Source organism: Neisseria viridiae (assembly GCF_962747995.1).
Lineage (GTDB): Bacteria > Pseudomonadota > Gammaproteobacteria > Burkholderiales > Neisseriaceae > Neisseria > Neisseria viridiae.
On record NZ_CAUJAJ010000005.1, the window covers coordinates 1 to 57671 of the forward strand.

Annotated in this window: 54 protein-coding genes and 1 other RNA gene (1 of these 55 running past the window's edge); 22 read left to right on the forward strand and 33 right to left on the reverse strand. The window is 54.5% G+C overall.

From position 1 onward, the window contains the following. Positions 1 to 662: 662 nt before the first annotated feature. Both Q9J79_RS04415 and Q9J79_RS04420 read right to left on the reverse strand, forming a co-directional pair. On the reverse strand, positions 663 to 1661 hold the full coding sequence (locus Q9J79_RS04415; RefSeq protein ID WP_301911194.1) for a peptidylprolyl isomerase: 999 nt from the start codon (positions 1659 to 1661) through the stop codon (positions 663 to 665). Positions 1662 to 1765: 104 nt separating this feature from the next. After that, positions 1766 to 4171, reverse strand: a complete 2406-nt coding sequence (locus Q9J79_RS04420; RefSeq protein ID WP_301911111.1) for an LPS-assembly protein LptD — start codon at positions 4169 to 4171, stop codon at positions 1766 to 1768. A 69-nt stretch (positions 4172 to 4240) separates the two neighbouring features. On the opposite strand from Q9J79_RS04420, the gene amgK reads away from it, so the two are divergent. Continuing rightward, positions 4241 to 5245 carry an N-acetylmuramate/N-acetylglucosamine kinase AmgK gene (amgK, locus tag Q9J79_RS04425; RefSeq protein WP_301911112.1) on the forward strand — a complete coding sequence of 335 codons (1005 nt, stop codon included), beginning with the start codon at positions 4241 to 4243 and terminating at the stop codon, positions 5243 to 5245. An 81-nt stretch (positions 5246 to 5326) separates the two neighbouring features. Here the strand turns inward: amgK and Q9J79_RS04430 are convergent, their stop codons facing one another. Further along, positions 5327 to 6025 carry a thiol:disulfide interchange protein DsbA/DsbL gene (locus Q9J79_RS04430; RefSeq protein ID WP_301911113.1) on the reverse strand — a complete coding sequence of 233 codons (699 nt, stop codon included), beginning with the start codon at positions 6023 to 6025 and terminating at the stop codon, positions 5327 to 5329. Between the two features lie 218 nt (positions 6026 to 6243). Here Q9J79_RS04430 and murJ point away from each other — a divergent pair, with 218 nt between their 5' ends. The 4 genes from murJ (at position 6244) to recQ (ending at position 12063) form a co-directional block, all read left to right on the forward strand. Then, positions 6244 to 7782 (forward strand): murein biosynthesis integral membrane protein MurJ, encoded by a 1539-nt coding sequence (murJ, locus tag Q9J79_RS04435; protein ID WP_301911195.1) that lies wholly within the window; start codon positions 6244 to 6246, stop codon positions 7780 to 7782. Positions 7783 to 7908: 126 nt separating this feature from the next. After that, positions 7909 to 8865, forward strand: a complete 957-nt coding sequence (locus tag Q9J79_RS04440) for a YheT family hydrolase (RefSeq protein WP_301911114.1) — start codon at positions 7909 to 7911, stop codon at positions 8863 to 8865. Positions 8866 to 8915: 50 nt separating this feature from the next. Next, positions 8916 to 9698 (forward strand): indole-3-glycerol phosphate synthase TrpC, encoded by a 783-nt coding sequence (gene trpC, locus Q9J79_RS04445; protein ID WP_301911115.1) that lies wholly within the window; start codon positions 8916 to 8918, stop codon positions 9696 to 9698. 64 nt (positions 9699 to 9762) lie between these two features. Next, positions 9763 to 12063: a DNA helicase RecQ gene (gene recQ / locus Q9J79_RS04450; RefSeq protein ID WP_301911116.1), complete on the forward strand. Its 2301-nt coding sequence runs from the start codon at positions 9763 to 9765 to the stop codon at positions 12061 to 12063. A gap of 36 nt (positions 12064 to 12099) precedes the next feature. Here the strand turns inward: recQ and Q9J79_RS04455 are convergent, their stop codons facing one another. The 3 genes from Q9J79_RS04455 to bioH form a co-directional block, all read right to left on the reverse strand. Further along, positions 12100 to 13602, reverse strand: coding sequence for a gliding motility protein (locus Q9J79_RS04455; protein WP_304685283.1), 1503 nt, complete (start codon positions 13600 to 13602; stop codon positions 12100 to 12102). 75 nt (positions 13603 to 13677) lie between these two features. After that, a complete protein-coding gene (locus Q9J79_RS04460; RefSeq protein ID WP_301911118.1) occupies positions 13678 to 14466 on the reverse strand; it encodes a class I SAM-dependent methyltransferase in 789 nt (262 codons plus the stop codon). Position 14467: 1 nt separating this feature from the next. Beyond that, complete coding sequence (gene bioH / locus Q9J79_RS04465) at positions 14468 to 15211, reverse strand: pimeloyl-ACP methyl ester esterase BioH (RefSeq protein WP_301911196.1); 744 nt, start codon at positions 15209 to 15211, stop codon at positions 14468 to 14470. Between bioH and Q9J79_RS04470 the strand changes: the two genes are divergently transcribed. The 11 genes from Q9J79_RS04470 to Q9J79_RS04520 all read left to right on the forward strand — a co-directional run bounded on the left by Q9J79_RS04470 (position 15210) and on the right by Q9J79_RS04520 (position 22666). Next, the gene (locus tag Q9J79_RS04470) at positions 15210 to 15935 is read left to right on the forward strand and encodes a ComFC family protein (protein ID WP_301911119.1); all 726 of its coding nucleotides are present in this window, start codon (positions 15210 to 15212) and stop codon (positions 15933 to 15935) included. The genes bioH and Q9J79_RS04470 overlap by 2 nt on opposite strands. A 64-nt stretch (positions 15936 to 15999) precedes the next feature. After that, positions 16000 to 16464, forward strand: a complete 465-nt coding sequence (gene trmL, locus Q9J79_RS04475; protein ID WP_301911120.1) for a tRNA (uridine(34)/cytosine(34)/5-carboxymethylaminomethyluridine(34)-2'-O)-methyltransferase TrmL — start codon at positions 16000 to 16002, stop codon at positions 16462 to 16464. Between the two features lie 127 nt (positions 16465 to 16591). Beyond that, positions 16592 to 17311, forward strand: a complete 720-nt coding sequence (locus tag Q9J79_RS04480) for a septal ring lytic transglycosylase RlpA family protein (protein ID WP_301911121.1) — start codon at positions 16592 to 16594, stop codon at positions 17309 to 17311. 53 nt (positions 17312 to 17364) lie between these two features. After that, the gene (locus Q9J79_RS04485) at positions 17365 to 17691 is read left to right on the forward strand and encodes a PepSY domain-containing protein (protein WP_115110324.1); all 327 of its coding nucleotides are present in this window, start codon (positions 17365 to 17367) and stop codon (positions 17689 to 17691) included. An 81-nt stretch (positions 17692 to 17772) separates the two neighbouring features. Beyond that, entirely contained in the window at positions 17773 to 18357 is a 585-nt protein-coding gene (gene ruvA, locus Q9J79_RS04490) for a Holliday junction branch migration protein RuvA (protein ID WP_301911122.1), read from the forward strand. After that, positions 18357 to 18494: a hypothetical protein gene (locus tag Q9J79_RS04495; RefSeq protein WP_118778457.1), complete on the forward strand. Its 138-nt coding sequence runs from the start codon at positions 18357 to 18359 to the stop codon at positions 18492 to 18494. The genes ruvA and Q9J79_RS04495 overlap by 1 nt, the downstream gene beginning before the upstream one ends. A gap of 25 nt (positions 18495 to 18519) precedes the next feature. Continuing rightward, positions 18520 to 20376, forward strand: a complete 1857-nt coding sequence (locus Q9J79_RS04500; RefSeq protein ID WP_301911197.1) for an ABC transporter ATP-binding protein — start codon at positions 18520 to 18522, stop codon at positions 20374 to 20376. Positions 20377 to 20439: 63 nt separating this feature from the next. Further along, positions 20440 to 21306, forward strand: a complete 867-nt coding sequence (rsgA, locus tag Q9J79_RS04505) for a ribosome small subunit-dependent GTPase A (RefSeq protein ID WP_373321218.1) — start codon at positions 20440 to 20442, stop codon at positions 21304 to 21306. A gap of 26 nt (positions 21307 to 21332) precedes the next feature. Next, the gene (locus tag Q9J79_RS04510) at positions 21333 to 21464 is read left to right on the forward strand and encodes an exodeoxyribonuclease VII (protein WP_301002841.1); all 132 of its coding nucleotides are present in this window, start codon (positions 21333 to 21335) and stop codon (positions 21462 to 21464) included. Positions 21465 to 21522: 58 nt separating this feature from the next. Next, positions 21523 to 21786 carry an exodeoxyribonuclease VII small subunit gene (locus Q9J79_RS04515; RefSeq protein ID WP_003708151.1) on the forward strand — a complete coding sequence of 88 codons (264 nt, stop codon included), beginning with the start codon at positions 21523 to 21525 and terminating at the stop codon, positions 21784 to 21786. After that, positions 21770 to 22666: a polyprenyl synthetase family protein gene (locus tag Q9J79_RS04520; protein WP_301911123.1), complete on the forward strand. Its 897-nt coding sequence runs from the start codon at positions 21770 to 21772 to the stop codon at positions 22664 to 22666. The genes Q9J79_RS04515 and Q9J79_RS04520 overlap by 17 nt, the downstream gene beginning before the upstream one ends. 108 nt (positions 22667 to 22774) lie before the next feature. Here the strand turns inward: Q9J79_RS04520 and Q9J79_RS04525 are convergent, their stop codons facing one another. From Q9J79_RS04525 to Q9J79_RS04630, 22 genes are all read right to left on the reverse strand, one after another. Next, positions 22775 to 23074 carry a DUF2818 family protein gene (locus Q9J79_RS04525; RefSeq protein ID WP_107819815.1) on the reverse strand — a complete coding sequence of 100 codons (300 nt, stop codon included), beginning with the start codon at positions 23072 to 23074 and terminating at the stop codon, positions 22775 to 22777. 111 nt (positions 23075 to 23185) lie between these two features. Beyond that, positions 23186 to 24631: an NADH-quinone oxidoreductase subunit NuoN gene (gene nuoN, locus Q9J79_RS04530; RefSeq protein ID WP_301911124.1), complete on the reverse strand. Its 1446-nt coding sequence runs from the start codon at positions 24629 to 24631 to the stop codon at positions 23186 to 23188. 9 nt (positions 24632 to 24640) lie between these two features. After that, the gene (locus Q9J79_RS04535) at positions 24641 to 26137 is read right to left on the reverse strand and encodes an NADH-quinone oxidoreductase subunit M (protein ID WP_301911125.1); all 1497 of its coding nucleotides are present in this window, start codon (positions 26135 to 26137) and stop codon (positions 24641 to 24643) included. Positions 26138 to 26231: 94 nt separating this feature from the next. Next, positions 26232 to 28256, reverse strand: a complete 2025-nt coding sequence (gene nuoL / locus Q9J79_RS04540; RefSeq protein ID WP_301911126.1) for an NADH-quinone oxidoreductase subunit L — start codon at positions 28254 to 28256, stop codon at positions 26232 to 26234. Positions 28257 to 28304: 48 nt separating this feature from the next. Then, positions 28305 to 28646: a hypothetical protein gene (locus tag Q9J79_RS04545; RefSeq protein ID WP_002215633.1), complete on the reverse strand. Its 342-nt coding sequence runs from the start codon at positions 28644 to 28646 to the stop codon at positions 28305 to 28307. Positions 28647 to 28769: 123 nt separating this feature from the next. Next, a complete protein-coding gene (gene fic, locus Q9J79_RS04550; protein WP_002215631.1) occupies positions 28770 to 29345 on the reverse strand; it encodes a protein adenylyltransferase Fic in 576 nt (191 codons plus the stop codon). 33 nt (positions 29346 to 29378) lie between these two features. After that, on the reverse strand, positions 29379 to 29684 hold the full coding sequence (gene nuoK, locus Q9J79_RS04555) for an NADH-quinone oxidoreductase subunit NuoK (RefSeq protein WP_002215628.1): 306 nt from the start codon (positions 29682 to 29684) through the stop codon (positions 29379 to 29381). After that, positions 29681 to 30352 (reverse strand): NADH-quinone oxidoreductase subunit J, encoded by a 672-nt coding sequence (locus tag Q9J79_RS04560; RefSeq protein WP_301911127.1) that lies wholly within the window; start codon positions 30350 to 30352, stop codon positions 29681 to 29683. Before Q9J79_RS04560 ends, nuoK begins: the two co-directional genes overlap by 4 nt. Positions 30353 to 30363: 11 nt before the next feature. Further along, positions 30364 to 30843, reverse strand: a complete 480-nt coding sequence (nuoI, locus tag Q9J79_RS04565) for an NADH-quinone oxidoreductase subunit NuoI (RefSeq protein ID WP_002218650.1) — start codon at positions 30841 to 30843, stop codon at positions 30364 to 30366. 59 nt (positions 30844 to 30902) lie between these two features. Next, positions 30903 to 31241 carry a hypothetical protein gene (locus tag Q9J79_RS04570; RefSeq protein ID WP_004467706.1) on the reverse strand — a complete coding sequence of 113 codons (339 nt, stop codon included), beginning with the start codon at positions 31239 to 31241 and terminating at the stop codon, positions 30903 to 30905. Between the two features lie 49 nt (positions 31242 to 31290). Next, the gene (gene nuoH / locus Q9J79_RS04575) at positions 31291 to 32367 is read right to left on the reverse strand and encodes an NADH-quinone oxidoreductase subunit NuoH (RefSeq protein ID WP_002237570.1); all 1077 of its coding nucleotides are present in this window, start codon (positions 32365 to 32367) and stop codon (positions 31291 to 31293) included. Positions 32368 to 32369: 2 nt separating this feature from the next. Further along, on the reverse strand, positions 32370 to 34631 hold the full coding sequence (nuoG, locus tag Q9J79_RS04580; protein ID WP_301911128.1) for an NADH-quinone oxidoreductase subunit NuoG: 2262 nt from the start codon (positions 34629 to 34631) through the stop codon (positions 32370 to 32372). 289 nt (positions 34632 to 34920) lie between these two features. Next, a complete protein-coding gene (locus Q9J79_RS04585; protein ID WP_002228924.1) occupies positions 34921 to 35358 on the reverse strand; it encodes a hypothetical protein in 438 nt (145 codons plus the stop codon). Then, positions 35358 to 36659: an NADH-quinone oxidoreductase subunit NuoF gene (nuoF, locus tag Q9J79_RS04590; RefSeq protein WP_301911129.1), complete on the reverse strand. Its 1302-nt coding sequence runs from the start codon at positions 36657 to 36659 to the stop codon at positions 35358 to 35360. Before nuoF ends, Q9J79_RS04585 begins: the two co-directional genes overlap by 1 nt. A 158-nt stretch (positions 36660 to 36817) precedes the next feature. Then, positions 36818 to 37393, reverse strand: a complete 576-nt coding sequence (locus tag Q9J79_RS04595; protein WP_301911130.1) for an excalibur calcium-binding domain-containing protein — start codon at positions 37391 to 37393, stop codon at positions 36818 to 36820. A gap of 116 nt (positions 37394 to 37509) precedes the next feature. Beyond that, positions 37510 to 37983, reverse strand: coding sequence for an NADH-quinone oxidoreductase subunit NuoE (gene nuoE, locus Q9J79_RS04600; protein ID WP_003708120.1), 474 nt, complete (start codon positions 37981 to 37983; stop codon positions 37510 to 37512). After that, positions 37983 to 39239 carry an NADH dehydrogenase (quinone) subunit D gene (nuoD, locus tag Q9J79_RS04605; protein WP_101115929.1) on the reverse strand — a complete coding sequence of 419 codons (1257 nt, stop codon included), beginning with the start codon at positions 39237 to 39239 and terminating at the stop codon, positions 37983 to 37985. Before nuoD ends, nuoE begins: the two co-directional genes overlap by 1 nt. Beyond that, positions 39229 to 39822 (reverse strand): NADH-quinone oxidoreductase subunit C, encoded by a 594-nt coding sequence (locus Q9J79_RS04610; RefSeq protein ID WP_301669447.1) that lies wholly within the window; start codon positions 39820 to 39822, stop codon positions 39229 to 39231. Before Q9J79_RS04610 ends, nuoD begins: the two co-directional genes overlap by 11 nt. Positions 39823 to 39834: 12 nt before the next feature. Continuing rightward, complete coding sequence (locus Q9J79_RS04615; protein ID WP_002215610.1) at positions 39835 to 40317, reverse strand: NuoB/complex I 20 kDa subunit family protein; 483 nt, start codon at positions 40315 to 40317, stop codon at positions 39835 to 39837. After that, the gene (locus tag Q9J79_RS04620) at positions 40308 to 40664 is read right to left on the reverse strand and encodes an NADH-quinone oxidoreductase subunit A (protein WP_003681674.1); all 357 of its coding nucleotides are present in this window, start codon (positions 40662 to 40664) and stop codon (positions 40308 to 40310) included. The genes Q9J79_RS04615 and Q9J79_RS04620 overlap by 10 nt, the downstream gene beginning before the upstream one ends. 254 nt (positions 40665 to 40918) lie before the next feature. Beyond that, positions 40919 to 41905, reverse strand: coding sequence for a S49 family peptidase (locus Q9J79_RS04625; protein ID WP_301911131.1), 987 nt, complete (start codon positions 41903 to 41905; stop codon positions 40919 to 40921). A gap of 39 nt (positions 41906 to 41944) precedes the next feature. Beyond that, entirely contained in the window at positions 41945 to 42757 is an 813-nt protein-coding gene (locus Q9J79_RS04630; RefSeq protein ID WP_301911132.1) for a competence/damage-inducible protein A, read from the reverse strand. A gap of 89 nt (positions 42758 to 42846) precedes the next feature. Between Q9J79_RS04630 and Q9J79_RS04635 the strand changes: the two genes are divergently transcribed. The 3 genes from Q9J79_RS04635 (at position 42847) to Q9J79_RS04645 (ending at position 45209) form a co-directional block, all read left to right on the forward strand. After that, a complete protein-coding gene (locus Q9J79_RS04635) occupies positions 42847 to 43233 on the forward strand; it encodes a hypothetical protein (protein WP_301911133.1) in 387 nt (128 codons plus the stop codon). A 159-nt stretch (positions 43234 to 43392) separates the two neighbouring features. After that, positions 43393 to 44736, forward strand: coding sequence for an argininosuccinate synthase (argG, locus tag Q9J79_RS04640; RefSeq protein WP_301911134.1), 1344 nt, complete (start codon positions 43393 to 43395; stop codon positions 44734 to 44736). 101 nt (positions 44737 to 44837) lie between these two features. After that, entirely contained in the window at positions 44838 to 45209 is a 372-nt protein-coding gene (locus Q9J79_RS04645) for a DUF4431 domain-containing protein (protein WP_301911135.1), read from the forward strand. A 124-nt stretch (positions 45210 to 45333) separates the two neighbouring features. Here the strand turns inward: Q9J79_RS04645 and Q9J79_RS04650 are convergent, their stop codons facing one another. Together Q9J79_RS04650 and sstT are read right to left on the reverse strand one after the other, a co-directional pair. Then, on the reverse strand, positions 45334 to 45798 hold the full coding sequence (locus Q9J79_RS04650) for a hypothetical protein (protein WP_301911136.1): 465 nt from the start codon (positions 45796 to 45798) through the stop codon (positions 45334 to 45336). 13 nt (positions 45799 to 45811) lie between these two features. Continuing rightward, positions 45812 to 47032 (reverse strand): serine/threonine transporter SstT, encoded by a 1221-nt coding sequence (sstT, locus tag Q9J79_RS04655; protein ID WP_301911137.1) that lies wholly within the window; start codon positions 47030 to 47032, stop codon positions 45812 to 45814. Positions 47033 to 47441: 409 nt separating this feature from the next. Between sstT and Q9J79_RS04660 the strand changes: the two genes are divergently transcribed. The 3 genes from Q9J79_RS04660 to Q9J79_RS04670 all read left to right on the forward strand — a co-directional run bounded on the left by Q9J79_RS04660 (position 47442) and on the right by Q9J79_RS04670 (position 55493). Then, complete coding sequence (locus tag Q9J79_RS04660; protein ID WP_301911199.1) at positions 47442 to 49289, forward strand: autotransporter assembly complex protein TamA; 1848 nt, start codon at positions 47442 to 47444, stop codon at positions 49287 to 49289. Positions 49290 to 49343: 54 nt separating this feature from the next. Further along, complete coding sequence (locus Q9J79_RS04665) at positions 49344 to 53513, forward strand: translocation/assembly module TamB domain-containing protein (protein WP_301911138.1); 4170 nt, start codon at positions 49344 to 49346, stop codon at positions 53511 to 53513. A 522-nt stretch (positions 53514 to 54035) separates the two neighbouring features. After that, positions 54036 to 55493, forward strand: coding sequence for an oligopeptide:H+ symporter (locus Q9J79_RS04670; protein ID WP_304680212.1), 1458 nt, complete (start codon positions 54036 to 54038; stop codon positions 55491 to 55493). Between the two features lie 460 nt (positions 55494 to 55953). On the opposite strand, the gene rnpB is transcribed toward Q9J79_RS04670, so the two are convergent. From rnpB to Q9J79_RS04685, 3 genes are all read right to left on the reverse strand, one after another. Further along, positions 55954 to 56313, reverse strand: an RNA gene (rnpB, locus tag Q9J79_RS04675) — RNase P RNA component class A. A 78-nt stretch (positions 56314 to 56391) separates the two neighbouring features. After that, a complete protein-coding gene (gene prfB / locus Q9J79_RS04680; RefSeq protein WP_096108780.1) occupies positions 56392 to 57495 on the reverse strand; it encodes a peptide chain release factor 2 in 1104 nt (367 codons plus the stop codon). 102 nt (positions 57496 to 57597) lie between these two features. Beyond that, a protein-coding gene (locus Q9J79_RS04685; protein WP_196428255.1) for a patatin-like phospholipase family protein crosses the window boundary here: on the reverse strand, positions 57598 to 57671 show its final stretch. 820 nt of this gene lie beyond the right edge of the window; 74 of the gene's 894 nt are visible here — the last part of the coding sequence; its start codon lies off the right edge, out of view; it ends in the stop codon at positions 57598 to 57600.

Below are 57671 nucleotides of genomic sequence, written 5' to 3' on the forward strand. Positions count from 1 at the left end.
TTCCCCCCCCCCCCGCGATTACCAGCAGGGAAAGCACTGATGGTGCCAATAATTTTTTCATCATTAAAATTCCTATGGTTAGTATGATACAAAGCGTGAAATTACGATTAATCCACCATTTTCCAACTTATGCGGAAAATATGCTTCCCAACCGTAAGCCTGCATTGTAAAACAATAACATTCAATTACTGAATAATTTTCGCAGATTCAAGGAAAAAATCCTGATTCCTTACTTCTGCCTTCTTTGTTTCATCATTCCCCGGCAGGCGCGAATTTGGTTTTTGCGTTTCAGTTGCTTTTAGGTTTCAGGCAACTTTTAAATCGTCATTCCTGATAAATACCCGCAATCTAAAATCCCGTCATTCCTGCGCAGATGGGAATCTAGGTTTGTCCTCACCGAAACCGATATGCCGTCATTCCCGCGCAAATGGGAGTCTAGGTCTGTCCGCACGGAAACCGATATGCCGTCATTCCCGCGAAAGCGGGAATCCAGACCCTTCGGCACAGAAACTTATCGGATAAAACGGTTTCTTTAGATTCTACGTCCTAGATTCCCGCTTTCGCGGGAATGACGAATGACGGTGTAAAAGTAACTTGAAATTCAAAAAAGCCATACCGCCCGGATTTTTGCCGATCGGTATGGCTTTTTGATTCAAACCGTTTCAGCGGATGTCGATGTACGCGCCGGAATGCAGGTCGCGCAACAGGTCGGCGGTCGCACGCTCCGCCTTCTGTTGGAAAATATACTGACGCACGGCATTGCGGACGCGTTCCTGAGGCGTGCCGGCCTCGCGTACTTCGTTCAGCTTGATGATGTGCCAGCCGAACTGGGTGCGTACGGGCGCGCCGACCTGTCCGGGTTTGAGCTTGTGGACGGCTTCTTCAAAGGCGGGAACCATCACGCCGTCGGCAAACCAGCCCAAATCTCCGCCATTGCCCGCGCTTGCGTCTTGGGAATATCGGCGTGCCAAACCTGCGAAATCCGTGCCGTTGCGCGCCTGGTCGTAGATTTTGCGGATGGTGCTTTCTGCGCCGACGGCGGCATTTTCGCCGTCTGCCTTAATCAGGATGTGTTGGGCGCGGTATTGGCGCAACGGTGCACCTTCGGGCAGGGTAATGCCTTGTTTTTGCGCCTGCTCGATAAAGCGGTCGACCTCTGCCTCACCGACCCGGCTGTTTTGCATCACTGCCTGCTGGCGGACTTTTTCGGCAATGATGTTGTCGGCAAGCTCGCGGCGTTGGGTGGGGCTGAGGTTTTTGAGGGCGGGATTTTGTGCGACGACGGCATCGATTTCCGCTTCACTTGCCTGAATGTTGCGGCGTTTGCCCGCCTGTACGATCAGGGATTGGTTGACAAGCTGCATCAGCACCTGTCGGGACAGCTCGGATTCGCTTATCTGCGCGTCTTTGGGCAGGTTGGCTTCGGCTTCGGCAACGGCTTCGGCAAGCCGGCGGTTGGTGATGACTTCGTTGTCGGCAACGGCGGCAATGCCGTCTGAAAAGCGGATACCGCCCTGCTGTTGTGCGGGTGCTGCTTCTTTTTGCGCCGTGACGGCAGCTTTGACCGCTTTGGCAGGTGCGGTTTTTGCCTTTTGCGGTGCGGCGTGGACATCGGCTGCTGCCAGCAATGCGGCGGCAATCATCAGGGCTTTGATTTTCATCATTCTTTCCTTATCTTTTGAATCCTGCCTTTGATGGCGGGTTTGGGGTTGTCGGTGGAATGCCGTCTTGTGCAGGAACGGTGCTCCTGCCGGGTTTCCGACGGTCAGGGCCGTTTGTTGCGTCCGGCGGAAAGAGAGTGGGCGGGGATGTAGCCGGGAACGGCGACATCCATCCTGTCTGCGGGATTTTTGCCGACATTGCTCAAGTCTTTCAGGTGCAGGGTGAGGAAGACGGCGTTTTTGTAGGTGTTTTCGCCGGTAACGTAACGTTGGGCGTACACGCCCGCGCCCCAGCAGCCGCAACTGCTTTTGTATTCTGCACCGGCAAGCATTTCTATCGGTTTTTTGGCTTCAAAACCGTAGTTGTAGCGGGCTACGGCCGACAGGTTACGCGTCAGCGACCATTGTGCGGACAGGTCGAGCTGGCTGAGTTTGTCGTAAAAATAGGAGCCGTCGGACTTCAGGTAGATTTTTTCATTGCGCCCGTATTTGTAACGGGCGTTCAATACTTTGCCAGGCTCGGGCAGGTAGCTGATGCCGACGGTGTAATTTTCGGCGCGTTTGTCGTTTTGGTTGTAGTGGATGCTGCTGTCGAGGATGAAGCGGCCGCCTATGCCGCCAGAGGCGAATGCCACCCAGTCGGAATGGCTGCGCGGATTCTTGCCGACGCTGCCGTCAAGCATCACCGCATCATCCTTGAAATAGAATTTCTGACCGATACCGGCGCGGAAACGCTCCTCCCCCGTCGCGCCGTCCAAAATACGGCTCTGCACGGCGGCGGAAAGGCTGTTGGCGGCGTTGATGCGGTCGTTGCCGTAATAGAGGTTTTCGCGGAAGAGCTGCCCGTAGCCGAAACTGCTTTCCGACGAATCGAAATTGGGCAGGTCGTTTTGGGATTTGGCAGGAATGTAGTTGTAGAACAGGCGCGGCTCGAGGGTTTGCAGGACTCCGCCGCCGAACATCCGCGTATTGCGTTCGAAGGTCATGCCGCTGTCGATATTGACGATGGGCAGAGTGCGGCTGACGCGTCGGGCTTCTTGGCTGCCGAAGCGGTTGAGGCTGTAATAGGTGGCGTGCAGTCCGAGTTTGGGACGGACGTAGCCCCAGCTGTTGCTGAAATCCCATTTGATGTCGGGATAGACGACGAGGCGGCTGCCGTCTTGGCGGCTGTCGTGGCTGAAGCGGGTAAATTGTGCGGACACGCCGATTTGCGCCCTGCCTGCGTTTTTATGCCAATCGGCAGAAAGGCGCGGCATCAGGGCATACGGTTTGTCTTTGTAGCCGTTTTGGTTTGCCAGCGTCTGATATTTCTGCACCGACAGACCGACGTTCAAAATGCCGCCAGCCGCCTTGCTGCTGTAATCCAGCCATACCTGCCGGTTGAGGTTGACGTTGCCGGCGATTTCTTCGCTGCCGTAAAAGTCGCGGTAGTAGCCGCTGTCGGAGACTTGGTTGAAATCGACACCCGCCTGAAGCGTGTCGGAAATATCGTGCCGGTGCTGCCATTTCGCCTGATAGCGGTTGTTCCTGCCGCTTTTCTTGTCGTGAGGCAGCCAGGCCAGGTCGGCCTGTCCGCTGTAATCGGGACGCAGGTAGCGGACCTGTCCGTCAAAAACCGCGCCGCGTTCGCCGATAATGCCGGGGGCGAAGGTGGCATCGAAGTTGGGGGCAAGGTTGAAATAATAGGGAACGGAAAGGGAAATGCCGTCTGAACCGGTGGACAGGGAGGGAATAAGCAGACCGCTTTTGCGGTTGCCGTCAAGCGGGAAGTCCGCCCAAGGGGTGTAGAAAATAGGAACGCCGCCGAACACGAAGGCGGCGTGTTTGGCAACGCCTATGCCTTTTTCCCGATCGGCTTCGACAGAGGCCGCCTTGACATACCAGCCGGCATCGCCGGCGGAACAGGTGTTGAATTGGGTTTCCGTCAGTTTGTAATGCCCTTCGCCCAACATTTCGGCGGTGCGGCTGACGCTTTGCAGCCGCCGTCCGCCTTGTTCGGTTTCCATGCGGACGTTGTGCGCTTCGCCGATCTGCTGCTCGAGATTGTAGGTCAGGGTTTCGCCCCGAATCAGCGTACCGTCCTGTTGGAGGGCGAACTGATCGCCTACGGTAACGGTGTCGCCCGACTGGTCGTAATCCGCCCAATCGGCATTGAGGGTCGTCCGGTTGCGTTCGACGACGACGTTGCCTTCGGCACGCACCTGCACCTGCGACTGTCCTTCCATCCTGTCGGCGACAATGCGCGTATAGTCTTCGGGGATGGATGCTTCGCCGCTGCCTTGGACGGCGGCTTCGGTTCTCTCGGGGCTGCCGCTTTCGTTACTGCAAAACAGGCAGGTCGAACCGAGGGTCAAATCGGAAGTTTGTGCGGATTCGGACGCGCCCTGCGCGCCACCTTCTGCGACACGCCCGTCCGCCTCTTCCGCCGCAACGGTATCGGCGGCGCAATGCGTGCCGAAGCAGAGGCCCAATGCCAGCACCAGTGGTTTGAGTGAAAATAAACGAGCCAAAATTGCCCCTCAAGTCGGTTTGCCAGTTAGAATAGCGTTTATTGTAACCTGAAATGCTTTAGTACTGTTATGCAACGGCAAACCGAACTGAGAAATTGGCTTCAGACCGTCTATCCCGACCGCAATTTCGAACTGGCCTTTGCGGCGGCGGATGCGGATTTCCGCCGCTATTTCCGTGCAACGTTTTCAGACGGCGGCAGCGTCGTCTGCATGGATGCGCCACCCGACAAGATGAGTGTCGCGCCTTATTTGAAGGTGCAGAAACTGTTTGACATGGTCAATGTGCCGCAGATATTGCACGCGGACACGGATTTGGGGTTTGTGGTATTGAACGACTTGGGCAATACGACGTTTTTGACCGCGATGCTTCAGGAGCAGGGCGAAACGGCGCACAAAGCCCTGCTTTTGGAGGCAATCGGCGAGCTGGTCGAATTGCAGAAGGCAAGCCGTGAAGGGGTTTTGCCCGAATATGACCGTGAAACGATGCTGCGCGAAATCAACCTGTTCCCGGAATGGTTTGTCGCAAAAGAATTGGGGCGCGAATTAACATTCAAACAACGCCGACTTTGGCAGCAAACCGTCGATACGCTGCTGCCGCCCCTGTTGGCGCAGCCCAAAGTCTATGTGCACCGCGACTTTATCGTCCGCAACCTGATGCTGACGCGCGGCAGGCCGGGCGTTTTAGACTTCCAAGACGCGCTTTACGGCCCGATTTCCTACGATTTGGTGTCGCTGTTGCGCGATGCCTTTATCGAATGGGAAGAAGAATTTGTCTTGGACTTGGTTATCCGCTACTGGGAAAAGGCGCGGGCTGCCGACCTGCCCGTCCCCGAAGCGTTTGACGAGTTTTACCGCCGGTTCGAATGGATGGGCGTGCAGCGGCACTTGAAGGTTGCAGGCATCTTCGCGCGCCTGTACTACCGCGACGGCAAAGACAAATACCGTCCCGAAATCCCGCGTTTCCTCAATTACCTGCGCCGCGTGTCGCGCCGTTATGCCGAACTCGCCCCGCTCTACGCGCTGCTGGTCGATTTGGTCGGCGATGAAGAACTGGAAACGGGTTTCACGTTCTAAGAAACTGCCCTCCGAACGCTTGAAACTAAAAATGCCGTCTGAACCTAAAATCGGGTTCAGACGGCATTTTTTCAGATAGGCTTACTGCGCGGCTTTTTGTTCTTCGCGCACTTTGTCCGCCAAAAGGTCGATGGTGTGCATACCGGATTCCCAGTCGGCAAATTCGACTTTATATTTGCCGCCGACGATAACCGTGGGCGTACCGTCAATTTGGAAGGTTTCGGTCAGCTCCTGCATTTTGTCGGCGCGCGCCTGGCTTTCGGGAGATTCGTAGGCGGCAAGGACTTTTTTGCCGTCAAAGGCGGTTTGTTCGCCCAGCCATTTTTTGAGGACTTCCGGCTCTTGCAGCTTAATTTTCTGATTAACCATCGCATCGAAAATATGGCTGTTCGCCACATCTTTGCTGTCGGCGGCAGCCATATCGACGGCGGCGGCAAGGCGGGCGAGCGGCAGCATTTCTTTCTGCCAGACGACGTGTTCGGTACGCAGGTACATATCGTCTTTAAAAGACTTGGCGTGTTTGCTCAAAACGGGTTCGAGGTGGGCGCAGTGCGGACAGAAGTAGCCGAAAAATTCGAGCACTTCGACTTTGCCTGCCTGCTGTTGCGGAATCGGGTTGGCAAGGACGGTGTAGTTTTGCCCTTCGACCAGTCCGGCGGGGGCGGCGGCTGCCGAAGCGGCAGGCGCGCTGTCGGCCGGGACGCTGGTTTGGACTTTGCTGTCGCACGCGGCAAGGGCGAACAGGGCGGCAACGGCAAGGGCGAGGTGTCTGGATTTCATACGGCTCTCCGTGATGTTGGAAATGGATGATTGGAAATCAATCGGAATCCGGCTATTTTATTGCATTTCCGCGTGTTGATACAGTTTGCCGCCGGAAAAGGAAGCTTTCGTTTCGGGAAACCGCTTCAGACGGCATCAAACCCGATGCCGTCTGAAGCGGTTTCTGTCGTACAATACGCGCCGTTGCCCCAAACGGGTACGACTGTTGAGGAACAATGATGAATATGCTGGGAGCTTTGGCAAAAGTCGGCAGCCTGACGATGGTGTCGCGCGTTTTGGGATTTGTGCGCGATACGGTCATTGCGCGCGCATTCGGCGCAGGCATGGCGACGGATGCGTTTTTTGTCGCGTTCAAACTGCCCAACCTGCTGCGCCGCGTGTTTGCGGAAGGGGCGTTTGCCCAAGCGTTTGTGCCGATTTTGGCGGAATATAAGGAAACGCGTTCGAAAGAGGCGGCGGAGGCTTTTATCCGCCATGTGGCGGGGATGCTGTCGTTTGTGCTGATCGTCGTTACCGCGCTGGGCATACTTGCCGCGCCTTGGGTGATTTATGTTTCCGCACCCGGTTTTGCCAAAGATGCCGACAAATTTCAGCTCTCCATCGATTTGCTGCGGATTACGTTTCCTTATATCTTATTGATTTCACTTTCCTCTTTTGTCGGTTCGGTACTCAATTCCTATCATAAATTCAGCATTCCGGCGTTTACGCCCACGTTCCTGAACGTGTCGTTTATCGTATTCGCGCTGTTTTTCGTGCCGTATTTCGATCCGCCCGTTACCGCACTGGCATGGGCGGTTTTTGTCGGCGGCATTTTGCAGCTCGGCTTCCAACTGCCCTGGCTGGCGAAACTGGGTTTTTTGAAACTGCCCAAACTGAATTTCAAAGATGCGGCGGTCAACCGCGTGATGAAACAGATGGCGCCTGCGATTTTGGGCGTGAGCGTGGCGCAGATTTCTTTGGTGATTAACACGATTTTCGCGTCTTATCTGCAATCGGGCAGCGTTTCATGGATGTATTACGCCGACCGCATGATGGAGCTGCCCAGCGGCGTGCTGGGGGCGGCACTCGGTACGATTTTGCTGCCGACTTTGTCCAAACACTCGGCAAACCAAGATACGGAACAGTTTTCCGCCCTGCTCGACTGGGGTTTGCGCCTGTGCATGCTGCTGACGCTGCCGGCGGCGGTCGGACTGGCGGTGTTGTCGTTCCCGCTGGTGGCAACCTTGTTTATGTACCGAGAATTCACGCTGTTTGACGCGCAGATGACGCAACATGCGCTGATTGCCTATTCTTTCGGTTTAATCGGTTTGATCATGATTAAAGTGTTAGCACCCGGCTTCTATGCGCGGCAAAACATCAAAACGCCCGTCAAAATCGCCATCTTCACGCTCATCTGCACGCAGTTGATGAACCTTGCCTTTATCGGCCCACTGAAACACGTCGGACTTTCGCTTGCCATCGGTCTGGGCGCGTGCATCAATGCCGGATTGTTGTTTTACCTGTTGCGCAAACACGGTATTTACCGGCCCGGCAAGGGTTGGGCGGCGTTCTTGGCAAAAATGCTGCTCGCGCTCGCCGTGATGGGAGGCGGCCTGTATGCCGCCCAAATCTGGCTGCCGTTCGACTGGACACACACCGGCGGAATGCAAAAGGCCGCCCGGCTCTTCATCCTGATTGTCATCGGAGGCTGCCTGTATTTCGCATCACTGGCGGCACTGGGCTTCCGTCCGCGCCATTTCAAACGTGTGGAAAGCTGACCGGTGCGCCGCCTTTTGCCGGCAAACGCTTTTTCCACGCCTATATTCGGGCGCGCATCCCCCGCGTCCGCACCGGACGGGTTGCCGCATCATCATGCCGTCTGAAAACAGAAAAACCGATACCTTATGATTTTGACACCGCCGGACACGCCCTTTTTCCTCCGCAACGGCAATGCCGACACGCTGGCCGCCAAATTCCTGCAACGCCCCGCACCTGCATACCGCCGCGAGCTGCTTCCAGACAGCACGGGTAAAACCAAAGTCGCCTACGACTTTTCAGACGGCATTTCGCCCGATGCGCCGCTGGTCGTGCTGTTTCACGGTTTGGAGGGCGGCAGTGGCAGCCATTACGCGGTCGAACTGATGCTTGCGGTACGCAGCCGCGGTTGGAACGGCGTAGTCGTCCATTTCCGCAGCTGCGGCGGCATTGCCAACACCGCCCCGGTGTTCTACCACTTGGGCGATACCGCCGAAATCGCCTTTACTTTGGACACGCTCGCCGCGCGTTACCGTGAAATATACGCCGTCGGCGTATCGCTGGGCGGCAACGCGCTGGCAAAATATTTGGGCGAACAGGGCGAAAACGCGCTGCCGCAAGCCGCCGCCGTCATCTCCGCCCCCGTCGATGCAGAGGCGGCAGGCAGCCGCTTCGACAGCGGCATCACGCGGCTGCTCTACACGCGCTACTTCCTCCGCACCCTGATACCCAAAGCAAAATCGCTCCAAGGTTTTCAGACGGCATTTGCCGCAGGGTGCAAAACACTGGGCGAGTTTGACGACCGTTTCACCGCACCGCTGCACGGCTTTGCCGACCGGCACGACTACTACCGCCAAACTTCCTGCAAACCGCTGCTCAAACACGTTGCCAAACCGCTGCTCCTGCTCAATGCCGTCAACGACCCCTTCCTGCCGCCCGAAGCGCTGCCGACACCGGACGAAGTGTCCGAAGCCGTTACCCTGTTCCAACCTGCACACGGTGGTCATGTCGGCTTTGTCAGCAGCACCGGCGGCAGGCTGCACCTGCAATGGCTGCCGCAGACCATCCTGTCCTATTTCGACAGCTTCCGCACAAACAGTCGTTAACGGTTTGATGCTAATATTCCCCCTTTCCCCAGACGAATACGGAACCCGACATGACCGACATCCTCAATAAAATCCTTGCCACCAAAGCACAGGAAGTTGCCGCCCAAAAAGCCGCCGTCGACACCGAACACATCCGCGCACTTGCCGCAGAAGCCGCGCCCGTCCGCAGCTTTATCGGTTCGATACACGGCAAACACTGCCTAAACCTGCCCGCCGTCATTGCCGAAATCAAAAAGGCAAGCCCGAGCAAAGGTCTGATCCGTCCGGACTTCCGACCGGCCGAGATTGCACGCGCCTATGAAAACGCCGGAGTGGCGTGTTTGTCGGTACTGACCGACGAACCCTATTTCCAAGGTTCGCCCGAATACCTCAAACAGGCGCGCGAAGCCGTATCGCTGCCCGTGCTGCGCAAAGACTTCATCATCGACGAATATCAGGTTTATCAGGCGCGCGCATGGGGGGCGGATGCCGTCCTGCTGATTGCCGCCGCACTGGAACAGGAACAATTGGAACGCTTTGAAGCGGTGGCGCACGAATTGGGCATGACCGTCCTGCTCGAGCTGCACGATGAAACCGAAGTGGAAAAATGCCGCAACCTGACCACGCCGTTGTGGGGCGTAAACAACCGCAACCTGAGGACTTTTGAAGTCTCCCTCGACCAAACCCTGTCGCTGCTGCCCGCGCTGGAAGGCAAAACCGTCGTTACCGAAAGCGGCATTACGGGTAAGGCGGATGTGGAATTTATGCGGGCGCGCGGCGTGCACACCTTCCTGATCGGCGAAACGTTCATGCGTGCCGACGATATTGAGGCAGAAGTGGGCAAACTCTTCTAAATCCCGATTTCAGACGGCATATTGCCGCCGACCGATCAACACCCTTACCGAGCACGGAACCATCATGCACCGACCGACCGCCAAACAGATTTTGCACGAAGTATTCGGTTATCCCGAATTTCGCGGCAAGCAGGAGGCTATCGTCAATGCTTTGGCCGGCGGCGAGAGTTTGATGGTGCTGATGCCGACGGGCGGGGGCAAGTCTTTGTGTTACCAGATTCCGGCGCTGATGCGCGAAGGCGTGGCGGTTGTCGTATCACCGCTGATTGCGCTGATGAACGACCAAGTGGCCAGCCTGCATGTGGCCGGAATTGAAGCGGCGGCAGTCAACAGCAGCACATCGGCAGATGAGGCGCGCGAGATTGCCGACAAGCTCGCCCAAGGCCGTCTGAAACTGCTTTATGTCGCTCCGGAACGCTTGGTTACCGACCGCTTTTTGCGTTTTCTCGACCAACAAACCGTCAGCCTGTTTGCCATTGACGAGGCGCATTGCGTCAGCCAATGGGGACACGATTTCCGCCCCGAATATCAACAGCTCGGCATCCTTGCCGAACGCTATCCGAACGTCCCGCGCATCGCCCTGACCGCCACCGCCGATGCCGCCACGCGCACCGACATCAAGCATTATCTGCACTTGGACGACGCGCCCGAATTTGTCTCCAGCTTCGACCGCCCGAATATTTATTATCAGGTTATCGAAAAAAATAATGGTAAAAAACAATTGCTGGATTTCATCCGCAAAGAAATGGCGGGGCAAAGCGGCATTGTGTATTGCTTAAGCCGCAAAAAGGTTGAAGATGTGGCGCGGTTTTTGCGTGAAAACGGATTAAACGCGATTCCGTATCATGCCGGTTTGGGTATGGACGTGCGCGAGGAAAACCAACGCCGCTTTACGCGTGAAGACAATATTATCGTGGTGGCGACCGTGGCGTTCGGCATGGGCATAGACAAACCCGACGTGCGCTTTGTCGCCCATCTCGATATGCCCCAGAGTGTCGAACATTTCTATCAGGAATCGGGGCGTGCCGGCCGAGACGGGCTGCCTGCCGTGAGCTGGCTGTGTTACGGCCTGAACGATTGGGTGTTGCTGCGCGAACGGATTGCCGAAGGCAACAGCGACGAAGTGCAAAAGCAAATCGAAATGCAAAAACTCGATGCCATGCTTTCCGTCTGCGAAACCGCCGCCTGCCGCCGCGTACTGCTGCTCAAACATTTCGGCGAAGAATCCGAACCCTGCGGCCATTGCGACAACTGCCTGCATCCGCCTGTGCGGTTTGACGGCACGGTGTTGGTGCAAAAATTACTCAGCTGCGTGTACCGCGCCGGACAACGTTTTGCCGCCGGTTACATCACCAACCTTTTGCGCGGCAAAAGCGACGATTGGATACGCGGCAACCGGCACGAACAACTGTCCACATTCGGCATCGGTGCAGAATTGTCCGACAAAGAATGGCGCAGCGTCATCCGCCAGTGCATCAGCCTCGGCTACCTCACCGTCAACATTGCCCGATATCAGGCATTGCAACTGACCGAAGCCGCCAAAAAAGTCCTCAAAGGCGAAACCGGAGTGATGCTGCGTCCGCTCAAGCGCGGCAAGCCCGCCGTCCGCACCCTCAAAGACAACTGGCTGCGTACCGAACGCGAAGAACGCCTGTGGCAGGCATTGCGCGTTTGGCGCATGAAACAGGCAGAAGCCGAAGGCATCCCCGCCTATATGATTTTCGGCGACAAAACCCTGCGCGACCTTGTCGAAAAAATGCCGCAAAACCTCAACGGGCTGCACGACATCTACGGCTTGGGCGAAGCCAAAATCGACCGTTTCGGACACGGCATACTCAAAGTCTGCCAAAACGCCGCCGGCTTCAGCCGCGACGCGGCCATCCGTCCTCAAACCGAACGCGAACAACAACTGCGTCAAAAACTCGAAGCCTGGCGGTATGAACAGGCAAGGGCGGAAAACTGCGCCCTGCATTCCGTCCTCTCCGACGAAAGCCTTGCCGATATGCTTGCTGATACGCCCGAAACCGAAACCGACCTCGAAGGCGTGCACGGCTTGGGCAGCGTACGCGCCGCCAAATACGGACGGGACATCCTCGCCGTCTGCCGTCCGTTTTCAGACGGCATCGATGAAGCCGCCAAACGCAAACGCCGCCTGATGCGCGCCCTGATTCAATGGTGCAACGAAACGGCAAAACACGAACAGTCCGAACCCTACCGCATTCTCAGCAAAGCCGCCCTGCGCGCCATTGCCGCCAAACAGCCGGAAGGTTTGGCGGAGCTTGCCGCCGTATATGGCGTAGGCGAAGAAAAAGCCGCACGTTACGGTGCGGCGGTATTGGCGGTGTTGGAACGAGATGCCGTCTGAAGCCCGATACCAAGTTTCAGACGGCATTGCCTCTATTTAAAAATTCCTGTTTTTATCAAATATTTCAAACAGTTTTTCCTTGTCAGCACAAGACCCCTCCGGTATCAGGTCCAATATCGTTTCCAACGCCTCGGCAATATCTTCCCGCTCTACCGTGTCGATAAAGAGTTTTTTGTCCATTTTGTTGAAACCTCCGGTATAGGCTTTGACCGCCTCTGCCAGCTCCTCTCCTATGTTTTCAGGCGGATTGCCGAGCAGTTTGACCACGCCGGCACGGGTTTTCCGGTATAGCTCCGCCGCTTTTTTGGCATGGCTTTTCGGGATATGCTCCGCGCCGTCCCAATCGCGGAAGGGGTTGTCGAAATTTTGCGCCAGCCATTCGGGTTTTCGGGCTTTTTCTATCCACAGGTCCAGCCCGTCTTCCTTCCGTTTCTTATAAAGTTTCTTCACTGCCTTCGCCGCCTCTTCGGGCAGGCTGCTCATCCACAGCCTGTGCAGCTTCGGCAGCCGGTCGGGATGCGGGATGTCGTCCGCGCCGAAACCGAACAAATCTACGGTAGTGAACACTTCCAAATCCTCAAATCCCGATACGGCGGAAAAATTGGCGATATTGCCCGGTTTGCCCCACAGCCGTATGGTTTTGAGCTTGGGATACGTTTCCGACAGGTTTTGCATATCGAAATCGGCAATGCCCATGACGTTGACGGCGGTCAGGTTTTCCAAACCCCGCACTTTGGGAACGCTTTTGCCCACTTCCAAAATCAGACCCGCGCCCTTTTCGGCGGTACAGACCTTGCAGTTTTCCTTGATTTCGCCTTTCAGGTTCAGGCTGTCCAAGCCTTCGTTCAAATAAAGCGATTCCACGCCGGTCATATCGACAGAAAGGTCGGTTATGCGCGTATTGCTGAAATCCAGCACGGTCTGACCGTGGTTTTCCAGACACAATCGGGTGATAAACGGGTATTCCTCCAGATATTCATATAGATTTTTATGCCATTTGGTCAGAAACAGCGAAGACAGGCAGGGAAATGCCTTCAGTTCCATCGCGTCTTCAAAATCATCCCAAACATCGCTCAAATTCTGTTTGGATATGCCGTATTCCCGTCCGGCAAACATCACGGTCTTTTTGCTTTTGGCGGCTTTTTTGAATGCCTTTCTCTGTTTTTCGGGTATCTGCTGCCATCTCAACTGACGGTACACGTCGTAGCCGTCGCCCCAAAAAGAGGCATACTGCTGCGTGTCTTCACCGCACAGCGGCGCGGTATTCCCAACCCGTACATATCCCGTCGGCACGACGGCACTTGCCTTATACATGTGCAGACCGCGTTCCCAATACATAAAGTCTTTGTAAAGCGGTTTCAAATCCGCCAGCTCCTCCGCCCCAAGCGGTTTTTTGCCCTGCCAGTCCAAAGCCAGCAGGGTCGCATATGCTTTTTTCCCACCGTGTTCTTCAACTCGGGTAACCTGGCAGGCAGTGTACTGCTTCAGTCTGATGTTATAGACGCAATATACGTCTCCGGCATCGGCATACATCGGCATTTCCTTTATTTCTGTCGGTTTTCACAGACAGATGCCGTCTGAAACCTGGAAACGGCTTCAGACGGCATCTGCACATCATCTCTTCGGAAAAAAACGCACCACGTTCTCCCCCTGCGGCAGCATCAGTTTTTTAACGGCGTGTCCGTACACCGTTTCCAGCGTAATGCTCAAACCGCCTTCCCGTTCAAATATCGCCCCGACACACGAACGTGCGGCGTTTTCATCGTTCCACGACATCGCCCGCCAAACGCCCAGCGTGTCCATATCCGCCCAAAACGTTTCCGCCTTTTTGTAATCCAACACCAGCTTCGCCGTATCGGTAACGGGGTCGTAAAAGCCGTTTTCAGCAAGCATATCGCCCAAGTCGTGCATATCGGGGAAAAGCACACTGCGGCTCTCAATACCGTTTTCTTTCAGACGGCATTTCAGTTCCGCCAAGGTATCGCGCCCGAAGCAGGTGAAAAACAGCAGCCCGTCCGTCTTCAGCGCGCGCGCCCAGTTGTGCAGCACGGGAAGGATTTGTTCCGCCGCCAACAGTCCGAGATTCGACCACAACATATCGGCACACGCTTCGGGCAGCGGCGCGGTCGGGGATTGGCAGTGTTGCACCACGCCCTTACCCGTAAACCTTTGCCAGAAACCGCCCTTGCGCGCGGCTGCGGCAGCCGCCAAAAAATCCGCACGGGAATCGTATTCTTCAAATACCGCCTGCGGATAGCGTTTCGCCAGCAGCCTGCGGCTGATGTCCGCATCCGCCCCGGCAAGCAGGATATGCCCGGGCGCGTTGCGGACGAGTGTCAGGCGTTGGTCGGCATGTTCGGCAAGATGGCGGTGAACCTGCCAGCGTTTGTCCTGCGGATTCATCTCAAACCCCTTCGGCAAAATCGCGGTACAGCGCGGCAAACGCTTCCGCGTGGCTCAAAAACGGCGCGTGTGCCGCCTTTTCCATCACAACCAACCTGCTTCCTTTCAAATGCCGGTGCAGATACTCGCCCATACGCGGCGGCGTAATCGCGTCTTTGCCGCCGAACACCAGCAGTACCGGGACATCTATCTTGTCCAACAAATGCCGCGCATCCGCCCTTTCCGCCGCGTCCAAAGCTTCCTGCAAGGCTTGAGGCGTTCCGCACCGTGCCAAATCGGGCAGGATTCTGCCGATGATTTCGGCGGCATCGGGCGTGTGCAGAAGCTGGAGTTGTAGAAACTGTTTGATATATTTGGCATAATCCGTTCGGAACGCGCCGACCATTTTGCCCAATGCGGGCGCGGCAAGCCCTTCGGGATAGTCTTCGTCAGCCGTCAGCCGGGCGAAACTCGCCGTCAGGCAGAGCGAACGGACTTTTCCGGGATGGCGGGCCGCCAGATACAGTGCGATCAATCCGCCGAGCGACCAGCCGAGAATGTCGGCGGGCGTATCGATTTGTGCGGCAACAGCGTCGGCGGCTGCCTCAATATCGAAGGGTTGCACGAAGGGCGCGTCGCCGTGTCCGGGCAAATCGACGGCGGACACCGCCCACGTTGCAGGCAGGCGCGGCATCAAATCGTCAAACACGTGGCGGTTCGCCCCCCAACCGTGTATCAGGTAAACTTTTTTGACGGCATCAGGCATGGATTTTCTCTCTTGTTGGCGGCGCATCGCAGACGCGGCCGCAGTCAGACACTGCGTATTATGCCACGATTCATCAGACGTTTCAGACGGCATCTGCGCCAGCTGCAATACCGATTTGGCAAGTTTCCGCACCGACGCGGCAAACAGCTGCCCCCTGTGTTTCAGACACGTTCAAGGCGGCGCGGTGTGCGGCGCGTGCCAGAAAAAACCGCCCGCATTCGACCGGATGTGGGCATCGCTGCATTATGAACCGCCCGTCAGCAATATGATACGCGCGCTGAAGCACTTGGCTGATTTGGGCATGGTGCAGCCGCTGTCAGACCTGATGATGCAGAATCCGCCCGACCGGCTTTCAGACGAATGTTTCGATTTCGTCCTGCCCGTTCCACTAAGCAGGGAGCGGCTGCTGCAACGCGGGTTCAACCAAAGTGAAAGCATCGTCGGGTTGTTGGCACAACGCTACGGCTGGCAGATACTGCCCCGACACACCGTATTCCGACACCACCGTCCGCCGCAAAGCACGCTCAAAGGCGGCGAACGGCGGCGAAACATCAAAAACGCCTTTGAAATCCGCACACCGCCGCCGAAAAACTGTAATATTTTGTTAATCGACGATGTCTTTACCACCGGCGCGACGCTGGACGAATTGGCAAAGACGCTGAAAAAATCGGGCGCGAACCGAATCTGCTGCTGGACGCTGGCACGCACGCCAATGAAAAAATAACTAAATTTTTTGACACCCCATCCGCCTTGTGGCAAGGTTACGCGCCTATAAGTGATTGATATTTATGTTTACCATCGTTTTATACCAGCCGGAAATCCCCCCGAACACGGGCAACATCATCCGCCTGTGCGCCAATACCGGCGCGGATTTGCACCTGATCAAGCCGCTCGGCTTCCCATTGGATTCCGCCAAAATGAAACGCGCCGGGCTCGACTACCACGAGTTCGCCAGCCTGACGGTGCACGAAAACTTCGACGACTGCCTCAAGTCGCTGGCAGGCCGACGTATTTTCGCACTGACCACCAAAGGCACGGCGCGCCCCGATGAAACCGCGTTTCAAAAAGGCGACGTTTTACTGTTCGGGCCGGAAACACGCGGACTGCCTGCCGACATCCTCGACAGCCTGCCCGCCGCGCAAAAAATCCGCCTGCCGATGCAGCCCGGCAGCCGGAGTATGAACCTTTCCAATACCGTTGCCGTGATTCTCTTTGAAGCGTGGCGGCAACACGGTTACGCAGGCGGCGTTTGAACGCAAGTTCATGCCGTCTGAAAACCGTTCGGACGCATTCCAAACCGCTGCCGCAGCGTGCGGCGGTTCGGAATGTGTCCGTAGGGCATGATGCCCATTCGTCTTCAACTCAAGAACGGAACACGTTTTGACTTTAACCCGAAAAACCCTTTTCCTCCTCACGGCCGCATTCGGCATACATTCCTTTCAGACGGCATCCGCCGATGCAGTGGTCAAAGCAGAAAAACTGCACGCCTCCGCCAACCGCAGCTACAAAGTCGCCGGAAAACGCTACACGCCGATAAACCAAGTTGCCGCGTTCACGCAAACCGGCAACGCCTCATGGTACGGCGGCAGGTTTCACGGGCGCAAAACTTCCGGCGGGGACCGCTACGACATGAACGCCTTCACCGCCGCCCACAAAACACTGCCCATTCCCAGCTATGTGCGCGTAACCAATACAAAAAACGGCAAAAGCGTCGTCGTCCGCATCAACGACCGCGGCCCCTTCCACAGCAACCGCATCATCGACGTATCCAAAGCGGCGGCCCAACAATTGGGCTTTGTCAGCCAAGGTACGGCACATGTCAAAATCGAACAAATCGTCCCGGGCCAATCCGCACCGGTTGCCGAAAACAAAGACATCTTTATCGACTTGAAATCTTTCGGTACGGAACACGAAGCACAAGCCTATCTGAACCAAGCCGCCCAAAACCTGGCTTCATCAGCATCAAACCCGAACCTATCGGTTGAAAAACGCCATTACGAATATGTCGTCAAAATGGGACCGTTTTCCTCGCAGGAACGTGCCGCCGAGGCCGAAGCTCAGGCACGCGGTATGATTCAGACGGCATTGACTGCCGGTTGATGTCCCGCCTTTACGTCCTTCAAACACCACCAGATACTTCGCAGGAGCAAAACATGAACTTCAAACGCCTTCTCTTGACCGCCGCCGCAACCGCACTGCTGGGCATTTCCGCCCCCGCGCTCGCCCACCACGACGGACACGGCGATGACGACCACGGACACGCCGCACACCAACACAACAAACAAGACAAAATCATCAGCCGCGCCCAAGCCGAAAAAGCAGCGTTGGCGCGTGTCGGCGGCAAAATCACCGACATCGATCTCGAACACGACGACGGCCGTCCGCACTATGATGTCGAAATCGTCAAAAACGGACAGGAATACAAAGTCGTTGTCGATGCCCGCACCGGCCGCGTGATTTCCTCCCGCCGCGACGACTGAATTTGATACAATCCGTGCCGTCTGAAGCCCGAACCGGTTTCAGACGGCATTTTGCACCCGACACTTCAGGATTCGGCACACATGATCAGCAGACTGACCGGCAAACTGGTTGAAAAAAACCCTCCGCAAATCGTCATCGATGTCAACGGCGTAGGCTACGAAGCCGACGTATCCATGCAGACCTTCTACAACCTGCCGCCCGTGGGTGAAAGCGTACAACTGTTTACCCAGCTTATCATTCGGGAAGACGCACATCTTTTATTTGGTTTTGCCACTGCGGAAGAGCGCAAAACATTCCGCCAACTGATTAAGGTCGGCGGCATCGGGGCAAAAACCGCTTTGGGCATTTTGTCGGCGATGACGGCAGACGAGCTGGCGCGGGCGGTTGCAGAAGAAGATGTCAAACGCCTCTCCTCCGCTCCAGGAATCGGCAAAAAAACCGCCGAACGCATGGTCTTGGAACTGCGCGGCAAGCTGGTCGCGCATACGGTAACGGACGGGCTATTTGCCGCCCCGTCCGAGAATGACGAAACCAATGACATCGTCAGCACGCTGCTTGCGCTGGGTTACAGCGAACGCGAGGCAAAAGCGGCGGTCAAAGGCGTTCCGAAAGGAACGGACGTGGGCGAAGGCGTGCGCCTTGCTTTGAAAAACCTGCTGAAATAATGCCGTCTGAAGGCGGCGCGGCGTTTGCCCTGCCGAAACCCTGCGTTTCCGCCCCGTGCTGTCTTCCCGACGGCTTTTCCCGTAAAATGGCGTTATTGTCCTTCCTTTCAGACGGCATTGTGTTTGATGCCGTCTGAAACTGTTTTACCGAAATCGAAAACAATGTTGAACAAAATATTTTCTTGGTTCGAGTCCCGAATCGACCCCTACCCCGAAGCCGCCCCGAAAACGCCTGAAAAAGGGCTGTGGCGGTTTATCTGGAGCAACATCAGGGGCTTGCGCAAATGGATTGCCGTTTTGGCGACATTTACCGCAGGCATCGGCATCATGGAAGCCCTGCTGTTTCAATTTATGGGCAAAGTCGTGGACTGGCTCGGCAAATACACGCCCGCGACCCTGTTTGCCGAAAAAGGCTGGGCGTTGACGGCGATGGCGGCGATGATGGTGTTTTTCGCCCTCTGGACCTTCCTCGCGTCCAACGTGCGCCTGCAAACCCTACAAGGCGTGTTCCCCATGCGCCTGCGCTGGAACTTCCATCGCCTGATGCTGGGGCAGAGTCTCGGCTTTTATCAGGACGAATTTGCAGGACGCGTGTCCGCCAAAGTCATGCAAACCGCGCTGGCGTTGCGCGACGTGGTGATGACGGTTGCCGACATGGTCGTTTATGTGCTGGTGTATTTCATCACCTCCGGCGTGATTCTGATTTCGTTCGACGGCTGGCTGCTGCTGCCCTTTATCGGCTGGATTATCGGCTTTGCCTTGGTGATGCGCTTCCTGATTCCCAAGCTCGGCAAAACCGCCGCGCGTCAGGCGGATGCGCGTTCGCTGATGACCGGCCGCATTACCGACGCCTATTCCAACATCACCACCGTCAAACTTTTCTCCCACGGCGCGCGCGAAGCGGCCTACGCCAAGCAGTCGATGGAAGAATTTATGGTGACGGTACACGCCCAAATGCGTTTGGCAACGCTCCTGCACACCTGCAGCTTCATCGTCAACAGCTCGCTGACCGCCGGCACGACCGCACTGGGCATCTGGCTTTGGTATCACGGGCAAGTCGGCGTCGGCGCGGTTGCTACCGCCACCGCCATGGCGTTGCGCGTCAACGGTTTGTCGCAATACATCATGTGGGAATCCGCCCGCTTGTTTGAAAACATCGGCACCGTCAGCGACGGCATGGCAACCCTGTCCAAACCGCACACCATCCTTGACAAGCCGAACGCCCTGCCGCTGAAAGTGTCGCAAGGCGAAATCAAGTTCGAACACGTCGATTTTTGCTACGAAGCAGGCAAACCGCTACTCAACGGCTTCAACCTGACCATTCGCCCGGGCGAAAAAGTCGGCTTGATCGGACGCAGCGGCGCGGGCAAATCCACCATCGTCAACCTGCTTTTGCGCTTCTACGAACCGCAAAGCGGCACGATTTCGATCGACGGCCAAACCGTGGACAGCGTAACCCAAGAAAGCCTGCGCACCCAAATCGGTTTGGTCACGCAAGACACCTCGCTGCTGCACCGTTCCGTGCGCGACAATATCGTTTACGGCCGCCCCGATGCGACTGATGCCGAAATGATTTCCGCCGCCGAACGCGCCGAAGCCGCTGATTTCATCCCCAACCTTTCCGATGCCAAAGGGCGGCGCGGCTATGACGCGCACGTCGGCGAACGCGGCGTGAAACTCTCTGGCGGTCAACGCCAGCGCATCGCCATCGCCCGCGTCATGCTCAAAGACGCGCCGATTCTTCTTTTAGACGAAGCCACCAGCGCGCTCGACTCCGAAGTCGAAGCTGCCATCCAAGAAAGCCTCGACAAAATGATGAACGGCAAGACCGTCATCGCCATCGCCCACCGCCTCTCCACTATCGCCGCGATGGACAGGCTCATCGTCTTGGACAAAGGCCGCATCATCGAAGAAGGCAGCCACACCGAGTTGCTCGAAAAACAAGGCCTGTACGCCAAACTTTGGGCACACCAAAGCGGCGGCTTCTTGAGTGAGCATGTCGAGTGGCAGCATGACTGAAACCTTATTGTCTGGAAACCGCCGTTTTCAGACGGCATTCCCGTTCCCCTACCCGTCAAAACCATGACCGATACCGCCCAAATCATCACCAGCTACGGCCGCCGCTACATCGTGCGTACGCCAGACGGCAAAACCTACGAAGCCAGCACGCGCAAAAAGCGGGTCGATTTCGCCTGCGGCGACCGCGTGCATATCCAAAACATTAACGCCGAACAGGCCGTCATCGAAGACTACCTGCCGCGCGAAAGCCTGCTCTACCGCCAAGACGCTTGGAAAACCAAACTTATCGCCGCCAACGTCAGCCAGCTCCTTATCGTTACCGCCGCCGTTCCCTCGCCCAGCGAAGCCTTGTTGCAACGCGCCCTCCTAGCTGCCGAAGCCGCGGGCATCCAAGCTGTCATCATCCTGAACAAAGCCGACCTGCCTGAAACCGCCCTCTGGCGCGAAAAACTCAAATTCTACGAAACGCTCGGTTATCCCGTCATCGAAACCCGCGCGCTGGAAAACGCCGACATCCTGCGTCCCGTCCTGCAAGGGCATAGCAACATCCTGCTCGGACAAAGCGGCATGGGTAAATCCACCCTGACCAACGCCCTCTTGGGCAACCAAACCGCCCGCACTGGCGACATTTCCACCGCGCTCGACTCGGGAAAACACACCACCACCCACGCCCGGCTTTATGATTTGAACGGCGAAACCCAACTCATCGACTCCCCGGGTTTGCAGGAATTTGGTTTACACCACCTCCAAGCCGCCGATTTGCCGCGCTATTTCCCCGATTTCCGCCACCTTGTCGGGCAATGCCGCTTCCACAACTGCACCCACCGCGCCGAACCCGGCTGCGCCTTCAAAGCCGCCGCCGAAACCGGGGCGGCAAGCCCAGAACGCCTCGCCTTTTTGCAGGGCATCACCGACGAACTGCTCGGGTAACGCCTTGCCGTTTACAGGACAAAACAATGCCGTCTGAAGCCGGATTCGGGTTTCAGACGGCATCCGTTTGGCAAAAATGCTACAATCCGCTTTTTACTGGAACATCCGTTTCAACACACAGGACGACACATAAAGCACCGCCCTATGTGCCGTCCTGATTTGGAAGGGCTTACACCCCTCCCAAATAAAGTCTGATTCTACCGCCCCGAAGGACAGATGTCCAAGTGGCGGGGTTTCAACCGAAAAGGAAACACGATGAAGAAAAACGCACCGAAATCGTTTGAAGAAGCCTTGTCACGCCTTGAATCGCTGACGCAGTCTATGCAGGGCGAAATGCCCTTGGAAGACGCGCTTGCCGCCTATCAGGAAGGCAACGAGCTGGTCAGGTACTGCCAAACCAAGCTGGCACAAGTCGAACAGAAATTACAGGTTTTGGATGCGGACGGGCCGAAGGAGTTGAACCTTGAATCCGACGAATGATTTGAAAGCGTGGCAACAGAGGGCGCAGGCGCAAACAGAGCTGCTGCTGGAACGCTTTTTGCCGTCTGAAAACGAAATCCCGCACACGCTGCACGAAGCGATGCGTTATGCGGCTTTGGACGGCGGCAAACGTCTGCGCCCGATGCTGGTGCTGGCGGCTTCGGAATTGGGTGGGGCTGTGGCGGACGCGGTCGGACAGGCAATGGCGGCAATCGAAATGATCCACGTCTATTCTTTGGTTCACGACGATATGCCGGAGATGGACAACGACAGCCTGCGTCGGGGCAAACCGACTTGCCATGTGCAATACGACGAAGCCACCGCGCTACTGGTCGGCGACGCTTTGCAAACCCAAGCCTTCGACGTATTGAGCCGTCCGACAGAACTGCCCGCCGCACGCCAGTTGGCGATGCTGTCGGTGTTGGCGAAAGCGGGCGGCAGCGCGGGTATGGCGGGCGGTCAGGCAATCGATTTGGCAAATGTCGGCAAACAAATGGTTCAAGCCGATTTGGAACGGATGCACAGCCTGAAAACGGGTGCGTTGATCCGTGCGGCGGTTTTATTGGGGGCGACGGCGTGTCCCGATCTGTCCGATGCGGAACTTGCCGTATTGGACGCTTACGCGGCAAAACTGGGGCTGGCGTTCCAAGTCATCGACGATGTGTTGGATTGTGAAGCGGACACGGCGACTTTGGGCAAGACGGCGGGCAAAGATGCCGACAACGACAAGCCGACTTATGTGAAACTGATGGGCTTGGAAGCGGCGCGCTCATACGCACACAAACTGGTTGCCGAAGCGGTCGCGCTGCTCGAACCCTTCGGCGGCAAAGCCCTGCGCCTGCGGCAGTTGGCAGAATTTGCAGTCGCCCGCAAATATTGAAACCGGCGTATATCGCCGATTGAAACGTGCCGGCACAGCGATGCCGGCCTGCACTTGAATGAAACAAATGCCGTCTGAAAGGGTTTCAGACGGCATTTCTATGCCTGCCTATTCCCTGTTGCGCGTGTGCCAAAAATAACGCCGCACGAAACACGGGAAGGCGAAAATGAGGTACAGGCAGACGACGGTGGCGTAAAACTCCCACCCCTGATTGTGTACCGCTCCCGCACGGGATTCGAGGATGTAGGCAAGAACGGCGGTCAGCGCGAAACCTGCCGCCAGCTCGATCAGGTGGTGTCCGAAATGTTTGCGCTTGAGCGGTACGATGCCGAACAGCCTGGTCGTGAGGAAGGGGGCGTTGGCAAAAATCAAGGCAAGCAGCAAAAGGATGTACATGGATGCGGTCATGGCGGGCTTTCTGTTTGGGCGTTGTCGGCGGAGATGCCGTCTGAACTGCATTGAGGAACGGCATATCTTAACAAAAACGGCAGCCTCTGACACGGCTGCCGTTGCGGCGGCTTACAGCGTGTTCTCCAACGCCTTGGCGCACCAGTCGATAACGGTTTGCGGCATAATGCCCCACAGCACCAACAGCAGCGCGTTGATGCTTAAGAGGAATTTTGCGGCATTGTTGCCGCCGGCGGCGGGACGGGCGCGGCCGGATTCGTCAAAATACATGACTTTGACCACGCGCAGGTAGTAGAACGCACCAATCAGCGACATCACGACGGCAAATACGGACAACCAAACATAGCCTTGTTTCAAGAGTGCCATAATCACGCCGAATTTGGCGTAAAAACCCATCAGCGGCGGAATACCCGCCATAGAGAACATAACCAGCAGCATCAAAAAGGCAAGCCATACGCGGTGTTGGTTTAACCCTGCCAAATCGCTGATGTTTTCGCACTCGTTGTCCCCGTCCGACAACACCATCAACACGCCGAACCCTGCCGCCGCCATCAGCGCGTAGGTAATGGCGTAATAGAGGCCCGCCGCAAAGCCGACCGCGCCCGCCATAAACGCCAACAGGATGAAACCCATATGCGATACGGTGGAATAGGCGAGCATACGTTTGATATTGGTCTGCATGATGGCGGCAAGGTTGCCGACCAGCAGCGAGGCGGCGGCAAGCAGGGCAAACATCAGAGACCAGTCATGATGCACGGTTCCCAGCCCGGTAACGAGGATGCGGAAAGCGAAAACGACGGCGGCGACTTTCGGGGCAGTGCCGACCAAGGCGGTAACAGAAGTGGGCGCGCCGTGATACACGTCGGGCACCCACATATGGAACGGTACCGCGCCGAGTTTGAACGCAACGGCGACGACGATAAACACCAGACCCAGTTTCAACAGCCATTCATTGGCTTCTTCATTGAAGGAAGAGGCAAGCACGCCGGCAAATTCCAGCGAACCGGTTGCGCCGTAAACCATAGAAATACCGTAGAGCAGCAGGCCGGATGCCAGCGCGCCCAGAACAAAATATTTCAAGGCGGCTTCGGCGGCAAAGCCGGAATCGCGGCGCAGGGCAATCAGGGCGTAAAGGGCAAGCGACAAGAGTTCCAAACCGATATACGCAGTTAAAAAATGCCCCGCGCTCACCATCACGCTCATGCCCAAGAGGGCAAACAGCGACAGGGTGTAAAACTCGCCTTTGAAAATACCGCGCACTTGGTTGTAGGGCTTGGCATAGACAAACAGGGCAAAGGTCAAGGCATATAAAACCATTTTTGCCAAACGCGACATACCGTCCGCAATATACATACCGTTGAACGAAGACGTGCTGCCCTGTTCCCACACCGCCAACTGCACCACAGCCGTCAGCACAACCGCGCCTAAAGCCATCAGATGCGTCAGATGGCGGCGTTTGTCGCTAATCCACAAATCAGCCAGCAATACGACCACCAGCAGCGACAGCAGCACGACTTCGGGCAGTGCGGGCATCAAATTCAAATCAGACCAATTCATTTACACACCTCACATCTTGCTTTGCGCCACTTGGGCAATCAAATCGTTTGCCGCCTGATGCACCACTTCGATAAACGCGTTCGGATACAGGCCCATACCCAAAACAGCAACCGCCAAAATCGCCAAAATCGCAAATTCGCGGCAGTTGATGTCTCTCATTTCAGCAACGTGCGGATTATGAATCGCGCCGAAAATCACGCGCTTGTACATCCACAGGGTATAAGACGCGCCGTAAATCAGGGTCATGGCAGCCAACGCGCCCACCCAGAAATTCACTTTAACCGCGCCCATAATCACCATAAACTCGCCCACGAAGCCGGAAGTTGCAGGCAAACCGGCGTTCGCCATACCGAACAGCATCATAAACGCCGCAAACTTAGGCATCACATTGACCACGCCGCCGTAATCGGCAATATTGCGGGTATGCAGGCGGTCGTACATCACGCCGATGCACATAAACATCGCGGCAGACACGAAACCGTGCGAAATCATCTGAATGACCGCGCCTTTTAACGCCCAGTCGTCCAACTGCCCGTCAACAAACAAAAACATCCCAAGCGTTACAAAACCCATATGGCTGATGGAAGAATACGCCACCAGTTTTTTCATATCGGTCTGCACCAGGGCCACCATACCGATGTAAATCACGGCAATCAGGCTCAATACGATGATTACGGGGGCAAAATAGCGTGCCGCATCCGGCACAATCGGCAGGATGAAGCGCAAAAAGCCGTATGCGCCCAGTTTCAGCGTAATCGCCGCCAACACCATCGAACCGCCGGTCGGCGCTTCAACGTGGGCATCCGGCAGCCAAGTGTGTACGGGGAACATCGGCACTTTCACGGCAAACGACAGGAAGAACGCCGCAAACAAAAGCTGTTGCACGCCCAACGGAATCTGTTTGATGTTTTGGAAATCGACAATGGAGAAGCTGCCTGTCTGATAGTACAGGTAAACCATGGCAACCAGCATCAAAAGCGAACCCATCAGCGTATAGAGGAAGAGCTTAACCGACGCATAGACGCGGCGCGGACCGCCCCATACACCAATAATCAGGTACAGCGGAATCAGCATACCCTCGAAGAACACATAAAACAGAATCGCATCCTGCGCGGCAAACGCGCCGTTAATCAAACCCGACATCATCAGGAATGCCGCCATATACTGCGCCGGACGTTTCCGAATGACCTCCCAACCGGCCAATACCACCAACAGCGTGATAAACGCATTCAAGATGATAAAGAGCACTGAAATACCGTCCACGCCCAATGCGTAGTTGATTTTCAGCAGCGGAATCCACTCGTGGAACTCGGCAAACTGATAGCCGCCGCTCAAACGGTCGAAACCGGCAAACAGGGGCAGCGTTACCAAGAAACCGGCAAGCGCGCCCATAAAGGCGAGCACGCGGGCAAGCGGCGCACGGCTGTCCGACCCCGTCGCCAAAACCAGCACGCCTGCGGCGATGGGTATCCATATTGCCAAGCTGAGTAGGTAGTTGGAAAACATAATGGTTAACCTGTGGTTAAAATAAAATGTGTTTATGTGGATATTTCTTCGTTTCAGACGGCCTGAAGGTTTAAGGCTGTCTGAAGCCTCATCCTTATCGGAACAATCCCCAGAAAGTCATGCCGAGCAGTACCAATACGCCGAATACCATAGCGGCAGCGTAGGTGTAGATAAAGCCTGTTTGGACTTTACGCACTTGCGCGGCAACCGCGCCGACCAGTCTAGCAGAGCCGTTGACAATACCGTTGTCGATAATGGCGGTATCGCCGACTTTCCAGAAGAAGGTACCCAATGCGCGTGTGCCTTTGGCGAAAACGTTGAAATACAGGGCATCAAGGTAGTATTTGTTTTCAAACAAAACGTAAACCGGACGGAACGCCTGCGCGATTTTCGCAGGCAGGTGCGGCAGTTTGACGTATAGGAGCCATGCGCTCAATACGCCTGCGATAGCGAGATAGAGAACGGGCGAATGCAGGCTGTGCGACACCATCGCCAATGCGCCGTGGAACTCTTCTTTCATAATGTGCATGGTCGGATGCGCATCGGCATTAACAAAAATCACGTCTTTGAAGAAATCGCCGTAAAGCATGGGTTCGATGGCGATGTAGCCGATGATGACGGACGGAACGGCAAGCAAAATCAAAGGCAGGGTAACCACCAACGGGCTTTCGTGCGGATTGTCGTTTTTACCCAAACCGTGATGTTCTTCGCCGTGGCCGTCTGAATGGTGTTCGGGCAGGCTGCGCCATTTCTCTTCGCCGTGGAACACCATAAAGTATTGGCGGAACGCGTAAAACGCGGTAACAAACACGCTGGCGAGGACGGCAAAATAGGCAAAGCCGCTGCCCGGCAGTGTGCTGTATTTCGCCGCTTCGATAATCGAATCTTTGGAGTAGAAGCCGGAGAAGAACGGCGTACCAATCAGCGACAAGTTACCGATCAGCATGGTCAGCCAAGTAACCGGCATATATTTTTTCAGATTGCCCATATGGCGCATGTCTTGGTCGTGGTGCATACCGATAATCGCGCTGCCTGCCGCCAAGAACAACAGGGCTTTAAAGAAGGCGTGGGTCATCACATGGAACATCGCCACGGAATAGGCAGACGCGCCCAAAGCCACGGTCATATAGCCCAGTTGCGACAGGGTGGAATACGCAACCACACGTTTGATGTCGTTTTGAATCACGCCCAAGAAGCCCATAAACAGGGCGGTAATCGCACCGATCACCATGATAACGGACAGCGCAGTGCTGCTCATTTCGTAAATCGGCGACATACGCGATACCATAAACAGACCCGCCGTAACCATCGTCGCAGCGTGAATCAATGCGGAAATCGGGGTCGGGCCTTCCATCGAATCAGGCAGCCAGACGTGCAGCGGGAATTGTGCCGATTTACCCATCGCACCGACAAACAGGAGCAAACAGGTTACAGTAATCAAAGACCATTCCACACCGGGGAACAATTGAATGGTGGCCGTCTGAACATTAGGCAGATAAGCGAATACATCTTGATAGCGCAGGCTGCCGCCGAAATAGGCAAGCACCAAGCCGATACCGAGCAAAAAGCCGAAGTCGCCGACACGGTTGATCAAAAAGGCTTTCAGGTTGGCAAATGTCGCGCTCGGACGTTTGAAATAGAAACCGATCAAGAGATACGATACCAAGCCCACCGCTTCCCAGCCGAAGAAGAGCTGGATGAAGTTGTTGCTCATAATCAGCATCAACATACTGAAAGTAAACAAAGAAATATAGCTGAAGAAGCGTTGGTAGCCGACTTTTTCATCGTGCATATAGCCGATGGTATAGATATGTACCATCAACGATACGCCGGTGACCACGACCATCATCATCGCCGTCATCGTATCGACCAAGAAGCCGACGGAGAAATCCAAACCGCCCATTGTCAGCCAGGTATAGACGTTCTCGTCAAACTTGGCACGGCTGCCATTGAGGAATCCCCACAGCACATAAGCCGACAGCACGGCGGACACCGCCACACCGAGTATCGTAACCGTATGCGCGCCGGCACGTCCGATTTTATTGCCGAACAAACCCGCAATAAGCGAGCCTGCCAAAGGCACGAAGGCGATGATGAGATATAAAGTCATGTCGTTCATTTGATTGAATCCGATTGATTTAAAAATCTATGTTTGTTTCGTACAAAATTACTTCGGAAAAACAAATCCAACACGCTCCAATCGTTTGCGTGCCACAGCTAATTGCTCTTCAGTAAATAAATCACACCACGGCTTTTGTAACACCAGATATTCCATACTGTATTTCAAGGCGTGGACTCCGCCACCACTCAAAATCAGCTCTGTAAAACCGGTCTGAGTCTTCTTTTCCCCCGTACTCAATAATTTATCCGCCGCCTCTTTACCACCAAATTCATTTACAATTTGTAAAAATCGTGTCGCCTTGTAAGGTTGCGGCAAATTCAAAGCCTCCTGATAAATATTTAACATGGCTTTATGAAATTCTTGTTCTAACTGATTTTTATCCATCATTCTTCTTCCAATATTTCAGACCGGATTATTCTTACCCAGAATTTCTTTTCTCATCCGCTCCCGTCTGATCACCTACCGAATCAGGTCGTCTGAAACAGTCTGAAATCGCTTTTCAGACGACCCTCAGCCTTTTTCATACCCTTCGTAATAATACGACTGCTCGATACCTTTAAAGATGATTTCACGGTTGTCCACATCGTCAGTCAGGTTATCCTTTAACAGAAAGCGCAGTTCTAAATCGTTGACGGGGCTGCGTTCCATCGCCTGCAAATACAGGGTTTTGCTTACATTTTGCCAGTTTACGACTTTTTTCAGGTTTTTTTTCAGCACCAAATCCAGCCAGATGCGGGTACTTCTGCCATTACCCTCCAAAAACGGATGGGCAATGTTCATTTCAACATATTTGGCGATGATTTCTTCAAAAGTCCGCTCGGGCATCTGCTCGATTTTAACCAAAGCCTCTTTTAAATACATGGCGTTGGCAAAACGAAAACCGCCTTTGGAAATGTTGTCTTCCCTGATTTGACCCGCAAAATCATATAAGCCGCCGAACAGGTAACGGTGAATCTGTTGCAGGCCCGCGGTGGTACCGACTTCGATACGGTCGATGTCGCCGCTTTCAAACAGGCGGCGGGCATTATGCAGGCTTTGTTCGTCTATGGATTTCATCGTTTTTCCTATCGGGTTTTCAGACGGCATCGGTGTCTTGTCAGGTCTCGACCCAACCTACCTTTACCCTTTCAACTCATCCAAATCGGCAACGTTGATTGTTTGTCGGTTGCGGTACACCAGCACCATAATCGCCAAACCGATGGCAGATTCAGCAGCGGCAACGGTTAATACGAAGAATACGAAAATTTGTCCGGCAGTATCGCCCAAATGTTGCGAGAAGGCGATAAAGTTGAAGTTCACCGCTAAAAGCATCAGCTCGATGGACATCAGCAATACCAGCACGTTTTTGCGGTTCATAAAGATACCCATTGCGCTGATACCGAACAGGAGCGCACCCAATACCAGATAATGCGTCAAGGTAATCATGCTTTGCCCTCCCCTTCCGGCTTGAAGCCGTCTGAAACTTCGCTTTCTTCGGCAGATTCAACTTGCGGTTTGACCGCTTCCATTTTCACCAGACGCATACGGCCCTGGTCGGCGCGTACTTTAACTTGGTCGGCTGGATCCATACGTTTCGGATTGGTGGTTTTACGATGAACCAGCGCAATCGCCGCCACCATGCCCAACAGCAGCAATACCGCCGCCAATTCAAATGGCAACAGGTAGTCGGTATAAATACGGCTGCCCAAATCGCGGATATTGTTGTAATCGGCGGGAATGTCTTTCATCAGACCAAATGCGGCCAGGTCGGTTTTCGGGTTGACCAAAATCAGAATCAGGGCAACCGCCAACAATGTACCGACCACGCCGGCAACCGGCGCGTGCCGCCAAAAACCGGCGCGCATTTCTTCAATGTCGATGTTCAGCATCATCACGACAAACAGGAACAACACCATCACGGCGCCGACGTAAACCACCACCAGCGTCACACCCAAAAACTCCGCCTGCATCAGCATCCAAAGCATCGCGCTCACGCAGAAGGTCAGCACCAGATGCAAAGCGGCGTGGACAGGGTTTTTAGCGGTAACGGTACGAACCGCGCCGTACAAAACGATGGCGGCAAGGATATAGAACAGAATCGCGGAAAAAGTCATTCGTCTGCTCCTTAACGATACGGCGCATCAGCGGCTTTGCGTTTGGCGATTTCGGCTTCGTATTTGTCGCCGATTGCCAAGAGGATGGGCTTGGTCATATGCAAGTCGCCTTTTTTCTCGCCGTGGTATTCAAAAATATGGGTTTCCACAATCGCATCGGTCGGACACGCCTCTTCGCAGAAACCGCAGAAGATGCACTTGGTCAGGTCGATGTCGTAACGCTTGGTGCGGCGCGTGCCGTCTTCGCGTTCTTCCGATTCGATGTTGATCGCCATTGCCGGACACACCGCCTCGCACAATTTGCACGCGATGCAGCGTTCCTCGCCGTTCGGATAACGGCGTTGCGCGTGCAAACCCCTGAAACGCACGGATTGCGGCGTTTTCTCTTCGGGGAAATAAATCGTGTCTTTGCGGGCGAAAAAGTTTTTGAGCGTTACGCCCAAGCCTTTTACCAATTCGCCAAGCAGAAAGGTTTTTACTAAGTTAGCCATATTATTCAACCCATTATCTCAGGGAATATTTTGAGGGCTTCAAGCCGTCTGAAAACCGGTTATTTTAAAAACGAAACGTTGAAATCCGTTTCACCGCGTTCATCTTCGCGCATATGCACATTGTAATGGCGCACCTGACCGCAAGCCTGAACTGTCCACACTTCCTCGGACTGTATCCGCCCTTCCACACGTTTGACATCGCTGATTTTTGCATCGATGGCTTTGATGTTTTGGCATAAGAAAGCAGTACTTTCCCATTGCTTGATGACCTTAGCGACATCATTACGCAAAACATTGTCGCCGCCGAACGCGGTACTTTGACCGCCGTATTGGATATCGCCGACAAAGGCGCACGATGCCAAGATGGCGGAAGATAATATTGCTGCATATCTCTTCATTTGCTTCATCCTTTCAAAAGCCGCATCTGAATCAAAGTTTTCAGACGGCCTATTTCCACAAATTCAGCGGTGAAATCATCCACACGCCCAAAATCACGATGTAGGCGAAGCCGATCGGAATCAGCACTTTCCAGCCCAAACGCATGATTTGGTCGTAACGGTAGCGCGGGAAGGTTGCACGGATCCACAGATACCAGTACAGCACCGCCGCCATTTTCGCGAACATCCAGAATGCGGAAGGTGTGCCGATAAAGCCCCAGCTTTGCGGGAACGGAGACAGCCAGCCGCCGAGGAACATCAGCGAGGTCAGCGCGGCAATCAGAATCATGAAAATGTATTCGGCAAGGAAGAACAGCGCGAATGCGAAGCCGGAATATTCGACGTGGTGTCCGGCAACGATTTCGGATTCGCCCTCTGCCACGTCAAACGGTGCGCGGTTGGTTTCGGCAACGGCGGAAATCAGATAGACGATGAAGATTGGGAAGAGCGGCAGCCAGTTCCAAGAGAATACCGAACCGCCGGCAATACCTTTAGCTTGTGCGGCAACGATGTCGGAGAAGTTCATGCTGCCCGACACCATCACGACGCACACCAGCGCGGCACTCATGGCGATTTCGTAGGAAATGCTTTGCGCGGAAGCACGCATTGCGCCCAAGAACGAATATTTGGAGTTGGAAGCCCAGCCCGCGATGATCACGCCGTAAACCGACAGCGAGGTAATCATCAGGATATACAAAAGGCCGATATTGATGTTGGTCAGCACCCATTCTTCGTTGAACGGAATCACTGCCCACGCCGCGAAAGACGGTGCAAGCGACATAATCGGGCCAATATAGAACAGGGCTTTGTTTGACAGCTTCGGACGGGTTACTTCTTTAAACAAGAGTTTGAACACGTCGGCAAACGGCTGAATCAGACCCCACGGGCCGGTTACGTTTGGGCCGACACGAAGCTGCATAAAGCCGATGACTTTACGTTCGAAATATGTCAGATAGGCAACGGTCAGAATCAGCGGAATCAGGATAATCACGATTTTGACGATGACGGATACCACCAAACCTACGGTGATACCCAAATCGCCCAGACCGAGTGTTGCGGCAAAGAGGTTTTGGAACCATTCTTGCATGATCAAGCTCCCGCCAGTTCAATAGTGTCCATCAACGCACCCAGCGCGGCATTTTCGGTATGCAGCGGCAGATGCACCACGTTTTCAGGCAAACCGGCATCGGCTTTGACGGCAACCGATACGCTTGCGCCGTTTTGTTTGGCAACAGCGGTCTGTCCGTCTTGCAGGCCCAAACGTGCCAAAGTATTTGGATTTACACGCGCGGCAGGCACGGCGGCATGGCTGGTTTCTTGCAACGGCGCGGAACGGCGCACGATAGAATCAGTGTGATAAATACCGACTCCGCCGACACGGACGAGGCGGTCTGAGGCCGTCTGAACGCCCTCCCCTGCCCATGTGCTGCGGTTGTCCAGTTTGGACGGCAGGCTTTCCGCATCCAGCGCGTCTTTCAAAATCGCAGCGGTATCGTGGTATTCAAAACCTTGCAGGTCAAACAGGTTGCCCAATACGCGCAACACTTTCCACATCGGACGCGAATCGCCGAAGCCTTGTACCACGCCGTGGAAAGATTGCAGACGGCCTTCCATATTGATAAAGCTGCCCGATGTTTCGGTAAACGGCGCAATCGGCAGCAATACGTCGCACACGTCCAGCAGCGTTTCGCTGACAAACGGCGTAAACGCCATCACGCTTTTCGCCTGTTTCAGCGCGGCTACGGCTTTTGCGCCGTCCACCGTATCGATTTCCGGCTCGACGTTGAGCAGCAAGACTGCCTGTTTCGGCGCGTTTGCCATTTCAACAACGCTCTCGCCCGAGTTCACGCCCAATACATCCGCACCAACGCTGTTAGCAGCCTGCGGCAGAATACCCAGCACCGCGCCGGTCGCGTCCGCCAGCTCTTGCGCGGCGGCGTAAATTGCGGCGTAATCGGGATGGTTTTGCACTTCCGCGCCCAAAATCACCGCAGCTTTTTCAGCGTTTTTCAGGCTCGCGGTAATCGCATGTTCCACATCGGCAGACAGGTTTTTCAGACGGCCTGCCCACTCGTCGGGATGCACCGCTTCCTGAGCCAGAAGCGGCATCAACAATTCTTCCTTGCTGCTTGCCAACACGCTCAAAGCCATGCGTTCTTTGGCAGCGCGGCGCAGGCGGGCGGTCAGAAGCGGCTGCTCTTTGCGCAAGTTCGCACCGACTACTAATACGGCTTCGTTGTCCGCCAGCGATTCGATACTTTGTCCCAGCCATTGCGCACCTTTAAGGCCGTCTGAAAGACGTTTGTCTTGTTGGCGCAAACGGGTTGCAAAGTTTTTAACACCCAAGCCGTCGGCAAATTTTTTGGCCAGATACAGCTCTTCAACCGTATTCATCTGATTGGCCCAAATGCCGACTTGGTTTTGGTTGCCGTCTTTGGCGATACATTCAATCGCGCTGCGGACATATTCCAACGCGGTTTTCCAATCCACGTCCATCCACTCGCCGCCCTGTTTGATTTTCGGGTTTTTCAGACGGCTTTCGTGATACAGGCCTTCGTAGGCAAAACGGTCGCGGTCAGACAGCCAGCATTCGTTGATGGCTTCGTTTTCCAACGGCAACACGCGGCGGACGGTATGGTCTTTGGTTTGTACAATCAGATTGCTGCCCAAAGCATCGTGGGTGGAAACGGATTTGCGGCGGTTCAGCTCCCAAGTACGCGCGTTGAAGCGGAACGGTTTGCTGGTCAATGCGCCGACGGGACACAAATCGATGACGTTGCCCGACAATTCGGTTTCCACCGCTTTGCCGATAAAGGGCATAATCTCAGAATGCTCGCCGCGATTCGCCATCGCAATTTCCTGCAAACCGGCGATTTCTTCAGTGAAACGGACGCAACGGGTACAGTGGATGCAGCGGCTCATTTCCTCGGCGGAAACCAAAGGCCCCATGTCTTTGCCGACGACGGAACGTTTTTCTTCGGTATAGCGGCTGGTGGTTTTGCCGTAGCCCACCGCCAAATCCTGCAACTGGCATTCGCCGCCCTGGTCGCAGGTCGGACAATCAAGCGGATGGTTGATGAGCAGGAACTCCATCACACCTTCTTGCGCCTCTCGGGCTTTTGCCGAATGCGTACGCACAATCATGCCGTCTGTAACCGGCGTGGCACAGGCAGGCAGGGGTTTGGGGGCTTTTTCCACGTCCACCAAACACATACGGCAGTTGGCGGCGATGGAAAGTTTTTTGTGGTAACAGAAATGCGGGATATAAGTACCGAGCTTGTGCGCGGCTTCAATCACCGTCGCACCCTGCTCCACAGATACCTGTTTGCCGTCGATTTCGATTTGTAACATGGTTCGTTCCTAGTTACGGGTATTTGATAAATAATTTTTTATGGAGGTCGTCTGAAAAATGGGTTTCAGACGGCCTTTTGAGTTTCATTGACAATCAATACTGTTTAAAACGTTTACTGCCACCTTGCCGTCATTCCCGCGTAGGCGGGAATCCATTTTTTGAATTTCGGCAACTGCTTTTCAAATATCGGGTTCTGTAAATTCCACTATGGATTCCCGCCTACGCGGGAATGACGGCAAAGTTAAATTTTTAGCATTTTGCTTCTAACCAATATAAAACCAACTAAAACTATAACTCATTTATTATATTTTTAAATGACTTAAATAACTCTTTAACAGCACGCTCATTGTCTTCATCTGTAGGCTCAAACTTTTCACACCAATTAATTATATTTACATCGCCATGCAATAACTCTGCATAACATCCTACTGCATCGCAACTACCACCCCGTGTCCTTGACGTGCCAAAAATAAAATCACAATTATGCGAATAAAGTTTGTATAAATTTCTCCTAACCTCGTATTCATTATCACCAGATGAATAAAAACCAATCCTCTGACCTTCATGATCAAATACTGCAACAAAATCTAAGCCGTTTCCATGTCTTTCAAAAAAGACTAGAAATTTAGAAAATTTCCAACAAATCTGATTAAAAAGCGTATTGAGTGTCGTACTCTTACCTTTGTTGGCTGCACCGTATAGAATAAAAATTTTAGCTTCCACCATTACCACCCTCCCCACTTATGCTCTTTCATCGGCCCGCCGTGTTCGATGTAATGCACAAACTCATCACGGAAATGCTTGGTAAAGCTGCGGACGGGGAAGACGGCGGCATCGGCAAGGGCGCAGATGGTGCGGCCTGCCATTTGGTTGCCGACAGAATCGAGCAAATCCAAATCTTCCATTTTACCTTTGCCTTCTACGATGCGATGGACAATGCGGTAGAGCCAGCCCGTACCTTCGCGGCAGGGGGTGCATTGGCCGCATGATTCATCGTAGTAGAAGTAGCTTAAGCGTTCGAGGGCTTTCACCATGCATACGTCTTCGTCCATCACGATAATCGCGCCAGAACCGAGCATGGAGCCGGCTTTGGAAATCGAGTCATAGTCCATATTGGTCTGCATCATGATATCGGCAGGTAACACGGGCGCGGACGAACCGCCGGGAATAACGGCTTTAAGTTTTTTACCGCCGCGCATACCGCCCGCCATTTTCAGAACTTCGGCAAACGGCGTGCCCAACGGCACTTCATAGTTGCCCGGACGCTCGACATGACCGGAAATACAGAATAATTTGGTACCGCCTGCATTCGGAATACCTTTATCGGCAAATGCCTGTCCGCCGTCACGGATAATGAAGGGGACGGAGGAGAACGTTTCGGTATTGTTGATGGTAGTCGGCTTGCCGTACAGACCGAACGAGGCGGGGAACGGCGGTTTAAAGCGCGGCTGGCCTTTTTTGCCTTCCAACGATTCGAGCAATGCGGTTTCTTCGCCGCAGATGTATGCGCCGTAACCGTGATGGGCGAAGAGTTCGAATTCAAAATCCGAACCCAGAATATTTTTACCCAAAAAGCCTGCGGCACGCGCCTGCTCCAAAGCGGCTTCAAAGCGTTGGTAGCCTTCGAAAATTTCGCCGTGAATGTAGTTGTAGCCCGCTTTCGCGCCCATTGCGTAACCGGCGAGAATCATGCCTTCAATCAGGGCATGGGGATTGAACATGATGATGTCGCGGTCTTTGAACGTGCCCGGCTCGCCTTCGTCAGTGTTGCAGACGACGTATTTTTCGCCCGGGAAGGAACGGGGCATAAAGCTCCATTTCAAACCGGTCGGAAAGCCCGCACCGCCGCGCCCGCGCAAGCCGGAGGTTTTGACTTCGTCAATCACATCGGTTTGCGAGATGTTTTCGGACAGGATTTTACGCAGGGCGGTATAGCCGCCACGTTTGACGTATTCGTCCAATGTCCAACAATCGGGATTGGCGGTATCCACTTGGTCAAAAATCACGCCTGATTGGTAAATAGCCATTTTGGTGTGCCTATTCGTTTTCGTATCGGTTGCGGCTGCCTGCCTTCTCAATGTTCCTGATGCCGTCTGAAACGGTTTGTCTGTTTTCAGACGGCATTTTCCTGTCTTCGTTTAATCTGAACCAAACCTGAGTTTGTTCTTCCCGTCATCAATCAAAATTACCATCCGCCGCATTTGTCTTCACACGGAATGCCGTCGCCATCACCGTCCATCTTGGTATCGGAACAGTTCCTTACAAACCATTTGGCTTCTTCGCACGAAGTCATTTGTGAGCAATATTGCCTGCCGTCGCAACGGTATGGGCTGCTGTCGGGCTGCTGCCGTTTTATTTCGGGCAATACTTGCGTTTTAACCGGCGTATTTTCCTGTTTCGGAGTCAGCTTCTCTGACGCATATTGATACGCCTTATAGCCGATTGCCGAAACAAGCAGCAAACCGACCGACAAAGACAGCACAACCTGAACAATCGAAGTGGGAGATTCCTCGTCTTTTCGATGTTTCTTGCGGTATACGGGAGAAACTGCACGCTCCCGATTCAGATAGCGTATCTGTTTTGCAGAAAATCTTCCCTTGCCATCTGAAACCACTTCGAAAGAAACCTGCTCGTCAAGCCCGGGCCGCGGATTTCTTTGCAGGAAGTCGGAAATATGGCAGAAAATCTCTCCTTCCCCGCTTTCTGTACGTATAAATCCGTATCCTTTGTCATCATGCCATCGGACGATTTTTCCCTTCATTGATTCGGTTTCCCTGTTTTCTTTATTCCCGATTTGATTTGTCCAATCGGTCTGAAACGGCGGACAGAAATGTCTACCCTACCGGTTTTCCTGTTTTCAGACGGCATTTCCCCAGTTTATTCCAACTCCGCCAGTTTCTTCTCAATCGCCTCTTCAGTCATAAAGCTGCACATGCTGTGGTTGTTGACCAGCATAACGGGGGCATCGCCGCACGCGCCCATGCATTCGCCTTCGACAAGGGTAAATTTGCCGTCGGGCGTGGTTTCGCCGTAGCCGATACCGAGTCTTTGTTTGAGGTATTCGCCGGTAGCCATACCACCGCGCAGGGCGCAGGGCAGGTTGGTACAAACGGTCAGTTTGTATTTGCCGACAGGCTCAAGATCGTACATATTGTAGAAGGTAGCGACTTCGTAGGCTTGTGCAGGCGAGATGCCGATATAGTCTGCGACAAAGGCAATGGTCTCGGGAGCAAGCCAGCCTTTTTCGGTTTGAGCAATACGCAATGCGCCCATAATCGCGGAACGGCGTTGGTCGGCAGGATATTTTGCCAACTCAATATCAATTTGTTTTAAGGATTCTGCGGATAACATTATCGGTCAACCTCCCCGAATACGATGTCCTGCGTACCGATGATGGCAACAACGTCGGCGAGCATGTGGCCTTTTGCCATTTCGTCCATGCCTTGCAGGTGGGCGAAGCCGGGTGCGCGGATTTTCAGGCGGTAGGGTTTGTTTGCGCCGTCTGAAATGATGTAAACGCCGAACTCGCCTTTCGGATGTTCGACAGCGGTGTAGGTTTCGCCCTCGGGAACGTGCATACCCTCGGTAAAGAGTTTGAAATGGTGAATCAGGTCTTCCATACCTGTTTTCATTTCGGTACGTTTGGGCGGAGCGAATTTGTGGTTTGTGGTAATGACCGGACCCGGATTAACACGCAACCACTCGGAACATTGTTTGATGATGCGTACGGATTGACGCATTTCTTCCATACGGCAAAGGTAACGGTCGTAGCAGTCGCCGTTCACACCGACGGGAATATCGAAATCCATTTTGTCGTACACTTCATACGGCTGTTTCTTACGCACGTCCCATTCCACGCCAGAACCGCGCAACATAACGCCGGTAAAGCCTTTTTGCATGGCGCGCTCGGGAGAGACGACGCCGATGCCGACGGTACGCTGTTTCCAAATACGGTTGTCGGTCAGGAGGGTTTCGAGTGTGTCGATGTTTTTCGGGAAACGTTCACAGAAGGCGTCGATGAAGTCGAGCATCGTGCCTTCGCGGGATTCGTTGAGCTGCTTCAATACTTTGGCGTTGCGGAATTTGCTGCTCTCGTATTTGGGCATGAAGTCGGGCAGGTCGCGGTAAACGCCGCCGGGACGGAAGTAGGCGGCGTGCATACGCGCACCGGACACGGCTTCGTACAAGTCCATCAGCTCTTCGCGGTCGCGGAAGGCGTAAAGGATGGCGGTCATCGCGCCGATGTCGAAGGCGTGCGAACCGATGCCCATCAGGTGATTGAGGATGCGCGTTACTTCGGCGAACATCACGCGGATGTATTGGGCGCGGATAGGCACATCAATTCCGGCGAGTTTTTCTACCGCCAAACAATATGCCTGCTCGTTGACCATCATGGAAACGTAGTCCAAGCGGTCCATATAGGGCAGGGCTTGCAGATAGGTTTTGGTTTCCGCCAGTTTTTCGGTGCCTCGGTGCAGGAGGCCGATATGCGGGTCGGCACGGACGATGGTTTCGCCCTCCAACTCCAAAATCATACGCAATACGCCGTGCGCCGCAGGGTGTTGCGGGCCGAAGTTGATGGTGTAGTTTCTTAATTTATTGGCCACCGTAGTTCTCCTCACGGACGATACGCGGCGTGATCTCGCGCGGCTCGATGGTAACAGGTTGGTAAATCACGCGTTTTTGCTCTTCGTCGTAACGCATTTCCACATAGCCGGAAATCGGGAAGTCTTTGCGGAACGGATGTCCGACGAAACCGTAATCGGTCAGGATGCGGCGCAGGTCGGGATGGTTGTTGAACATGATGCCGTACATATCGAAGGCTTCGCGTTCGTACCAATCCGCGCTGTTGTAGATATCGACTACGGATTCGACTACGGGGAAGTCGTCGTCTGAAACCCAGACGCGTACGCGGATGCGTTGATTGTTTTTAACGGAAAGCAGCTGACTGACGACGGCGAAGCGTTTGCCCTGCCATGCTTCGTTTTTGTAAGTGCTGTAATCGACACCGCACAAGTCAACCAGAAGCTCGAAATGCAAATCTTCATGGTCGCGCAATGCGGTCATGACTGAAATATAGTGTTCGGGCAGACACTCGACAGTAATCTCGCCCAAAGCTGAAATGACTTTGCCTGCCCGATCGCCAAGCACGCCGACGACGGTCTCGTATAAGTTTTGAATGCTTGCCATATCGTCCTCTCCTTACTCGTCACGCGCGATGGTGGAAGTGCGCTTGATTTTTTGCTGGAGCTGAATCAGGCCGTAAATCAGTGCTTCCGCAGTCGGAGGACAACCCGGCACATAAACGTCCACCGGCACGACGCGGTCGGCACCGCGCACGACGGAATAAGAATAATGATAGTAGCCGCCGCCGTTGGCACACGAACCCATAGACAATACCCAACGCGGCTCGGCGAGCTGGTCGTACACGCGGCGCAGTGCAGGCGCCATTTTATTGGTGAGCGTACCCGCCACAATCATCAGGTCTGCCTGACGGGGAGACGGACGGAAAATAATGCCGAAACGGTCAAGGTCGTAACGCGCCATACCCGCATGCATCATTTCCACGGCGCAGCAGGCCAAGCCGAAAGTAACCGGCCACAATGAACCGGTACGCATATAGTTCAACACCGTATCCGCGCTGGTGGTGATGAAACCTTTTTTCAAAACGCCTTCTATTCCCATTCCAGCGCACCTTTTTTCCATTCGTAAACAAAGCCTACCGTCAGAACGACGATAAACACCAGCATAGACCAGAAGCCGTACGCGCCCAAATCTTTGAACACGACTGCCCACGGCAACATGAACGCGACCTCCAAATCAAACAAGATAAAGAGGATGGCGACGAGGTAATAGCGCACGTCGAACTTCATCCTCGCGTTTTCAAAGGCTTCAAAACCGCATTCGTAAGGCGCGTCTTTTTCGGCGTAGTGGCGTTTCGGGCCTAAAATCGTGCCGAGCAGGATAAACAGCACGCCGGCCGCGAGGCCGACGAGGATGAATACGAGGACGGGAAAGTAACTGGCCAACATAATTGATGCCTGACTGGTTGACGGACAAATCGTTAAAACAAGCTGCTATTTTAGCGAATTTCAAAACCCATTAAAAGGTAAACAGGCAAAAAACGCCAATAAATACAACCATTTTATGATAACGATTCTTATTTTGATTTTATAAATACCCTATCTGATTTCCCCTTTACCGCTTGCTCCCCGCATTCCTCCTTACCCGCATACAGAAATGCCGTCTGAAAGCTTCAGACGGCATAGGATAATGTATGGTAAAACTATCGGACAGCCTGCAAGGCTTCGCGCACACCGGCTTTAAGTTCCGCACCCAAACGCCTGCCCAACAGCGTGCCGAAATCGTCCTGCCGCGTGTAATCCACCAAATCCGGGGCTTTGACCACGTCTCGCGCCACGCTGTAAATATTACCGAGTCCGTCCACCAGCCCGACTTTCAGCGCGTCCGCACCTGTGTATACCCGACCGCTGAACACGTCGGGATATTGTCGGAATTTGAGGCGGCCGCCGCGTCCGGTTTTGACGGCTTTGATGAACTCGCCGTGTATGCCGGTCAGCATTTCTTCCCAGATTTTTGACTGTTCGGGCGTTTCGGGCGAAAACGGATCGCCCATGCCTTTGTTGCTGCCTGCAATTTTAACCCTGCGTTTCACGCCGATTTTTTCCATCAGGCCGGTCGCGTCGAAACTGCTGCCGATAACGCCGATGCTGCCGACGATGCTGGACGGATCGGCATAGATTTTGTCCGCCGCCGCCGCGATGTAGTAGCAGCCGGACGCGCACATATCTTCCGCTACGAGATAAACGGGAATGCCGGGGTGCTGCGCCTTCAGACGGCGTATTTCTTCAAAAGCGGTGTTGGAGACGACGGGCGAACCGCCGGGGCTGTTGGCGCGGATGATGATGGCCTTTGCCTGCGGATTTTTGTAGGCGGCCTCCATACCGTCTTTGAGTTTTTTGACCTGGTCTTCTACACCGTTGCCGATTTCGCCGTACAGGTTGACGACTGCGGTATGCGGCGTATTGCCCGTCAACTGCAATGCGGCTTCGTCTTTTCGGAAAATGCCTGCAATCAGGGCAACCAGAATCAGGGTGCTGACGGCGCGCCAGATGTTTTTCCACATCCGCTCCCTGCGCCTGTCCCGATAGGCGGACAGCAGCACTTCGCGCATGATGTCGCGCTCCCATAAGGTTTCCCCCGCATTTTTTGCTTCGGGTGCTTCGTTTTCTCTTCTGATTCGGTATTGCATGGTTTTCCTTAAATATCGTCCGATTTGGGCAAACGTTTTTCAGTTTACCCGATTTTTCAGCTCTGCTCCCAATCCGTCCAAGCTGTGCAACACTTCCGCCCACGCCGCGTCCAAAAGGTTGACGGCTTCTCCTTCGGCTTTGATGCCGAACTCAATGTGCGGTTTGACCTGCGTGCCGTCTGAATGCGTCCAACCGACGCTGGGCAGGCTGTACGAACGCACGCCGGGATAAGTTTGCTCGATATGCTCCATAATCGGCGTAATGCGCGATTCGGGCTGCTCAAACACATACACGCTGCGGCTGCCGCGTTCGGTTTGGTTGAAGCGGCCGGCGCAATAAGTTTCCAAAACCCATTCCGCCATCGGGTGCGCCATCACAGGAAAGCCGGGGAAGAAATAATGCTCGCGGATGGAAAATCCGGCGATGTTGTTGAACGGGTTGGGCACAAGCTCTGCGCCTGCGGGAAAGTCCGCCATTTTCAGGCGTTGGGCGTGTTCCGGCGAATCAAGCGGCTCGCCACGTTTCAGGGTTACGCCTTCGATAAACTTGGCGGCTTCAGGATGGCGGACGACGGGCAAATCCAAAGCGGCGGCTGCGGCTTGGCGCGTGTGGTCGTCGGGCGTGGAACCGATGCCGCCGGTAACAAACGTCGGTATGCCGTCTGAAAAGCTGCGGCGTAGTTGTTTAACCAACAAATCAGGTTCGTCGGGCAAGTATTGCACCTGATTGAGCTTCAGCCCTTTGGATTCGAGCAGGGATTTGAAAAAGGCGAAATGCTTGTCTTGGCGGCTGCCGTGCAGGATTTCGTCGCCGATGATGATGAGGTTAAACAAATGCTGTCGGTCTTTCATAATCTTTCCTTCTGCCTAAAGGCTATTCATGATTTCCCATGATTACTGTTCCAATATTGCTTATTAGGTGCAACGGATAGGAGAGGCTCATGTTTGCAATCGGCATTTTTGCGTTCTTCATGTTCATTATCAGCCTTTTTGTGTGTACGTTTGTGCTGATTATTCAGTATTTGATTATTCGCCGTAAAATTCATCAAGACAAACGTGCAGTCAATTTTCGCGCCAAATATGCTACGCTTTCCACATTTTTTATACAATGGGTTGTTCTGAGCGCATTCAGCTCCTTACCTGCAAACCGTATGATTTTTTCACTGGCAGTCTTTACGGATATTTTACTTGGTTTTTTGTGGTTGTTTTTTGTTGCAACCAATGCAGATGAAATGTGGCGGTTGACTGGGCAAAAAGGCTATTTGTTGTGGCCTTTGGCAGCTGCTTCGGTTTGGGCAGCATGCTTCATTGTATTCAGCTTCGGATAGCGTCTCAATAATTGCGGACAAATGCCGTCTGAAAACCTGAATGCTTTTTCAGACGGCATCAAACTGGATTATCTCATCTATTTATAAGATAATAAGTTCAAATCATGTGCAGAGCGGTTTGCCTCGTTCTGCTTTTATTTTTAGTCCGAAGGATTCCCCATGAGTCAAAGCCATACTATTCTGCAATCCCTCCCCGTCGGTCAAAAAGTCGGCATCGCCTTCTCCGGCGGTCTTGATACCTCTGCCGCGCTGTTGTGGATGAAACTCAAAGGCGCGCTGCCTTACGCCTACACCGCCAACCTTGGTCAGCCCGACGAAGACGACTACAACGCCATTCCTAAAAAAGCGATGGAATACGGTGCGGAAAACGCCCGCCTGATCGACTGCCGCGCGCAGTTGGCACACGAAGGCATCGCCGCCATCCAATGCGGCGCATTCCACGTTTCCACCGGCGGCATCGCCTATTTCAACACCACGCCTTTGGGCCGTGCCGTTACCGGCACCATGCTCGTTTCCGCCATGAAAGAAGACGATGTGAATATCTGGGGCGACGGCAGCACCTACAAAGGCAACGACATCGAGCGTTTCTACCGTTACGGCCTCTTGACCAATCCCGCGCTGAAAATCTACAAACCCTGGCTCGACCAACAATTTATCGACGAACTCGGCGGCCGCCACGAAATGAGCGAATTTCTGATTGCCAACGGCTTCAACTACAAAATGTCGGTGGAGAAAGCCTATTCCACCGATTCCAACATGCTGGGTGCTACCCACGAAGCCAAAGACTTGGAATTCCTCAACAGCGGCATCAAAATCGTCAAACCCATTATGGGCGTTGCCTTCTGGGACGAAAACGTCGAAGTCGAACCCGAAGAAGTCAGCGTGCGCTTTGAAGAGGGCGTGCCGGTTGCATTAAACGGCAAAGAATACGCCGATCCTGTCGAACTCTTCCTTGAAGCCAACCGCATCGGCGGCCGCCACGGTCTGGGTATGAGCGACCAAATCGAAAACCGCATCATCGAAGCCAAATCGCGCGGCATCTACGAAGCCCCGGGAATGGCGTTGTTCCACATCGCCTACGAACGCTTGGTTACCGGCATCCACAACGAGGATACCATCGAACAATACCGCATCAACGGCCTGCGCCTCGGACGTTTGCTCTACCAAGGCCGCTGGTTCGACAGCCAAGCCTTGATGTTGCGCGAAACCGCCCAACGCTGGGTCGCCAAAGCCGTTACCGGCGAAGTTACCCTCGAATTGCGGCGCGGCAACGACTACTCGATTCTGAACACCGAATCGCCCAACCTGACCTACCAACCCGAACGCTTGAGTATGGAAAAAATCGAAGGTGCGGCGTTTACCCCGCTAGACCGCATCGGACAGCTCACGATGCGCAACCTCGACATCACCGACACCCGCGCCAAACTGGGCATCTACTCGCAAAGTGGTTTGTTGTCGCTGGGCGAAGGTTCGGTATTGCCAAAGCTTGATAGCAGCAAGTAAACCCAAACTGTAACAAAAAAGGCTACTAGAAATTGCTGGTAGCCTTTTTTGTTAGGTCTGAGGTATGATTCGATTTATTTTAACTGCAGAGGATGGATGCGATGAAGAAATTATATATTCTATTGTTGTTAGCTATTTCTCTACCAGCACTAGCCTATGAATACCAGTATGGAGAATGGGTATCATTTACAGGAAAAATCCGACCAATGCACGGCGGCTGGGCTGCTATTGTCCTTGACAAGCCAATAACCGTTGTACCATCACTTGGAGATAATGACGGTATAGACACTCCTGAAACAGGAGTAACGATGATGCAGCTCGTTATGTCGTCTGAACATTTTCAGCAATATCGTCAATTTAAAGGTAAAAGGGCACGGGTACAATGTGAAACACTATTTCATAGCCATACCATACATCATAAAACACCTGTATTGTGTGATGTTTTTAAAATTTCTGCACCCAATAGACCTTAGAAAAAACAATGAACGCCGGAGGTTTAGAAAGCAAAATTTATAGGGCTGTTTGTCATCATCCTCGCCGCCCTGCTGGTATTCGGCCAGTATTTTTCCGAAAAGAAAATGAAAGACGACGGGTTTATCAACTGATGCGGATTTGAACCGGATCCGCGACCCAAACATCATTATGCCGTCTGAACGCCCCCGCTTCAGACGGCATACCGTTTCCGCAAGCCCTTTCAGCACATAAGGCGCACCCCGTTGTGCCGCACCGATTCAGAAAGGCGATACCTTTCCCCAACCAGCCCGAACCCTGCCGCCCCCAAGGCGGGTGTTCAAGCATTAAGAAAATGCCGATGAAATTCTTTTCTCGGAAATCATTAAACGTGATGAAGCGTGGCTGCAACAGGAACTCGACCGCCTCAAGCTCACTGCCGTGCAAGTCTATATCGGCGAATACATCGACGAGAAACTGGTGGCACATCCTTACCCATAACCGCCGGAAATCCGATAACGGATTTATCTCCCGCCTTCCCAAGCAAGCTGTGCGGACAACCGTCAAACACCTAAAAAATGCCGTCTGAAACTTTACTGTTTCAGACGGCATTCCATATCCAAGCCTATTTCCTCTGTCGGCCCAAATCGGCGGCAGCGGTAAACAAAACGTCGGTTGAAGAATTCAACGCCGTTTCCGCCGAATCCTGAATTACGCCGATGATAAAGCCGACGGCAACCACCTGCATAGCGACATCGTTGCTGATGCCGAACAGGCTGCACGCCAGCGGAATCAGCAGCAGCGAACCGCCCGCCACGCCGGACGCGCCGCACGCGCTGACCGTCGCCACCAGGCTCAACAGCAGCGCGGTGGCAAAATCAACCTGTATGCCTTGGGTGTGCGCCGCTGCCATAGCCAAAACGGTAATCGTAATCGCCGCGCCGCCCATATTGACGGTCGCCCCCAACGGGATGGAAATCGAATAAGTGTCTTCGTGCAGCCCCAGTTTTTTCGCCAAAGCCATATTCACGGGGATATTGGCGGCGGAAGAACGGGTAAAGAAGGCATACACGCCGCTTTCGCGCAGGCAGGTAAACACCAGCGGATAAGGGTTGCGGCGGATTTTCCACCACACGATGGCGGGATTGACCGCCAGCGCGATAAACGCCATACAGCCCAACAGCACCGCAAGCAGCTTCGCATAACCCGCCAGCGCGCCGAAACCCGTCTCCGCGATTGTGGACGACACCAGCCCGAAAATGCCCAAAGGGGCAAAACGGATAATCCACTTCACGACGGTGGAAACCGCTTCCGCCAAATCGGCAACGACCTGCCGCGTAACGTCCGAACCGTGATTCCGCAACGCCGCGCCCAAAACCAAAGCCCAAGCCAGAATGCCGATATAGTTGGCATTGGCAATCGCGTTAATCGGGTTGGCGACCAGGTTCATCAGCAGCGATTTCAACACTTCCACAATGCCGGAAGGCGGCGCGGCGGACACATCGCCCGCGCCCGCCAAAACAATGTGCGTCGGGAAAACCATACCTGCGATGACGGCGGTCAGGGCTGCGGAAAACGTGCCGATGAGGTAGAGGACGATAATCGGCCTGATATGCGCCTTGTTGCCTTTTTGGTGCTGCGCGATTGTGGCCGCCACCAAAATAAATACCAAAACCGGCGCGACCGCTTTGAGCGCGCCGACAAACAGGCTGCCGAACAAGCCTGCCGCCAAGCCCAGTTGCGGTGAAACCGAACCGATTACGATGCCCAACGCCAAACCGGCGGCAATCTGCCTGACCAGGCTGACGCGGCCGATCGCATGAAATAAGGATTTGCCGAACGCCATAATTCTTCCTTATGTTGTGATATGTTAAAAAATGTTGTATTTTAAAAGAAAACTCATTCTCTGTGTTTTTTTTATTTTTCGGCTGTGTTTTGAGATGCGTTGATTTGCCCTATGCAGTGCCGGACAGGTTTTGCTTGATCATTCGGCGCAACGGTTTAATTTATTGAACGAAAATAAATTTATTTAATCCCGTTTATTTTCCGGCACTATCCCGAAACGCAACCTGTTTTCCATATGCGGATTAGAAACAAAATACCTTAAAACAAGCAGATACATTCCCGGCGGGCCGCAGCTGCCGAAATACCGGCGGCAGTATGCCGTCTGAAGCGTCCCGCCCCGTCCGAACAACACGAAAACGGTCGTTCGAAACCCCGTCCGAACAGTGTTAGAATCGAAAACCGCCACACCGATGCACGACACCCGTACCATGATGATCAAACCGACCGCCCTGCTCCTGCCGGCTTTATTTTTCTTTCCGCACGCATACGCGCCTGCCGCCGACCTTTCCGAAAACAAGGCGGCGGGTTTCGCATTGTTCAAAAACAAAAGCCCCGACACCGAATCAGTCAAATTAAAACCCAAATTCCCCGTCCGCATCGACACGCAGGACAGTGAAATCAAAGATATGGTCGAAGAACACCTGCCGCTCATCACGCAGCAGCAGGAAGAGGTTTTGGATAAGGAACAGGTGGGCTTCCTTGCCGAAGAAGCGCCGGACAACGTCAAAACCATGCTCCGCAGCAAAGGCTATTTCAACAGCAAAGTCAGCCTGACGGAAAAAGACGGAGCTTATACTGTGCACATCACACTGGGGCCGCGCACCAAAATCGCCAACGTCGGCGTCGCCATCCTCGGCGACATCCTTTCAGACGGCAACCTCGCCGAATACTACCGCAACGCGATGGAAAACTGGCAGCAGCCGGTAGGCAGCGATTTCGATCAGGACAGTTGGGAAAACAGCAAAACTTCCGTTCTCGGCGCGGTAACGCGCAAAGGCTACCCGCTTGCCAAGCTCGGCAACACCCGGGCGACCGTCAACCCCGATACCGCCACCGCAGATTTGAACGTCGTCGTGGACAGCGGCCGCCCCATCGCCTTCGGCGACTTTGAAATCACCGGCACGAAGCGTTATCCGGAACAAATCGTTTCCGGTCTGGCGCGCTTCCAACCGGGCACGCCCTACGACCTCGACCTGCTGCTCGACTTCCAACAGGCACTCGAACAAAACGGGCATTATTCCGGCGCGTCCGTACAAGCCGACTTCGACCGCCTCCAAGGCGACCGCGTCCCCGTCAAAGTCAGCGTAACCGAGGTCAAACGCCACAAACTCGAAACCGGCATCCGCCTCGATTCGGAATACGGTTTGGGCGGCAAAATCGCCTACGACTATTACAACCTCTTCAACAAAGGCTATATCGGCTCGGTCGTCTGGGATATGGACAAATACGAAACCACGCTTGCCGCCGGCATCAGCCAGCCGCGCAACTACAGGGGCAAATACTGGACAAGCAACGTTTCCTACAACCGTTCGACCACCCAAAACCTCGAAAAACGCGCCTTCTCCGGCGGCATCTGGTATGTGCGCGACCGCGCGGGCATTGATGCCCGTCTGGGGGCGGAGTTTCTCGCAGAAGGCCGGAAAATCCCCGGCTCGGATGTCGATTTGGGCAACAGCCACGCCACGATGCTGACCGCCTCTTGGAAACGCCAGCTGCTCAACAACGTGCTGCATCCTGAAAACGGCCATTACCTCGACGGCAAAATAGGGACGACTTTGGGCACATTCCTGTCCTCCACCGCGCTGATCCGCACCTCTGCCCGCGCAGGTTATTTCTTCACGCCCGAAAACAAAAAACTCGGCACGTTCATCATACGCGGACAAGCGGGTTACACCGTTGCCCGCGACAATGCCGACGTTCCTTCGGGGCTGATGTTCCGCAGCGGCGGCGCGTCTTCCGTGCGCGGTTACGAACTCGACAGCATCGGACTTGCCGGCCCGAACGGATCGGTCCTGCCCGAACGCGCCCTCTTGGTGGGCAGCCTGGAATACCAACTGCCGTTTACGCGCACCCTGTCCGGCGCGGTGTTCCACGATATGGGCGATGCCGCCGCTAATTTCAAACGTATGAAGCTGAAACACGGTTCGGGACTGGGCGTGCGCTGGTTCAGCCCGCTCGCGCCGTTTTCCTTCGACATCGCCTACGGGCACAGCGATAAGAAAATCCGCTGGCACATCAGCCTGGGAACGCGTTTCTAAACCGATACGGCCGCTTCAGACGGCATTGCAGCAAACTATTTTGAAACAGACATTATGACCGATACCGCACCGACAGATACCGATCCGACCGAAAACGGCACGCGCAAAATGCCGTCTGAACACCGCCCTGCCCCGCCGGCAAAAAAACGCCGCCCGCTGCTGAAGCTGTCGGCGGCACTGCTGTCTGTCCTGATTTTGGCAGTATGTTTCCTCGGCTGGCTCGCCGGCACGGAAGCGGGTTTGCGCTTCGGGCTGTACCAAATCCCGTCCTGGTTCGGCGTAAACATTTCCTCCCAAAACCTCAAAGGCACGCTGCTCGACGGCTTCGACGGCGACAACTGGTCGATAGAAACCGAGGGGGCAGACCTTAAAATCAGCCGCTTCCGCTTCGCGTGGAAACCGTCCGAACTGATGCGCCGCAGCCTGCACATCACCGAAATTTCCGCCGGCGACATCGCCATCGTTACCAAACCGACTCCGCCTAAAGAAGAACGCCCGCCGCTCAGCCTTCCCGACAGCATAGACCTGCCTGCCGCCGTCTATCTCGACCGCTTCGAGACGGGCAAAATCAGCGCAGGCAAAACTTTTGACAAACAAACCGTCTATCTCGAACGGCTGGATGCTTCATACCGTTATGACATCAAAGGACACCGCCTCGACCTGAAAACCGCCGACACCCCGTGGAGCAAATCGACCGGCGCAGTCGTAATCGGTCTGAAAAAACCTTTTGTCCTCAACACTGCCATCTACACCAAAGGCGAACTGGAAGGCGAAACCATACACGGTACGGCGCGCCTGTGGGGCAGTTTGCAGGATATGCACACCGACCTGATACTGGATGGCGACAATATCCATTTATCGGGGAAATCCGTCATCCACCCGTTTGCCGAATCATTGGATAAAACATTGGAAGAAGTGCTGATTAAAGGATTCAACATCAATCCGTCCGCCTTCCTGCCCTCCCTACCCAAAGCAAGGCTTAACTTTGACCTGACCGCCATTCCGTCTTTTTCAGACGGCATAGCACTGGAAGGTTCTCTCGACCTGGAAAATACCGAGGCCGGTTTTGCCGACCGCAACAGCATCCCCGTCCGACAGATTTTGGGGGACTTCGTCATCGGTCAGGATGGTGTGGTACATATTGATGATGCGGACATTGCCCTGCTCGAACGGGGAAATATCAACCTGTCCGGCGATATCGATACCGGAAAAAACATCCTGCAACTGGATATAGGCATAGACTCTGTCGGCTCGGATGATGTGATTCAAACCGCAATCAACGGCAGGTTGAACGGAAATATCGGCATCAAAGGCCCAACCGCCTCGCCCGACATCACTTGGAAACTCAGCAACGGTACGGCACGCACGCACGGCAGCCTCGCCATCGCAAGCGACCCCGCAAACGGACAGCAAAAACTGGTGTTCGACACCGTTGGCATTGAAGCAGGGCAAGGCAGCCTGTCTGCCCAGGGCTACCTCGAACTGTTTAAAGACCGCCTGCTCAAGCTGGACATCCGTTCCCAAGCATTCGACCCTTCGCGCATCGATCCGCAACTTCCGGCAGGCAATATCAACGGCTCAATAAACCTTGCAGGCGAACTGGCAAAAGAGAAATTTACGGGCAAAATGCGGTTTTTGCCCGGCACATTCAACGGCGTGCCGCTCGCCGGAAGCGCCGACATTGTTTACGAGTCCCGCCACCTTCCGCGCGCCGCCGTCGATTTGCGGCTGGGACAGAACATTATTAAAACAGACGGCGGCTTCGGCAAAAAAGGCGACCGGCTCAACCTCAATATCACTGCACCCGACCTCTCCCGTTTCGGTTTTGGACTCGCGGGGGCTTTAAATATACGCGGACACCTTTCCGGCGATTTGGACGGCGGCATCCGAACCTTTGAAACTGACCTTTCCGGCACGGCGCGCAACCTGCACATCGGCAAGGCGGCAGACATCCGTTCGCTCGATTTCACGCTCAAAGGTTCGCCCGACACAAGCCGCCCGATACGCGCCGACATCAAAGGCAGCCGCCTTTCCCTGTCGGGCGGCGCGGCGGTTGTCGATACCGCCGGCCTGACGCTGGAAGGCACGGGCGCACAGCACCGCATCCGCACACACGCCGCCATGACGCTGGACGGCAAACCGTTCAAATTCGATTTGGACGCTTCAGGCGGCATCAACAGGGAACTTACCCGATGGAAAGGCAGCATCGGCATCCTCGACATAGGCGGCGCGTTCAACCTCAAGCTGCAAAACCGTATGACGCTCGAAGCCGGTGCGGAACGCGTGGCGGCAAGTGCGGCAAATTGGCAGGCAATGGGCGGCAGCCTCAACCTGCAACACTTTTCCTGGGACAGGAAAACCGGCATATCAGCAAAAGGCGGCGCACACGGCCTGCATATCGCCGAGTTGCACAATTTCTTCAAACCGCCCTTCGAACACAATCTGGTTTTAAACGGCGACTGGGATGTCGCCTACGGGCGCAACGCGCACGGCTACCTCAATATCAGCCGGCAAAGCGGCGATGCCGTATTGCCCGGCGGTCAGGCTTTGGGTTTGAACGCATTTTCCCTGAAAACGCGCTTTCAAAACGACCGCATCGGAATCCTGATTGACGGCGGCGCACGTTTCGGACGGATTAACGCCGATTTGGGCATCGCCAACGCCTTCGGCGGCAATATGGCAAATGCACCGCTCGGCGGCAGGATTACCGCATCCCTTCCCGACTTGGGCGCATTGAAGCCCTTTCTGCCCGCCGCCGCGCAAAACATTACCGGCAGCCTGAATGCCGCCGCGCAAATCGGCGGACGGGTCGGCTCTCCGTCCGTCAACGCCGCCGTCAACGGCAGCAGCAACTACGGGAAAATCAACGGCAACATCACCGTCGGGCAAAGCCGCTCCTTCGATACCGCGCCTTTGGGCGGCAGGCTCAACCTGACCGTTGCCGATGCCGAAGTATTCCGCAACTTCCTACCGGTCGGACAAACCGTCAAAGGCAGCCTGAATGCCGCCGTAACTCTCGGCGGCAGCATCGCCGACCCGCACTTGGGCGGCAGCATCAACGGCGACAAGCTCTATTACCGCAACCAAACCCAAGGCATCATCTTGGACAACGGCTCGCTGCGTTCGCATATCGCGGGCAGGAAATGGGTAATCGACAGCCTGAAATTCCGGCACGAAGGAACGGCGGAACTCTCCGGCACGGTCGGTATGGAAAACAGCGGACCCGATGTCGATATCGGCGCGGTGTTCGACAAATACCGCATCCTGTCCCGCCCCAACCGCCGCCTGACGGTTTCCGGCAACACCCGCCTGCGCTATTCGCCGCAAAAAGGCATATCCGTTACCGGGATGATTAAAACGGATCAGGGGCTGTTCGGTTCGCAAAAATCCTCGATGCCGTCCGTCGGCGACGATGTCGTCGTATTGGGCGAAGTCAAAAAAGAGGCGGTGGCACCACTCCCCGTCAATATGAACCTGATTTTAGACCTCAATGACGGCATCCGCTTCGCCGGCTACGGCGCGGACGTTACCATAGGCGGCAAACTGACCCTGACCGCGCAACCGGGCGGAAACGTGCGGGGCGTGGGTACGGTCCGTGTCATCAAAGGGCGTTACAAGGCATACGGGCAGGATTTGGACATTACCAAAGGCACGGTCTCCTTTGTCGGCCCGCTCAACGACCCCAACCTCAACATCCGCGCCGAACGCCGCCTTTCCCCCGTCGGTGCGGGCGTGGAAATATTGGGCAGCCTCAACAGCCCGCGCATTACGCTGACGGCAAACGAACCGATGAGTGAAAAAGACAAGCTCTCCTGGCTCATCCTCAACCGCGCCGGCAGCGGCAGCAGCGGCGACAATGCCGCCCTGTCCGCAGCCGCCGGCGCGCTGCTTGCCGGGCAAATCAACGACCGCATCGGGCTGGTGGATGATTTGGGCTTTACCAGCAAGCGCAGCCGCAACGCGCAAACCGGCGAACTCAACCCCGCCGAACAGGTGCTGACCGTCGGCAAACAACTGACCGGCAAACTCTACATCGGCTACGAATACGGCATCTCCAGCGCGGAACAGTCCGTCAAACTGATTTACCGGCTGACCCGCGCCATACAGGCGGTTGCCCGTATCGGCAGCCTTTCGTCGGGCGGCGAGCTGACATACACCATACGTTTCGACCGCCTATTCGGTTCGGACAAAAAAGACTCCGCCGGAAACGGCAAAGGGAAATAAACGGTTTTCAGACGGCATGGCACTGTCCGCCGCCATGCCGTCTGAAAGGCGCGCCGCCAAACCGGACATTTGAAAACCTGCTTTTCCGCCGCCGTCCGCCTGCAAGGGAACAGAATCGATATAGTGAATTAACAAAAATCAGGACAAGGCGACGAAGCCGCAGACAGTACAAATAGTACGGAACCGATTCACTTGGTGCTTCAGCACCTTAGAGAATCGTTCTCTTTGAGCTAAGGCGAGGCAACGCCGTACTGGTTTTTGTTAATCCACTATAAAAAACCGCCCTATCGGATAAGCCGCTTGACTGAAAAGGCTTTACCCGCGCCGTATCGGAACACGTACTCTAAAATACAATCCGTTGAATTGAAACAAATATAAAAACACTCGTCCGCAAAAACGGCAGCGCGTCGTTTGACAAAGAATGAAAATATAGGTTACAAACCGATTTTCATACAAAAAACACCGCCGCCGTCCGCATCCGTTTCAGACGGCATTGAGAGAAAATCTTTTAGGAGAACCTTTATGTCCCTGCATCCCGCCCGTACCGGAGAAAAAACATTCTTCGGCCACCCCTTCCAGCTTTCCACCCTCTTCCATATCGAATTGTGGGAACGTTTTTCATTTTACGGAATGCAGGGCATCCTGCTGATTTACCTCTACTACACCGCCGACAAAGGCGGCTTGGGCATAGACAAAACCCTCGCCGGCGGCATTGTCGGCGCATACAGCGGCAGCGTGTACCTGTCCACCATTTTGGGCGCGTGGTTTGCCGACCGCGTATGGGGTGCGGAAAAAACCCTCTTCCTCTCGGGCATCGTCGTGATGCTTGGACACATCGTCCTTGCCGCCGCCCCGGGCCTGTACGGCCTTTTAATCGGGCTGATATTCATCGCATTGGGCAGCGGTGGCGTGAAATCCACAGCCAGTTCTATGGTGGGCGCATTATACGAACAGGACGAAATGCGCCCGCTGCGCGATGCGGGATTTTCCATTTTCTACATCGCCATCAACATCGGCGGCTTCCTAGGCCCGCTGCTGACCGGACTGCTTCAAGAAAACATCGGTTTCCATTATGGTTTCGGCGCGGCGGCGGTCGGTATGGCATTCGGCTTGTGGCGTTATTCCTTGGGACGTAAAAACCTGCCCCACCCCACCGTCCCCCATCCGCTTTCAAAAGGACAGGGCAAAACTGCGGCCGCCGTCGGCATCGCCCTCATCGCCGCACTTGCAACCGCCATCAAAACCGGGCTTGTCAACCTCGACAATTTCTCCGGCATCCTCTTATCTACCGTCATCCTTGCCGTCATCGCCTATTTCGCCCGCCTGCTGACCAACCCCCGCGTCAGTTCCGACAACAAGCGGCACATCATCGCCTACATCCCGCTTTTCCTGACTATCTGTATGTTTTGGGCCGTCTGGTTTCAGATTTACACCGTGGCAACCGTCTATTTCGACGAAACCGTCAACCGCACCATCGGTTCGTTTACCGTGCCCGTCGCCTGGAAAGATTCTATGCAAAGCCTGTGGGTCATCCTGTTTTCCGGACTCATGGCGGCAATGTGGACAAAAATGGGGCGCAAACAGCCTAAAACCCCGCTGAAATTCGCTATGGCGGTATTTGTTACCGGCGCGTCGTTTTTGGGATTCGTCCCCTTTATTTCCTCTGGCACGCCGATGCCTATTGCGGTTTTCGCACTGATTGTCCTCGCCATCACGATAGGCGAACTGATGATTTCCCCGATTGCGCTGTCCATTTCCACCAAAATCGCACCGCCTTTATTCAAAACCCAAATGGTCGCCCTTAATTTCCTTGCCTTTTCATTAGGCTTCACTTTGGGCGGCGTATTATTTGAAAAAGGCTATCAGGCGGGCGACGAAATCGGCTTTTACCGGCTGCTGTTCTACATCGGCGCAGCCACAGGCTTCCTACTGCTCCTGCTCGTCCCCAAATTGAACAAAATGCTCGAAGGCACAGACTAAGTCCTGCCCCGATGCACCGATGCCGTCTGAACCCTTCAGACGGCATTTTTCCACATAATGAAACCAAGCCGTTTCCATCCAACCGGAAGGCAGCCTGCCAATTGTCATTCGAATACCCGCCTGATTCCGTCTGTTTGCAAGGGAAATAGCCGTTTATTTCCGCTTGGGCGGAAACCGGTTCTATTGAGTAAAAGGCATTTTGTCCGACTAAATGAGTGCTGCATCAACGAAATATATAGTGGATTAACAAAAATCAGGACAAGGCGACGAAGCCGCAGACAGTACAAATAGTACGGAACCGATTCACTTGGTGCTTCAGCACCTTAGAGAATCGTTCTCTTTGAGCTAAGGCGAGGCAACGCCGTACTGGTTTTTGTTAATCCACTATAAAAACACAGCCTAAATAAAAATGCCGTCTGAACCGTATTTCAGGTTTCAGACGGCATTTGCGTATCGGATGCACACCGGACGGGCGGTAAGCCGGGTTCTGTCTCGGACAGTCATTCCTCTAGGCATACCGTTGCCGGTATGCTCAAGCAACCTACCCGAACGCTCGGCGGGCAGCGTCATTGCGTTCTGTTTGGTCTTGCTCCGAATGGGGTTTGGCCTGCCGCATATTGTTACCAAATGCGCGGTGCGCCCTTACCGCACCTTTTCACCCTTGCCTGTGCTGCCAAAGCAGCCATCGGCGGTTTTGCTTTCTGTTCCACTTTCCGTCGCGTTACCGCGCCCGGCCGTTAACCGGCATTCTACCCTGCGGAGCCCGGACTTTCCTCCCCGTATGCCTTACGCGATACGCGGCGACTGTCTGCCCGTCCCGTGTGCGGCGCGGATTATAACACGAAACGCAAAAATGCCGTCTGAAGCGGTACAGGTTTCAGACGGCATACAGTTCAAACTACACGCCCTGTTTCAGGCTGGCTTCGATGAAGCCGTCCAAGTCGCCGTCCAATACGGCTTTGGTGTTGCCGACTTCGTAGCCTGTACGCAAGTCTTTAATGCGCGAGGAGTCCAAGACGTACGAACGGATTTGGCTGCCCCAACCCACATCGGACTTGCCTTCCTCCAATGCCTGTTTCTCTTCGTTGCGTTTGCGCATTTCCAATTCGTACAGTTTGGATTTCAACATTTCCATCGCGGCGGCTTTGTTAGCGTGTTGCGAACGGTCGTTTTGACATTGCACCACAATCCCCGTCGGCTCGTGGGTGATGCGCACGGCGGAGTCGGTTTTGTTGATGTGCTGACCGCCCGCGCCCGATGCACGGTAGGTGTCGATGCGCAAATCGGCGGGGTTGATTTCGATTTCGATGGAATCGTCGATTTCAGGGTAAACGAACACGGAGGCAAACGAGGTATGGCGTTTGTTGTTCGAGTCAAACGGCGAGTAACGCACCAAGCGGTGAACGCCGGTTTCGGTACGCAGCAAACCGTAGGCGTATTCGCCTTCCACACGGATGGTGGCGCGGTTGATGCCCGCGATTTCGCCGTCGTCTTCTTCAAGGATTTCGATTTTGAAGCCTTTGCGCTCGGCGTAGCGGCTGTACATGCGGAACAGCATACCCGCCCAGTCTTCCGCTTCGGTACCGCCCGCGCCAGCGGTGATGTCGATAAAGCAGTTGTTCGGGTCGGCGGGCTGGTTGAACATCCGTTTGAACTCCAAATCCGCCATCTGTTTTTCCAGTCCCGACACGTCTTCCTGCACGGCGGCAAAACCTTCTTCGTCGTTTTCTTCGACGGTCATTTCAATCAGCATGCGGTTGTCTTCGATGCCCGACGCGATGTTGTCGAGCGTCAATACGATGCCTTCGAGGATTTTGCGCTCTTTGCCGATTTCTTGGGCGCGTTTCGGGTCGTTCCACAGCTCAGGGTCTTCAGAAAGGCCGACAACTTCTTCCAATCGGTCTTTCTTACCCTGATAATCCATATAAACGCGGATGTCTTCGCTGCGTTTCTCCAAGTCGTTCAGGGTGTTGTTGAGCTGGTTGATTACTTCGGCTTCCATGATTCTTTTGTTCTTTCAAAATTTTAGGGGCGTATTGTACGGGATTCGGGTATTTTTTTCTATGGATAAAGCCTTCTGGAAACACGTTCGGACGGCATAGCGTCAATAACGGTATGCCGCCAGTTTACGTTTGATTTCAGGCAATGCGGCACGTGCGGCCTCTTCACCCAAGCGGA

Bases quoted from the DNA above. Each gene is read 5' to 3' on its own strand.
- Q9J79_RS04415 (WP_301911194.1), bottom strand. From the start codon at position 1,661: ATGAAAATCAAAGCCCTGATGATTGCCGCCGCATTGCTGGCAGCAGCC.
- amgK (WP_301911112.1), top strand. From the start codon at position 4,241: ATGCAACGGCAAACCGAACTGAGAAATTGGCTTCAGACCGTCTATCCC.
- Q9J79_RS04430 (WP_301911113.1), bottom strand. From the start codon at position 6,025: ATGAAATCCAGACACCTCGCCCTTGCCGTTGCCGCCCTGTTCGCCCTT.
- murJ (WP_301911195.1), top strand. From the start codon at position 6,244: ATGAATATGCTGGGAGCTTTGGCAAAAGTCGGCAGCCTGACGATGGTG.
- Q9J79_RS04440 (WP_301911114.1), top strand. From the start codon at position 7,909: ATGATTTTGACACCGCCGGACACGCCCTTTTTCCTCCGCAACGGCAAT.
- trpC (WP_301911115.1), top strand. From the start codon at position 8,916: ATGACCGACATCCTCAATAAAATCCTTGCCACCAAAGCACAGGAAGTT.
- recQ (WP_301911116.1), top strand. From the start codon at position 9,763: ATGCACCGACCGACCGCCAAACAGATTTTGCACGAAGTATTCGGTTAT.
- Q9J79_RS04455 (WP_304685283.1), bottom strand. From the start codon at position 13,602: ATGCCGATGTATGCCGATGCCGGAGACGTATATTGCGTCTATAACATC.
- Q9J79_RS04460 (WP_301911118.1), bottom strand. From the start codon at position 14,466: ATGAATCCGCAGGACAAACGCTGGCAGGTTCACCGCCATCTTGCCGAA.
- Q9J79_RS04470 (WP_301911119.1), top strand. From the start codon at position 15,210: ATGGATTTTCTCTCTTGTTGGCGGCGCATCGCAGACGCGGCCGCAGTC.
- bioH (WP_301911196.1), bottom strand. From the start codon at position 15,211: ATGCCTGATGCCGTCAAAAAAGTTTACCTGATACACGGTTGGGGGGCG.
- trmL (WP_301911120.1), top strand. From the start codon at position 16,000: ATGTTTACCATCGTTTTATACCAGCCGGAAATCCCCCCGAACACGGGC.
- Q9J79_RS04485 (WP_115110324.1), top strand. From the start codon at position 17,365: ATGAACTTCAAACGCCTTCTCTTGACCGCCGCCGCAACCGCACTGCTG.
- ruvA (WP_301911122.1), top strand. From the start codon at position 17,773: ATGATCAGCAGACTGACCGGCAAACTGGTTGAAAAAAACCCTCCGCAA.
- Q9J79_RS04495 (WP_118778457.1), top strand. From the start codon at position 18,357: ATGCCGTCTGAAGGCGGCGCGGCGTTTGCCCTGCCGAAACCCTGCGTT.
- Q9J79_RS04500 (WP_301911197.1), top strand. From the start codon at position 18,520: ATGTTGAACAAAATATTTTCTTGGTTCGAGTCCCGAATCGACCCCTAC.
- rsgA (WP_373321218.1), top strand. From the start codon at position 20,440: ATGACCGATACCGCCCAAATCATCACCAGCTACGGCCGCCGCTACATC.
- Q9J79_RS04510 (WP_301002841.1), top strand. From the start codon at position 21,333: ATGCCGTCTGAAGCCGGATTCGGGTTTCAGACGGCATCCGTTTGGCAA.
- Q9J79_RS04515 (WP_003708151.1), top strand. From the start codon at position 21,523: ATGTCCAAGTGGCGGGGTTTCAACCGAAAAGGAAACACGATGAAGAAA.
- Q9J79_RS04525 (WP_107819815.1), bottom strand. From the start codon at position 23,074: ATGACCGCATCCATGTACATCCTTTTGCTGCTTGCCTTGATTTTTGCC.
- nuoN (WP_301911124.1), bottom strand. From the start codon at position 24,631: ATGAATTGGTCTGATTTGAATTTGATGCCCGCACTGCCCGAAGTCGTG.
- Q9J79_RS04535 (WP_301911125.1), bottom strand. From the start codon at position 26,137: ATGTTTTCCAACTACCTACTCAGCTTGGCAATATGGATACCCATCGCC.
- nuoL (WP_301911126.1), bottom strand. From the start codon at position 28,256: ATGAACGACATGACTTTATATCTCATCATCGCCTTCGTGCCTTTGGCA.
- Q9J79_RS04545 (WP_002215633.1), bottom strand. From the start codon at position 28,646: ATGATGGATAAAAATCAGTTAGAACAAGAATTTCATAAAGCCATGTTA.
- fic (WP_002215631.1), bottom strand. From the start codon at position 29,345: ATGCCGTCTGAAAACCCGATAGGAAAAACGATGAAATCCATAGACGAA.
- nuoK (WP_002215628.1), bottom strand. From the start codon at position 29,684: ATGATTACCTTGACGCATTATCTGGTATTGGGTGCGCTCCTGTTCGGT.
- Q9J79_RS04560 (WP_301911127.1), bottom strand. From the start codon at position 30,352: ATGACTTTTTCCGCGATTCTGTTCTATATCCTTGCCGCCATCGTTTTG.
- nuoI (WP_002218650.1), bottom strand. From the start codon at position 30,843: ATGGCTAACTTAGTAAAAACCTTTCTGCTTGGCGAATTGGTAAAAGGC.
- Q9J79_RS04570 (WP_004467706.1), bottom strand. From the start codon at position 31,241: ATGAAGAGATATGCAGCAATATTATCTTCCGCCATCTTGGCATCGTGC.
- nuoH (WP_002237570.1), bottom strand. From the start codon at position 32,367: ATGCAAGAATGGTTCCAAAACCTCTTTGCCGCAACACTCGGTCTGGGC.
- nuoG (WP_301911128.1), bottom strand. From the start codon at position 34,631: ATGTTACAAATCGAAATCGACGGCAAACAGGTATCTGTGGAGCAGGGT.
- Q9J79_RS04585 (WP_002228924.1), bottom strand. From the start codon at position 35,358: ATGGTGGAAGCTAAAATTTTTATTCTATACGGTGCAGCCAACAAAGGT.
- nuoF (WP_301911129.1), bottom strand. From the start codon at position 36,659: ATGGCTATTTACCAATCAGGCGTGATTTTTGACCAAGTGGATACCGCC.
- Q9J79_RS04595 (WP_301911130.1), bottom strand. From the start codon at position 37,393: ATGAAGGGAAAAATCGTCCGATGGCATGATGACAAAGGATACGGATTT.
- nuoE (WP_003708120.1), bottom strand. From the start codon at position 37,983: ATGTTATCCGCAGAATCCTTAAAACAAATTGATATTGAGTTGGCAAAA.
- Q9J79_RS04610 (WP_301669447.1), bottom strand. From the start codon at position 39,822: ATGGCAAGCATTCAAAACTTATACGAGACCGTCGTCGGCGTGCTTGGC.
- Q9J79_RS04615 (WP_002215610.1), bottom strand. From the start codon at position 40,317: ATGGGAATAGAAGGCGTTTTGAAAAAAGGTTTCATCACCACCAGCGCG.
- Q9J79_RS04620 (WP_003681674.1), bottom strand. From the start codon at position 40,664: ATGTTGGCCAGTTACTTTCCCGTCCTCGTATTCATCCTCGTCGGCCTC.
- Q9J79_RS04625 (WP_301911131.1), bottom strand. From the start codon at position 41,905: ATGCAATACCGAATCAGAAGAGAAAACGAAGCACCCGAAGCAAAAAAT.
- Q9J79_RS04630 (WP_301911132.1), bottom strand. From the start codon at position 42,757: ATGAAAGACCGACAGCATTTGTTTAACCTCATCATCATCGGCGACGAA.
- Q9J79_RS04635 (WP_301911133.1), top strand. From the start codon at position 42,847: ATGTTTGCAATCGGCATTTTTGCGTTCTTCATGTTCATTATCAGCCTT.
- argG (WP_301911134.1), top strand. From the start codon at position 43,393: ATGAGTCAAAGCCATACTATTCTGCAATCCCTCCCCGTCGGTCAAAAA.
- Q9J79_RS04645 (WP_301911135.1), top strand. From the start codon at position 44,838: ATGAAGAAATTATATATTCTATTGTTGTTAGCTATTTCTCTACCAGCA.
- Q9J79_RS04650 (WP_301911136.1), bottom strand. From the start codon at position 45,798: ATGCCGTCTGAAACAGTAAAGTTTCAGACGGCATTTTTTAGGTGTTTG.
- sstT (WP_301911137.1), bottom strand. From the start codon at position 47,032: ATGGCGTTCGGCAAATCCTTATTTCATGCGATCGGCCGCGTCAGCCTG.
- Q9J79_RS04660 (WP_301911199.1), top strand. From the start codon at position 47,442: ATGCACGACACCCGTACCATGATGATCAAACCGACCGCCCTGCTCCTG.
- Q9J79_RS04665 (WP_301911138.1), top strand. From the start codon at position 49,344: ATGACCGATACCGCACCGACAGATACCGATCCGACCGAAAACGGCACG.
- Q9J79_RS04670 (WP_304680212.1), top strand. From the start codon at position 54,036: ATGTCCCTGCATCCCGCCCGTACCGGAGAAAAAACATTCTTCGGCCAC.
- prfB (WP_096108780.1), bottom strand. From the start codon at position 57,495: ATGGAAGCCGAAGTAATCAACCAGCTCAACAACACCCTGAACGACTTG.